A 57,671-nucleotide genomic window follows, 5' to 3' on the forward strand; every position below is an offset into this window, starting at 1 on the left:
TCTCTCTATTTTTACCAACTAACATTTGCGCCTCTTCATCTGTTGAATTTTTGATGCCTTGTTGGCTAACAAAATGAAACTTAACCCAATTTCTCTCATTTTTATCATTTATAAAACTAAAAGTATGACTACCAAAGCCATGCATATGACGGTATGAATATGGGATGCCTCTATCACTCATCGTGATTGTTACTTGGTGTAGAGCCTCCGGCAAGTTAGTCCAAAAATCCCAGTTATTTTTTGCACTTCTCATATTTGTTTTTGGATCACGCTTGACGGCATGATTTAAATCCGGAAACTTTAGTGGGTCTCTTATAAAAAACACAGGCGTATTGTTACCCGCTAAATCCCAATTTCCCTCCTCTGTATAAAACTTAAGAGCAAACCCGCGAATATCTCTCTCAGCATCCGCAGCACCTCTCTCACCCGCAACGGTGGAAAACCTAGCAAACATCTCTGTTTCTTTTCCGATTTTAGAGAAAATTTTTGCTTTGGTGTATTTTGTTATATCTTTTGTCACTCTAAAGGTTCCAAATGCGCCGGAACCCTTTGCATGCATACGCCTCTCAGGGATAACTTCTCTATCAAAATATGCCATTTTTTCCAAATACCATACATCTTGAAGTAGCATTGGTCCTCTTGGTCCAGCTGTTAGTGAGTTGTTATTATCTGCAACGGGTGCGCCAAACGCGGTTGTTAGTCTCTTTTTCATTTTGTTCTCCTTTTAAGTGATAAAAATACCATCTGATAGTATCTTATCGTAATAACTTCAATAGTATAAAAATTATGTCAGTTAATTACTACTCAGAAAACAAGAGTTAATCTACACACTCCCAAGCAAAGCGCGGTAGCCAAGAAATTTCAGTTAATGTTATAATGTCAAAAAATTATACACTTTAGGAACTAATAATCAATGGAATTTACTTTAGAAGCTACTTCAAAAAATGCTCGTGCTTGTACCATTAAAACTGCTCACTCAACTATTAAAACACCTGTTTTTATGCCTGTTGGAACTGTTGGAAGCGTGAAGGCTCTTGATATGGAAGATGTTTTAGATCTTCTTGGTGCTGAGATAATTCTTGCAAATACTTACCACATGTATCTTCGTCCGGGAGATGAGACGGTTGCAAAAATGGGTAAGCTTCACGGCTTTACAACATTTCCAAAAAGCTTCTTGACTGACAGCGGCGGTTTTCAGGCATTTAGTCTTAGCGACATATCAAAAGCATCAGAAAATGGTATAGAGTTTAGAAGCCACATTGACGGTAGCAAACACTTTTTTACTCCTAAAAAGGTCATCGATATTCAACATAACTTAGGTTCGGACATTATGATGATTTTAGATGATTTAGTTGCACTTCCGGCAACGCAGGAGCGCATTGCTCTTAGTATCGAGAGAACAACCGCATGGGCGAAAGAGTCTATCGAGTACTTTAGAGAAAAACAAAAAGAGGGAGTCGGTGTCGAGCAGAATATCTTTGCAATTATCCAAGGCGGAACGGACAAGGCATTTCGTACTAAAAGTGCTACTGAACTTTGCGAACTAGACTTTGACGGATTTGCCATAGGCGGGCTCTCGGTCGGCGAAGCAAATCAAGATATGTACGACACGGTTGAGTATACGGTAAAATATATGCCAAAAGATAAGCCGCGCTACCTAATGGGAGTAGGAACTCCAGAAGACCTCATAGAGAACATCGAGCGCGGCATAGATATGTTTGACTGCGTCATGCCGACAAGAAATGCAAGAAACGGAACACTCTTTACCTCATTTGGAAAACTAAATATAAAAGGCGCAACATTTAAAGAGGATAATGCCCCAGTAGATAGCGAGTGTGAGTGCTTAACATGTAAAAGATACTCCAGAGCCTACCTCAACCACCTATTTCGTGCTCGTGAGATAACATACTTTAGACTTGCAACCATACATAATCTGCACTACTACTTAAATCTAATGAGAGAAGCTAGGGGGGCGATTTTGGAGGATAGATATGGGGAGTTTAAATCAAAGTTTTATGCTAAGAGAGGTTAATCCATCAAAAAAATGATGGATTACAGGCTATGCTCTTTTTTATATTTTACTAAAATACCGTACGCTTCATCTTTTAATAGTAGTTTCTCTTTTTTAAGAGTCTCTATCTCTTTGTCTGTTAGTACGATTTCACTATTTTCAGCTTTTGTAATTTTATTGTCAAGTTCGTTGTGCTTGTCAAAAATTCTTAAAAAGTGAGTGTTTGCCGCACTATTTTCTTTCATATGAGTAATAATATCACGATATTCATGTAACATTTTTATTTCCTTGTTTTTTTTTAATTTTAGCATATTGTTAGTTAAAAATCTTCTCAACTTCACCGTAAAGTTCTTCGCCGCAGTATAAAGAGAGTTTTTCATCCATAACAACGGTTTTGTTTGGATTAAAGAGCATTGCATTTACTCTCTCTCCTACTTTAATCTCTCCTGCGCTCTCTCCTATTGCTTCTGCCGGATTTTTAACACATAGCTTCACAAGCTCGGGCATTGAGATAATATTGTTTCTAACAAGCTTTGTGTAGTAGATACTCATAGCATTTTTAACTCCCTCACACCCGTAAGCCGAGTCATAAAATGCAACCTCTTTATTTAATGGGGAGCTAGGTTGATGAAGAGTTGTCAATATATCTATCTGCCCACTCTTTAGAGCCTCTTGCAAAAACTTCATATCATCTCTTGAGGAGAGTGGAGGATTTAGTTTTGCGGCAGTATTGAAGTTTTTGCAAGCTTCATCTGAGTTGCTAAAATGATGAATAGAGACTTCACATGTCACATTAACGCCATCTTGCTTTGCCTTGTTTATAAGGTATATAGAGCGGGGAGAAGCTATTGCTTTAAAAAGTATTTTTATCTTAAAGTGTCTTGCTATCTCTATCATGCGTGAGACATGTAAAACTTCGCTCAAGTCAGGTATGCCGGCAAGCCCCAGTTTTGAACTAATATCTCCTTCTAGCATAACACCGCTATTTATCAGAGAGTTATCCTCTGCTTTACAAAATAGAGTTACGTTATACATCTGACAATACTGCGCAATCTTAATAGCTACGTCATTCTTTGCAATGGTACTCATGTAAGGCGCAATCGCACCGCGTTTTAGCAAAATAGCAATATTACTCAGAGTGCTATCCTCTTTTAGAGTATTTAACATCAAATCAACTTTTGCGCCGCCAAGCTCATGAAGTCCGTTTTGTGCAAACTCAAGAACTATTTCGTTATCTATTGCCGGATTACAATCTGGATTTAAAATAATGCGCCCTATTCCGGCACTTAGTGCCTCGTCTGATATAGCTTTTATATTTTTTGCATTCAGAGTGGAGTCTTGAACCCTCATGTTAGTATCTACTAAAAGAGGCATAAAATAAAGACCTGTTGCATCTATACTCTGGCTACATGAGAGTCCATGCCCAATCTCAACTACTATATTATCTTCAATACGAACATCTACTTCTCTCTCCCCGTCAATATCGCAAAGTGTCGCATTTTTTATTACCATCGCTTCAACCTTAATTGTATTGATAAAATTGTAGTAGGTTATGCCTTATAAATAAGATTAATTTCATAACCTTTTAATCAATTTAGGTTATACTAGTTTATATAAATATTTAAAAAACAAAGGTCGATTCGTTGAGATACTCGCTTGGTATGATTAAACTTATCATCACTACTCTTTTTTTATCTCTATATTTTACAATCTATTTTACAACTACAAAAGATAAAAATTCGCGCTTAGAGCTTCTTTTGAATCAAGAAGTAATCAACCTTGCGCATGGCTACAGAGTAACTACGGACAGATACAGTGTTATCTCACAGATAATCAATCAAGAGCTTTTTAACAACAGCAGAGTACCAGAACTATTCTTTAGAGCAAAACATGCAAAAGATGAAGATGAGCGGGATAGACTTCGAGATATGCTATACTTTGAGCTACTTCCACACTTCTATACCCTTAGAGAGATTGGTGTAAATATTATCCATTTTATATTTGAAGACAATACATCTTTTTTAAGAGTTCACAAAAAAGAGATATATGGTGATGATCTCTCCTTGATTCGCCACTCCGTTGTGCATGCAAACAAAACAAAAGAGCCACTTAGCGGTTTTGAACAAGGCAAAGGAACTCATGCTTTTAGAAACCTTTTTCCTCTCTACTATAAAGATACTTTTATAGGCAGTGCAGAGTTATCATTCTCCTCTCAGAGCATGCAAGATGCAATGTTTGAGCTTCATGATACATATACAAATTTTATTGTCAAAAAAGCTCTTTTTAATTTAGTTGAGTATGAAAACGATTTTAACCTCAACTATACCCAGAGCATCGAACATGATGAGTTTCTCTTTTTAAACACGCGCAGTAGCAAAGAGAGCATATATCCAAAACAGATACTCTCAAAGCAGAAGTTAAAAGAGCAGATTGCTAAAAACATAACTCACAATAACTCATTTTCTCTGCACACTAACTACCTAAACGACTCATATATCATCTCCTTTTTGCCGATTAAAAGCATCCTAGGTCAAGAAGCTGTTGCATATATAGTCTCATACACCAAAAGTGAATATCTTCACAATATGATTTACCAATACTATATAATAAACATCTCAGCATTTATAGGGCTGCTTGCCCTATTTGGTGTTATTTATCTAAATGTAAAACAGCGCTTGAGTCTTGAACAGATAGTTAAAAATAGAACAAAAGAGCTTGAAAAAGAGAAAACAGTAGCCCAAAATGCAACAAAAGCAAAATCGCAGTTTTTAGCAAATATGTCACATGAGATTAGAACTCCAATGAATGGGCTTATAGGTATAGGTCATCTTCTATCAAAAACAGATTTAGATGAGAAGCAGAAAAATTATCTACAAAAGATAGATGATTGCGCAAAATCACTCCTCGATATAATTGATGATGTTTTAGACTTCTCTAAAATTGAAGCAGGAAAGATGAAGATAGAGAAGATAGGCTTTAACCTAAAGGAGACAATTGAGCAGCTCTTATCCCCACTAGAAGTGATTGCGGAACAAAAAAATATAAAAATCATAACTACATATGCCAAGAGTGTCGGGAGTTTTTTTATTGGTGATAGCCTGAGAACTTCTCAAGTCTTAAGTAACATAATAGGAAATGCAATTAAGTTTACGGGCAATGGCGGAAATATAAACATATATATCTCAAAAGTCAAAGAGTCAAGATATAGATTTCAAATCCAAGATTCAGGAATCGGCCTAAGCCAAGATGAGCAAAAAAAGCTGTTTCATATATTTTCACAAGCTGATGAGAGCACCACAAGAAAATATGGAGGAACCGGTCTTGGACTTGTAATATCAAAGCAGATAGTAGAACTAATGAACGGTAAAATATGGCTTGAGAGCAAAGAGGGAGAGGGAAGCTGCTTTATCTTTGAGATAGAACTAAAAGAGACAGACTCTATAGAGACAAAAAAAGAGAGTAGAAAAATTGAGTTTAGCAGAGAGTTTATAAGTGCTAAAAAAATATTAATCGTAGAAGACAATGTAACAAACCAACTAGTGCTCTCTGGGCTTCTTGAAGATTGTATAGATGATATAGAAATAGCAAAAAATGGTAAAGAGGCTGTAAATATGTTTGAAAAGGGTAAATATGATCTTATATTTATGGATTTGCAGATGCCTGTTATGGATGGGTATAAAGCAACAAGGATTATTAGAGAAATAGATGCTCAAGTGCCTATTATCGCACTAACTGCAAATGCCATGAGCGAAGAGATGCAAAGAACTAAAGCTCCTGGAATGGATGGACATCTTATCAAACCGATAGATTTGGAAAAACTTTTTGATCTTTTAGTTAAATATATTAACTCAAATACGAAATAATTCTATTTAAGTTAATATAGGAGAGTTGCGCATTGAAAATAATATTTTTATATATAATGTCATTTTTACTTTTAAATGCACAAAGCAGCAGATATGATATGGGTAAAGAGTTATATATCAAAAATGGCTGCCACACCTGCCATGGGATGAAGCTAGAGGGTCTTCATCAATATCCGTATCTTGCAAATCGGGCAAAAGGCTACATGGAGTACAAACTAAAGAGATTTCGCTCACGTATATCAGAGAATCAACAGCAAGAGATGATGATACCTTTTGCAGTAGGTTTAAGTGATGATGATATAGAGAATCTATCAATATATATGAACGAGTTCGTAGAAGAGAAGAATAAAAAGAGGTATGATGATAGTTATCAAGTCCACGGGGACGGCGGTTCATGAAAATTTTAGTTAGCGCACTAGAGCACTCTGCAAATATTCATCTCAAATCTCTTAAAAAAGAGTTAAGTGCCGATGTAGAATTTATAGGAGTATTTGACAGAGAGCTCGGAGATAGCATAATTGATTTAAGCTCCTTGGCAATAATGGGCTTTGTTGATGCTATAAAGAAGTTGAGATTTTTTCTTAAACTAAATAATCAAATGGTTGAGTTAGCAAAAGAGGCTGATAAAGTTCTCCTTATTGACTCATCCGGATTTAATCTCCCTCTTGCTAGAAAAATCAAAAAAAAGTACCCCGATAAAGAGATAATCTACTACATTTTGCCTCAAGCATGGGCTTGGAAGAAAAAACGAATCCCCATTTTAGAAAAGACAATAGACCATCTAGCTTCCATTCTCCCCTTTGAGAGAGAGTACTACTCAAAAGATGCACCGATTGAGTATGTCGGGCATCCTCTACTTGATCAGATAAAAGAGTTTAAGCATAGCCTAAATGACGAAATAAAAAATATTGTATTTATGCCCGGGAGCAGAAAATCAGAGATAAAAAAGCTTCTTCCAATTTTCAGAGATGTTCAAAAAGAGCTTAAAATTCAAACAACAATAATAGTTCCAAAAAACTTCTCTAAAGAAGATATAAAAGATATTTATGGTAACCTTTTGGGTTTTAAAACGGCTCATGACCCACACAAAACGCTTCTTGAGGCAGACTTTGCATTTATATGCAGCGGTACTGCGACTTTAGAGGCATCCCTAATAGGAACACCTTTTGTGTTGACATATATAGCTAAGCCGTTAGACTATTTTATTGCTAGTAGGCTTGTAAAATTGGACTATATAGGGCTGGCAAATATTATGTTTGCAAAGTTTAAAAACAGGGCATTACATCCGGAGTTTATACAAGAGGAAGTGACTGCTAAAAATCTTATAAAAGCATATAACGAATATGACAGAAGCAGATTTTTAAGTGACTCAAAGAGGTTAAGAGAGTATTTAGAGCATGGTAGCTCTAAAAGAGTAGCAGCAATTATAGAGGAAATAGATGAAAATTAATTTTATAGATTTACAAGCACAGTATCAAGAGTATAAAACAGAGATAGACAGAGAAGTTTTAGAGGTTTTTGCATCGGCGCAATTTATAGGAGGAGAGAAGTTAATCTCCCTAGAGAAAAATCTTGCAACATATACAGGCTCTAAGCATGCGATTGGTTGCAGTAGCGGCACAGATGCTCTTTTATTAGCCCTAATGGCTCTTGATGTGGGTGCCGGCGATGAAGTTATCACTACTCCTTTTACTTTTATATCTACCGCTGAGGTAATTGCTCTCTTGGGTGCTAAAAGCGTATTTGTAGATATAGATGAAGATAGTTATAATATAGACCCCACGAAGATAGAATCGCGCATTACAGACAGAACAAAAGCCATCATGCCGGTCTCTTTATATGGACAGTGTGCTGACATGGATGCTATAAATGAGATAGCTGCAAAACATAATCTTCCGGTTATAGAGGATGCTTGCCAGAGCTTTGGCGCTTTATATAGAGGTAAAAAATCATGTAACCTATCAACTATAGGATGTACAAGCTTTTTTCCATCAAAGCCTCTTGGCGCTTATGGAGATGGCGGAGCACTATTTACAAATGATGATGAGCTTGCCGCTAAGATAAGAATGCTTTTAAATCATGGTCAAAATGAGAGATATAAGCATAAACTCATAGGTATAAACGGTCGTCTTGATGCAGTGCAAGCCGCTATACTTGGTGTAAAATTAAAACATTTTGACAAAGAGGTAAAACTAAGAGATGAGATAGGCTCAAGATATAGCGATATCCTTGAAAATACAGCTGTTATAACTCCAAAAATTGCCCAAGGAAGCACAAGTGTTTATGCGCAGTACTCAGTAAGAGTGCAAGATAGAGAGGCTATGATTGCTAAACTTGCAGAGCAAGGGATACCAACTGCCGTTCACTATCCTGTTCCTCTTCATCTTCAAGAAGCGTTTCTTTATCTAGGCTACAGCGAAGGTGATTTTCCTATTAGCGAACTTGTCTCAAAGCAGATAATGTCTCTTCCTATGAGCGCTTATTTAAGCGAAGCCGAACAAGATTTTATTGTTCGCGCTATTAAAGGTTAACTGTTGAAAAAAATTGCTATCCTCGGTCTTGGTGCAATGGGAAAAAACCACTACAACACCCTTAAAAACATAAGCGGTGTTGAGATAGTCGGGCTATGTGACGTTGTAAAAAACTCCGAATTTAAAGAGCCGTTTTTTACAGATTTACATACTATGCTAGATAACGTAGAGCCGGATGCGGTTATAATCGTAACACCTACATTTCTTCACAAAGATGCAGCTCTAGAGTGTGCCGAGCGCAAGATTGATATTTTTATAGAAAAACCTGCTGCTTCAAGCGTTGAAGATGCAAAAGAGATTCTAAGAGCAGTAGAAAAAAACTCCATAAAAAGTTGTGTCGGACATATTGAGAGATACAATCCGGTTGTAAAAGCTCTTATAAACGAAATTGCAAAACATGAGATACTCTCTATCTCAATTACAAGAAGCGGCTCTTTTCCAGAGCGCATAGCAGATGTGGGGATATTAACCGACCTCTCAGTTCATGATAGTGATTTGATACGCTTTATAACCAAAAAAGATATTATAAACAGCGCGGTGTTCAAATCTCAAAAGATTCATAAAACTCATGAGGACAACGCTATTTTAGCCTTTGAACTTGAGGGATCAATCATAGGCGATATATCTACGAACTGGTTAACTCCCTATAGAAAAAGAACTATCAGCGTTGCATGTAGAGTAGATGAACAGAGCAAAATAAAATATTTTGAAGCCGATTTAATTTCTCAAACACTTACCGAGAGAATCAACATAAATCCAAACTCATTTATAACAAAAAACTGCTTTGTTAAGAGAAGTAATGCACTGCATGATGAGCTTGAAGCATTTATAAACTACTTGCAAACAGGCGATAGCGGCTCATTGGCAACTGTGCAAGATAGTATAATTACTCTAGAAATTGCGAACAAATGATGTCAGATAAAAGAGTAAATATCCATAAATCAACCATTATAGAAGATGGCGCAAAGATAGCTTCTGATGTTATTATAGGTCCATTCTGTTTTATCGGTAAAGATGTGGAGTTAAAATCAGGTTGCACCGTAGAGTCTAACGTCATATTAAAAGGCAGAGTAGTCGTTGAGTCTAATGTAAAAATATTTAGCTTTGCCGTTATAGGCAGCGAGTCTTCAGAGATACATATAGGCGAGAAGACACACATAAGAGAGTTTGTTCAAATTGGTGCGCAAGAGAGTCTTGATGCTAAAAATAAAAAGATAGTTATAGGTGCTAACAATTTTCTCATGGGGTATGTTCAAATCCTTAGCGGCGTAGAGCTTGATGATTTTTGTATCGTAACAAACGCCGTTAGACTTTACGAAAATGTAAAGTGTGAAGAGAGAGTCATTATTGGCGGTCTTAGCACTATTGAAGCAAACAATAAGATAGGTACAGGAGTTATGGTAGGAGGAGCATCGGTTGTAGCTTCAGATATTCCTCCTTTTATGCTTGTAGAGGGAAACAAAGCTACTATAAAAGGACTCAACGTCATCGGTCTTAGAAGAAGGTTAGAGAAAAAAGGCGATATTGAGGAGATAAAGAGTGTCTTTAAAAGAATCCTCGGTGACGGTGCTGATAAAATCTTAGCTCAAGAGATAGCAGATACAAACCCAAATGAGTTTATAAAGAAATTAGCATCGTTTGTCGCTTCTAGTAATATAAAGCAAAAAGTTCGCTAGAGAGACTAAATCTCCCTAAGATGCTCTAAGAACTCTTTAGGTCCTATAAAGCCTACGATAGTTTTTGAGTTTATAACATTTGACTCTTTATCAATAAATATTAAAACCGGCGGACCGAATACTCCATACTTTTTACTTAGCTCTTTTTGCTCTTTAGAGTTTTGTGTAATATCTGCCGCTATGAGTACAAATTCACCGAGTTTTGCTTTTACGGCTTCATCTGAAAATGTATTTTTATCAAGCTCTTTACAAACAACGCACCACTCAGCCGTAAAGTCAATCATAACTTTTTTGCCTCTGTTTGCCTCTAAAATTTTATCAAGCTCCTCTATTGATGTTACCTTTTCAAATTTTAGATGTGAAGAGTTTGTGCTATTTAATACTGTAGATGAGACTGATGGTTTTAAAAATTCCAACGGCTTTGTCATGCTGTTTGAACCACCTAGAACTCCTATAAAAAGTGCTACCGAGTATATAAATATAACTATTGCGCTACTTTTTCTAAAAGTCTGCGCATCCTTCTCAAACGCACCGAAATATACGGCAAAACCTATACCTAAGATAGAGTATAGAAGCATTATGATGTAGTTATCTAAAACTCTCTCTAGCATCCAGATAGCCAGACCAAGCATCATTACACCAAATATTGCGCTTATCATAGTCATCCATGCGCCAGGTTTAGGCATGAACTTACCTGCACTTACACCTACTAGTATTAGCGGAAGCCCCATTCCAATACTCATGGCAAAAAGAGCTGCACCGCCTAAAATTGCATCTCCGGTCTGACCTATATACACCAGAGCACCCGCAAGAGGAGCCGCAACACAAGGTCCAACAATGAGAGCTGATAAAAATCCCATTACTGCAACACCAACATAGCCACTTCTACTTTTATCGTTACTTGAGCTTATCCTCGATACAAAGGAATCAGGAAGCTTTAGCTCATAAAATCCAAACATGCTAAGTGCAAGTGCAACAAAAATTGCAGAGAATGTGTATATTGCCCATGGTGCTTGAAGCGCCGCTTGTAGGTTTGATCCAAAGAGTCCTGCTAAAACTCCGGCTATTGTATATGCAACTGCCATAGCAAGAACATATACTAGAGATAGCATAAATGCTCTCTTTGTCGTTATCCCCTCGCCTTGAGAAATTATAATTCCTGAGATAATAGGAATCATAGGAAATGTACATGGAGTTAGTGCAAGAAGAAGTCCAAAGCCTAAAAAAGTAAGGATAACAAGCGCAAAATTACCCTTCTTTATTGCATCGGCAACTTTATCACTCTCTGAGAGTTCCGTTGTAGCTTCTGTCTGTGCTTTACTTTTTTGACTTGAGTCACTACTTGCTTTTGCCGAAGACTCTTTGCCAACGTATATTTTTGAACTATCAACATCAAGGATAAATGATTTTGCATATGGCTCATAACAGAGTCCCTGCTCCGAGCATCCTTGATATGTAATCTCAAACTCGATAGAAACGATACCGCTAACTTGAGGCTCTTTTTGCAGGTCTACTATAAAAGTAGGTGATGTAACATAAGATATATCTCCATGGTGATCTACACTTTTTGGGTAGATTATATCTTTGATAGATATGCCCTTATCGCCTTTTACACTTAACTTAACTGACTCTTCATAGATATATATATCCTTAGCTATCTCAATAGTAGCCTCTATCTGCATCTTCTCATTTAGTTTTGCAGAGGGCTTAAATGCATCATCAGGCATTAAAAATTTTGGTTGTGCGCCAAATAGTAAAATTGATGAGAAGAGAAGTAAAAGAAGTTTTTTCATAATAGTTTTTCCTGATTTTATAATGAACGTGACGAATTATAACAAATTAAAGAATAACACCTTCTATATATCTACTTTTCAATCCCGTTTTTTAACATCTCTTCCATCTCCTGGCTAGAAACTGCCATAGAGTAGTAGTAACCCTGAATATTAATACATCCATTTTTAACTAAAAACTCTTTTTGCTCTTTAGTCTCAACGCCCTCTGCTATAACATCAAGCTTAAGACTGTATGCAAGCGCTATAATCGCTCTTGCTATACTAATATCCTCTTCATCGCTAGGAAGTCCATCTATAAACGATTTATCTATCTTAAGCTTATCAATAGGCAGGCGCTTTAAATATGAGAGCGATGAGTAACCTGTTCCAAAATCATCAACTGCAAGCTCAATCCCTGTTTGGCTTATTCTGTTTAAAACATCTATAGCACCTTGCGGATTTTTCATAATCTCGCCCTCAGTAATCTCTAATCTTATCCACTCAGGTCTGCAGTTGCTCTCTTTTATAAGTAGGCTTAGCTTTTCTAAACACCCATCTTGATTTAACTGTTTCATAGAGAGATTTAAAGCTAAAACTCCCGGTTCAAGCCCCATTTTGTACCACTTTGCTATCTGCGTCATAGCACTCTTCATAACTAGATGGTCAATAGCTAAAATAAGCCCTGTCTCTTGTGCAAGAGGAATAAACTTATCTGGAAAAACCATACCTGCGCTTGGATGCTGCCATCTAACTAATGCTTCCATTCCTACTATTTTGCCTGTTATACCATCCACCTGAGGTTGATAATAGACAACAAACTCTTTATTATCTAGCGCTTTTCTGATGCTTGCTTCCATCACAACACGTTCAAATGCGAGTTCAGTCATATCACTTGAGTAGTACTGAAAATTATTTCTTCCCTCTTGTTTAGCTCTAAACATTGCAGCATCTGCATTTTTTAGCAAGTTGTCCGCTTCTTTACCATCATTTGGAAATATGCTGATTCCTATACTTGAAGTTACATATAGAGTGTGCCCTTCTATATTAATTGACTTAGAGAGCGATGAAATTATTTTTTGAGCAAGAATGGAAGCGTCCTCTCCTTTTTTCAAATCTTGAACCAAAATTGTAAACTCATCCCCTCCCAAGCGGGAGATAGAGTCCTCTTTACGCATAACATTTTTTAATCTTTCTGAGATAATTTTAAGAACTTTATCTCCTATATCATGACCTAGTGAATCATTTATCTGTTTAAATCTATCTAAGTCAATAAACAGCAGTGCTAGTGACTTGTCCTGACGTTTTGCTTTCTCTATTGCCTGTTGCAGCCTATCATTAAACAAAACTCTATTTGGAAGTCCCGTTAAAGAGTCAAAATGAGTTCTATAGTTAAGGATATCCTTTTGTACCATAATCTCTGCAGCATACTCTCTGACAAGCTTGTACATAAGGAGTGTTATTACCAATATCAAAAGCAGTGTAGTAAATATAGATATCCATCTTACAAAAACTATAGTCTCCATATAGTAATTCATCTTATCCATAAATACAAAATAGCCTATTTTGCTATTTTTATAATCTTGCAGAGTGTATCCACGATACAGAAGGTAGCTGTTGCTATTTTTATCTACAATATAACTATTTTTTTCTATAATATTCTTATCAACTATATCAACAATAGATACATCTTCTTTGCCTTGTGGATTATACTTTATAATTGAGTACTCGTTTGTAAACTCACTTAAGTAGCTAGAAGCATTCTCATCATACATATATATAGGAGCTACAACCTTTTTTGAGACTAAGAGTGCCGGCGTATTTATATTTAATATAGAGAGCCTAGATATTAGATACTTAATATCTATACCAAACTCAAATGCACCAATATGCTCATCCCCGTTAAAGACGGGAAACATTACTCTATAGTAGAGTCCGTACTTGCCCGCCTCCATCCCATATTGAGGTTTTTTCGACTCATTTGTTTTAGCTACCATTTTACGAAATGTTCCAAGAGTACCTCCAAACTCTTGAGGCTTGTTAAGTCTTAAAAACGCATGTGTATCTGCGGTGTAAAAATTCATAATATTAAGATATTTATTACTCTTCTTAAGAGCCTCATATATAGGCAGGGTCTCTTTATATAGCTCCTCACGATTGCCTTTTGCAAATGCTTCTACTATTTTTTGCTCTAGTAGCAACTCCTCTGCATGCTTGCTATACTCTTGCTTGAGTTCATTAAAAATATTTCCTACAACAAAGTTAGTATCACACTCTTTTTTCTCAATTGTCATATTTAAAACTGTGGCATATTGATAGTGGTATAGGTAGTTATAAATTAGTGAGCTTATTATCTGAATTAATAAAATGCCGACTACAATTTTTTTACTAAACTTCATACTGCTTCTTGCTGTAAATTTTATTTATAAACAATTAAGTATTCTGATTAATTCGTAGATTTAGATTGCGAGTCAAGTTCACAATTACTATACTTCTGTCATCCTAAGCTTGACTCAGGATCTAGCACAAAATTTATTCAGAGACTTAAATTATAATTAGAAATATTGATAGTTTCCTTAAAGTAGCTATTTTGCGGGTGTTTGTAGGTTTGTTTATAATAGATGACATAATAAAACAGTTATCTGTTTGTAATCTTATTAGTAAATATAGTACAATCTGAAATGGACGCACATAACTTTTTTTTAACACTTTTTCTAATCTTAATAGTAGCAAGGATTTTAGGGGAACTCTTTGCTAGATTTGGCATACCGTCTGTTTTAGGGGAGCTAACTGCAGGAGTACTGCTTGGTTCTTCAGTTTTTGGTATAGTAGAGCCAAATGAGATACTCAAAATACTCGCAGAAATCGGGATAATTTTACTTCTATTTGAAGTTGGTATAGAGACAGACTTCTCACGTCTAAAAGATGCAGGAAGCAAATCTTTGATTGTAGCACTTCTTGGTGCTGTTTTGCCCTTTGCTTTTGGAATTTTTACATCTAATTATATTTTTGGGCTTGCCTTTGATATCTCATTATTTATAGCCGGAACACTAACCGCAACAAGCATAGGTATAACCCTTAGAGTCTTAAGAGATATCCATATGGAAAATACTAACATAGCTCAAATAGTTATAGGCGCGGCGGTTATAGATGACATCATAGGAATTATACTTTTAGTTTTTATCTATGACTTCTCTATCTCACATGAAGTAAATTTTAATCACACTCTCTCTGTGGCTGGCATGGTACTTGCATTTTTAATACTTGCCCCGATATTTGCAAAGATAATTTCATACATGATACATAAGTTTCACGGCAGAGACTTAGTTCCCGGATATATACCTACTATTATTATTTCACTAATTCTTCTTTTCTCATATCTCTCACATATAGTCGGTGCACCGGCAATTTTAGGCTCTTTTGCGGCAGGAATTGCACTCTCTAGAAGATTTTTTCTCCCTTTTGGAGCTTTTTTAAACACCAATGAGTTGCTTTTAAAAGAGGTACAATCAAGCATGACCCCTATAATTCAAATATTTACACCTATATTTTTTGTCATGGTCGGGCTCTCTATGGATTTATCTATCATAGACTTTTCATCATCCTCTTTTTGGATAATGGGTATCTCTTTTATTTTAATAGCCTTTTTTAGCAAGTTTGTGGGTGCTTTTTTCATTATTCAAAAATGTGTAAAAAATAAAATTCTTATAGGAATTTCAATGGTCCCAAGAGGAGAAGTGGGTCTAATATTTGCCGAGATGGGCAGAGTAAACGGCATATTGCCTAACGATATATACGCCATGCTGATTTTTGTTATCATCATCACAACAGTCGTACCGCCGTTTTTACTTAAGAGATATTTTAAAGGAGAGTGTACTTAAAATTGTCAAACTCTTTTTTTAAGCACAATATTAGCAACATTTCTCTACTCTACAAAAAATTTATATAAAGAATTAAACATGTCAAATAGATTAAAATTAGAAGATTCACCATACTTGCAACAGCATAAAGACAACCCTGTGGATTGGTATCCTTGGTGTGATGAGGCATTTTTAAAAGCCAAAGAGGAGAATAAGGCAATCTTTATCTCCATCGGTTACAGCTCATGTCACTGGTGCCATGTTATGGAGGAGAAGGTTTTTGAAAATCAAGAGTGCGCAGATATTTTAAATAAGAGTTTTGTCTGCATAAAGGTTGACCGTGAAGAGCGCCCCGACATTGACAAACACTATCAGGAAGTATATATGATGTTAAATCGCCGCGCAGGGGGATGGCCTACTTCCATATTTTGTACTCCGGAGAATAAACCTTTTTTTGCAGGCACATATATACCGCCTGAATCAAGAGAGGGAAACATTGAGGGGATGGGATTTATTGAGCTTACGAAACTCATAGCAGAGAAGATTTCACAAAAAGATGAGCAACTTCTTAAAAATGCCGATGAAATTGAGACTTTTTTAAACCATAAAGAGCATCCAAAAGAGGCAACGGTACTAAAAGAGGATTTTGTTAAAAACTTTATGCTTCAGGTAAAAAACAACTACGATACCCATTATGGCGGATTTTCAGTCGCTCCGAAATTCCCGCATGCAAGCACGCTTGGAACACTTTTAGTTATTGATAGATTATATGATGACAAATCGGCAAAAGCTATGGTTATAAACACGCTTGAGAGTATGAAAAAAGGCGGAATGTATGACTTAGTTGATGGCGGTTTTTGCCGCTACAGCGTTGATGAGAAGTGGTTAGTTCCGCACTTTGAGAAGATGCTCTACGACAACGCCCTACTCTGTGAAGTATATACAAATGCCTACCTAAGTTACGCAGATGAGAGCTATCTAAAGGTAGCAAAAGAGATTGCAGATTTTTGGCATAACCATATGAGCGAAGATAACCTATTTTACAGTGCCAGCGATGCCGATAGCGAAGGCGAAGAGGGAACATACTTTGTCTTTGGCTATGAGGAAGTGCATAAGCTTTTATCAAGTAACGGCTACAAAAATGTTGATGAAATTCTAGAGATGCTAAGCATTAGCAAAGATGGTAATTTTGAGGGCAAAAATATTCTTAGATTTAAAGATGAAACTGTACCAAAAGAGTTTGAGGGTATAAAATCTTTACTAAGAGGCTTAAGAGCAAAGAGGAAGTACCCTTTTATAGATAAAAAAATCCAAACTTCTTGGTCTGGCATGATGATAAAGGCTCTGTTTAATCTAGGTAAAATTGATGACACCTACAAACAAAAAGCGGTAAAAAGCCTTGATGCGCTAATGGAAGTTATGTATATAGATGGCAAACTATATCACACCACTCTTATTCATAAAATTCCAAAAGTTGAAGCCTTCTTAGAGGATTACGCATTTTTGGCTCAGGCACTCATTGAAGCATTTAATGCAACTCAAGATGAACTTTATCTCCTTCGTGCACAACACTTTGCTAATCTGGCACTAGAGAACTTTTATGACAAGGGGACATGGAAGTTTAGTATAGGGGAGTTTGAGACAAAAGCGGAAGTCTCAGATAACACATATACAAGCGCAGTAGGTATTATGGTTGATGTTTTACTCTCGTTAAACTCTCTGCTTGAAGATGACAAATATAGCCACTTTGCCTTTAAAACGATGGAGTACAACTCTTACGAGCTAGGAAGACGCCCCGTGATATATCCATATATATTGCGTCAAATACTAAGGTATTTAAAAGGCGATATAGTTATAAAGTCTGAGCAGAAAAAATTGCAATCAAACTCTTTGGCGCTTGCACAGCTTGGGTATCCCTTTATCCAGCTAAAGGCTTCCGAAGATAAAAACTATATGGTTTGTGGAGATAAAAGTTGCTTTGCAAACACAGATAATATTAACGATATCAATGATATAATCAAGAAAAGTTTTTGAAGGATTTGTTATGAAAAAGATTATTATAACGGCTATTTTGGCACTTGCAGTCATGAGTGTTTTTAGCGCATGTGAAAGAAATGATTATCAGCATCCGATGCACAGAAAATAAAAAATTTGAATAACATGAAACTAGGCGTTAACATAGACCACGTAGCAGTTTTAAGAGAAGCTAGGCGTGTCAACGACCCAGACATTTTAAATGCCCTCTGGGTTGCATGTCAAAGTGGTGCTGATCAGATAACTATTCACTTAAGAGAAGATAGGCGACATATACAAGATGTTGATGCCTACAACATTATGAAGCACTCTACTCTTCCTGTAAACTTAGAGTGCTCTATCAACAGAGATATTTTAAATATTGTCACAGAGCTAAAGCCCCACCGTGCGACTTTAGTTCCTGAGAAGAGAGAAGAGGTAACGACAGAGGGCGGGCTTGATTTATTTGGTTATGAAGATGAGATTGCTTATGCTATAGAGTTTCTGCATGACTACATCATTCCCGTTTCACTCTTTATAGACCCGACTATAGAAGCTGTAGAGAAATCAAAAGAGCTAGGCGCTGAGATGGTTGAACTTCATACGGGAACTTTCGCAAATATTTTTGCGATGCTAAACAGCTCACTCTCGCACTCAAACCACTCCATAAAAGAGCTTGAACTCTCAAGGAATGAACTCTCAATCAGACTTGAAAAATCGATAACGGATATAACAACTACCGCAAAACATGCCAAGAAAATAGGTCTAGAAGTTGCCGCAGGACATGGATTGAACTACCATAACGTGTATGAGATGATGAAGATTGCTGAGATAACAGAGCTAAATATCGGTCAGAGCATTGTTGCTAGAAGTGTCTTTAGCGGGTTAACGGATGCTATAAAAGAGATGAAGAGACTCACCTCAAGATGAGCAAACCCCGCATTGCCGTAAGTGTAGGCGATTTAAACGGTGTGGGTATTGAAATAGCACTCAAGAGCCACAAAGAAGTCTCTGCGCTTTGTACTCCAATTTACTGCATAAACTCATATATGTTAAATCAAGCATGCGAACTTTTAGATGTTGATATCCCCTCCGATTTTGCGCTGCATGAGGTTGAGGGAAGTTTCAATATAAAAGAGGGGTGTGTAGATAAGAATGCAGGAAAATACTCCTATGAATCATTTTTAAGTGCCGTAAAACTTTGTGAAGATAAAAAAGCGGAGGCAGTCGTGACTATGCCAATTCACAAAGAGGCTTGGATGCTTGCAGGCTTACACTACAAAGGGCATACAGATATGCTTCGTGACTACTTTAAAAAAGATGCCATTATGATGCTTGGGTGCAAAAAGATGTTTGTGGCTCTTTTTACCGAACATATTCCACTAAAAGATGTAGCAGCATCTGTGGGGTACAAAAAACTAAAGCAGTTTTTTTTGGATTTGCACAAATCAATTCCAAATGAGAGTATTGCTGTTCTTGGTCTAAACCCTCATGCAGGCGACAATGGAGTCTTAGGGGATGAAGAGCTAAGAATTACAAAAGCGATAAAAAGTGCAAATAAGAAGATAGGGTTTGAGCGCTTTGTTGGTCCATTAGTACCAGACACCGCTTTTACGCCGCACTCTAGGGATAAGTTTAACTACTTTGTGGCAATGTACCACGATCAGGGTTTAGCACCTCTAAAAGCGCTATACTTTGAAGAGAGTATAAATGTCTCTTTAAACCTACCGATAGTTAGAACATCTGTAGATCATGGAACTGCCTTTGACATCGCATACAAAAGTAGAGCAAACACTCTTAGCTACATAAATGCAATTAAGAGTGCTATAGAGTTTATTTAAGACTCTAGCGGTTCTGTATTACAAAGAACGGCCTCTATATTTGTTTTAAAGCTTATTCCCGCTTCACTCCAAGTTTTTCCCTCATGAAGGTCATAACACGCCTCATTAATAGATGAGAGAGCTTTATTTGCACTAAAATCTAAAATATCAATGCTCCCTTTTGCCTCAAAGACACCATCGCTAAAGCTGTATTTCATAGGAACCGTTTTCTTAACACCGTTCATCTCTATCTCAACATCAACAACACCTGTTCTTGGCGCATCTTTTACTCTTTTATCAGCTTTGATATCAACTATCTTAGCATTGATATTTTTATCACTCATCATAGTGAAGAAGAACTTAGCAAGCTTCTCATCACGCCCCTCGTCTCTTGAGTTTACGCTTGAAGTATCAATTACAACAGATGAACCTACTAAAATAGAACGAAAATCTTTTCCGCTCTCTGCTATAGGAGTATATTTAACACTATCAAAAACTCCGCCAACACCAACTTTTTTTGGGGTTTTATAACCTGTCCAACTAACTTCAAGAGCACCCTTTTGAGCCAACTCACAGCCACCCTTTTGGCTTGCATTTGCTATAGAAGCAACCAGTAGCACGCTAAGTGCAGTTATTAATATATTTTTCATTTCAATCCTTGACTAAATTTTGACAAATTATAGCCTCTATTTCTTATTAAATCTATCTATTTTGAAAAAGAATGATATTTTTAAAGTTATGTTTAATTATTACTATACCGAGTTCTTTAGCTATATACTTAAATGTAGTAATATTAAAAAATCCTATATGTGTTATATCTCTAATATACCACCATCTTAAAAACTCCTCATCATTGCTTGGATGAAAAGCACTCATAAGCAGGATATAGCCGTTTTTCTCTACATGTAAAAGAAGCTTTTTAAAAACTTCTAAAGGGTTTTGCAAATGTTCAAAAACCTCAGTTGAGAGGATTAAGTCATACTTCTTACCCTCATAAACTTTTTTTGGAAAGTAAAACAGATCATATCTGTCGCATTTAATGCCGCTCCTCTCTAACAGAATTGGCAAAACTTCGCCCTCTCCGCACCCAAAGTCTAGTGCCGTTTTTATACCTTTTTTATGCTCAGATACAAACTCCTCTATCATATCCTCAAACATTTTTACATAACCTAGAGATTCAAAACTGTTATGATGTTTGTCGTAGTGTGACTTTTCACGTGCTTCATCAATATAAAAACTCTCTTCAAGAAAAATATAGCAGCACTCTAGGCATTTATTATATATTTTTTGAGTTTTTGTGTCGGTTATTAAGGTCGTGCTATTGTTGCAAATTTTACATTTTTTCATTAATGAAATAATAACATTTTATTTTTCTGATTTTGATATACTTCGCCTATGAACTATATACTCTTCTTCACCGCCTTTATCGGCGTTTTTATTTTATTAAACATGTATATATCAAAAAGGCTTGTTGCTAAGCTTGACATAACTCCAAAGTCTAAGCGCTACCTTCGTATATTTCTTATCATAAATCTTATCGGAATTTTATGCTACATGTTGGCAAGATACTACGTGGATACGCCAAACTGGCTCTATTTTATGTTTTCCCTTCCTATCGGTGTAGTTTTTTTACTCTTTTTAAGCGCTGTAGTTTATGATATATCTAGGCTTTTACTATCTTTTGCGCCTATCTCACAGCAAAGAAGGAAGTTTATAAAAAAATCACTTGACATTACCTCCATAGCTGCTGCAGCTACCTTGACTCTAAAATCTATTCATAATGCAAAATTTGTCAATATTCAAAAAGTAGATGTAGAGATTAAAAATTTAAAACAGGAGTATAAAGTTGTCCAGCTAAGCGACTTACATATAGGCGGTTTAATCGACAAAGATTTTATAAGCGATATCGTAAAAAAAACCAATACCCTAAACCCTGACATTGTAACAATAACAGGCGACTTGATAGATGTAGATGTTATAACCGCCAAAGAGACACTATATGAGCTAACAAAATTAAGCTCTAAATTTGGAACATACTATGTCGTTGGAAATCACGAATACTTTCACAATATAGAAAAAATTATAAATAGTATGAAATCTCTCGGTATAAGAGTCTTGGAAAATGAGAATGTATATATAGGAGAGGACTCTAGAGGCTTTAATCTTGCCGGTGTTTATGATATTTTTGGATATAGAACAAAAAAATATATGCCAGACCTACAAAAAGCACTGAAAAACAGAAAAGATGCTCCTACTCTGCTCTTAGCGCATCAACCTAGATTTATCTATGAAGTAAGTAATGGGGTTGATTTGATGTTAAGTGGTCATACGCATGGCGGGCAGCTCTACCCCTTTAAGTTTCTAGTAAACCTTCAGCAGCCATATGTAAGCGGTCTGTATAGACACAATGAAGATCTGCAAATCTATGTAAACAGAGGAACAGGCTTTTGGGGACCGCCTATGAGACTTGGAGCAGATAGCGAAATTACAGAAATTACTCTTAAAACTCTTCTTTAATTTTTTTAAAAACTGTAAAATAATCAAGAGATAAAAAATATAAATTGAGCAAAGCTAGGGAGATACTAAATGCACGATAAACAATCAATCCTAATAGTCGATGATAGCAAAAAGAGCATTGATGTTTTAATGCAGCTTCTCCAAGAGTATAACTTAGTACCGGTCACAAATGGAGAAACAGCCATTGATATTGCAACAAAAGAAGAAGATATTGATCTGATACTTCTTAATACTATGATGCCCAAAATGGATGGATTTGAAATTTGCAGACGCTTAAAAGAGAATCCAAAAACAGTGCATATTCCCGTTATATTTTTAAGTACTAAAAACAAAGAATCTGACATACAAAAGGCTTTTGAAGCGGGTGGAGTAGACTATATAGCAAACCCGTTTAATCCAAATGAACTCTTATCACGCGTAACAACTCACCTAAAACTAAGAGCCTACGAGAAAGATTTAGAAACTAGAGTAAAAGATGAGATTCAAAAAAATAGAGTAAAAGAGCAGATGATTTTTCAACAATCAAAACAGGCTGCTTTGGGTGAACTTCTTATGCATATAACACATCAATGGAAGCAACCTTTGATATCTCTAAGCTCAATAAACAACTTAAACAGAGAAAAGTTTGAATCAAACTCAAGTGTTAGCCAAAGTGATTATCTAAAATCAATAAAGCGTTCAGAAGATATTATTATGTTTATGGAAGAGACCATCGAGACGTTTAAAAAATTTTATAAGCCCTCAACCGACAATAAAGAGTTTTTAATTACCGAGTCTGTAATTGATATATTGACCATAATTGAGGGAACATTTTATTTTGACAATATAAAGATATATATAATCTCACATGAAAAAGAGCCTATATTTGGCAATGCAAATGAGTTCTCTCAAGTAATTTTCTCAATCCTAAACAACTCAAGGGAGATATTTAAACAAAGAGAGAGCTTTAGCCCTGAGATACGAATAGAGATTGATAATAAAAAAATAACAATTAGAGATAACGGCGGCGGCATACATGATGAGTCGTTGGAGAACATATTTTTGCCAACACTAAACGCAAACAACAGCTTAGGCGTAGGTCTCTATCTGGCAAAAGTTTTAGTTGAGAAAAACAGTGGGGTAATAACGGCAACAAACTCAGAAGATGGAGCCGTCTTTACTATAGAGTTTCTAACATGGATAGATTAGTTATCTCTTTTTAAAGATAAGAAGGGTCTTGTCTTTTGTGTCATAAAGAGAGAATGGCTGTTTTTCTATTAGCTTTAAAGTAGGCAGTTTCTCAAAGAGTCTTACTTTGTGGAAATATTGAATTATCGTATCTTGATATTTTGTATATTTTGAGTCATCGTTTTTTTCAAATAGAGTAAACTTTGTATAAAGTTTCTCATCCTCAAAAATTGCGTCAACAACTAAAAACTCTCTCTCATCTTCGCTGCTCATCGTGCCTTCTGCTACATCGCTAAAGCCATACAGGGTGTTTATATCTGCAATAAAGACTCCATCATCATTTAATCTCTGCGCTGCTGCATCTAAAAACTTCAGTAGCTCATCATTATCCAAAAAATTAAGGACATCAAATATCGCTACGACAGCATCATATTTTCCATCTTCTTGCGCTATATCAATGCATTTTGCTGCCAAACCTTTGGCTTTGCACTCATCAACCATAACCGAGCTAAGATCAATCCCCTTGCAGGCTACCCCGTCACTTATCATGCGCTGCATAAATCCGCCGCGTCCACACCCTACATCTAGAAGCGTTTTTATATTATACTCATCAAGTTCTGAGCGGTAGAGGTCATAAAGAGCCTCCGTAGCCTCTTCAATGCCTAGCAGATGTTCAGCCTTTGCGTATAAATCAAGATTTGTCATATTACTACTTTTGCTCTGCTTGAATTATGGCATTTATCTTTTTATATATATCTAAGACTTCATCTTTTTTTGCGATATAACTATTTTTGTTTGCTATTAAGTATGTTGAAGACGTCATGATATCTTCTACGACTTCTAAGCCGTTTTGCTTCATGGTCGCACCCGTCTCTACAACATCAACTATCATATCGGCTAGTCCTATAAGTGGGGCTAGCTCTATTGAGCCGTAGAGTTTTATGATGTCAACAGAGACTGCACGCTCTTCAAAATAGCGTTTTGTAATGTTTACCATCTTTGAAGCAACTTTTATCTCTGGCTTGTCTAGATTAAACTTCTCACCCTTTTTCATTCCTATGGAGACTTTACAGATTCCACGCTTTAAATCTAAAAGGCGAATAACATCGAGCCCCTGCTCCTCAAGCGTATCAAGTCCAACAACTCCAATATCAGCCGCCTGATGAAAAACATAAGTTGCAACATCTTGGTTTCTTACCAGTAAAAAACGAAATTTTGGAGTCTCTAAAATCAGCTTTCTATCATCAAAAACGAAGCTATCTCCAAAAATAGTCTCAAAAATCTCTAATGTCTCTTGTGCTATTCGTCCTTTTGGAAGTGCAACTGTTAGCATATGTCGGCCTTTTTCATAATATTTTTCATCCCCTTAAAGAGAAGTCTCTCATCTACATGTGAAGTTGGAAATATTTTTGCAAACCAAGCAGCGTCTCCGCCTGTTAAATATATATCCATCTTATGCGATTTTACTTCGCTGTGCAGTAGTTTTATATATCCGTAACTTATAGCATCGCGAGAATTTTTCGGCATTTTATCTAAATCAAGCTCAAAGTTAAATGAGTAGCCAAGCGCATCTGATATATTTTTATAACACTCGCCCATAGCTCTGACTCCCGGATAGATAAAACCACCCTCAAACCTGCCCTCTTTTACGATATCAACGGTAACCGCGCTTCCAGCGTCGACTATAACACCATCCCTAATCGCTTCACACGCCATTATTCTGTCAATCCCCATAGTTTCATAATACTTTTTAATATCTATGTACTGCGATAAATCAATCCAGTTTTTTAGAGGTTTTAAAAGCTCTTTTACATGCTGATTTACACATATATAGTAAACATCTTCTTCTACCGTAGAGGGGTTAAAGAACTTTGCATCTTTTTTAAAAATCTCATCTTTTTTTAAAAAATGGTAATTACTATTTCCTATGTCGCAAAGAAGCATTATTGAATCTTCCAGCCCTGCCCGGCAAAAGCCTCTTTTGCCTTTGAGCAAAGCGGTGCATCTATAAAGATAATTTTATGTTTAAAGTTGTGCCCATAAAAAAGAGTGAGTTTTGTATAAATCTCCTCAAACTTACGAACATCTTTCATAAGTAGTTTACTCTTTTGACTTACCGCAAAAATTGCCCAAAAATATCCACTGATATCAGTTGCTTTAAATATTTTTATCCTATTTCTTATGCCTAATTCCCTTGGCATAATCTCTTGCATTTTTTTATAAATTTTGCCTTTTTTTCTAAGGGAGTCAACTATATTTTGCATAAATTAAACCTTTATTTAAAAAAGATATTCTATCAAAAGAATGCTTTAGCTATAGATAATCTTGCTATAATGCGGATATGAAAATTATAAAAACTAAGCTAAATTATGCAAAATCATTTATCTTACTTAATATTGACTCATTAACGATAGGAAGCGTTACACTCTTTGATATTTTTATAAAAAAAAAATCACGATTATATAATTATTATAGAAGCGGGAACAACTCTTACGCAAAACCTCTACACCAAATTAAAAAAACAGGAAAATTTATATATAAATAAAAAAGATGAAGATAGACAGATACTCTCTTGTGAGACGCTAAAATATTATATAAAATACAACAGAGACAATATGCAGAAAAGACTTCAAATACTATATGAGGTAAATAGCCAACTATTTGATATTTTTTTAGCCAATAAAGAGAACAAAATAAACCTAAAATGCGTAGAACTCATAGTGGAATCTATTATCTATCTTTTAGAGCATGACAAGATATTTATAAAAAATACTATGCCCTACATGCCAAACGACTATAAACTCAAAAATCACTCTCTTCATGTTGCTATCTACGCACTTACTCTTGGCTATACGCTTAGATTTGATAAAACAGAACTTATAAAGCTAGGTTCAGCAGCTCTTTTACATGATATCGGCATAAAAAATATAGACAAAAAGATTATAAACAAAGAGAGTGAGCTAACACCTCAAGAGACTAAAATTGTTCAAAAACATGCTCAATATAGCGTTGATATATTAAAACAAAACAAAATTTATGACCCATACATAATTAATGCAGTTATGCACCATCATGAACGTTATGACGGTAAAGGCTATCCAAACAGTTTGACAGAGGATGATATTAGCGATTTTGCATCTATTTTAGCAATTTGTGACGTGTTTGATGCTCTGACAAATAACAGACCATACAGAAAACATTACTCATCGTTTGACGCGCTTAAAATGATGATGCGTGATGCAGACATGGTAAATAGATTTAACCAAAGATATCTTCATATAGCTCTTAAGCTACTTTGAGTAAGTTTTTTGTTAAATTTTAAATTTTATTATAATCAAAAAAAATATATGTTATAATCTCTTCTTAATTTAAACATATTCAAGGATAGTTATGAAAAAATTATTCACTATTATCTCTTTTTTACTACTAAAGAGCTTTTTATTAAATGCTTCAGAGTCCATAACTCTCGATAACGCTATTGATATACTAAAATCTCAAAACTTAGAGATTAAAGCTGCAGAGTTTGATATACAGAGTGCTGTTGAAGATGCAAAGAGTACTTCTGCTAGTCACTATGGAAAACTTGAATTTATTCAGGATTTTGTAAGAAGTGATGATGCCGGAAATGTATTTGGATTTAAGCTAAGCTCACGAGAGGCAGATTTTGGAGATTTTGGATTTTCTGATTTTTTAAATCCTCCTGCAGGAACTACCGATATACTTAAGGTTCAACCGCGTGATTTAAACTACCCCGGCTCAAGAAACTACTTTCAAAGCAAGTTAAAGTATGAACTTCCTCTCTTTACGGGCTTTAAAATTTCAAGTTATGAAGATATTATGAAATCAGTTACAAAAATCAAAAAACTTGAAAAATCACAAATAGTAAATGAGAAGATATACGAGACAAGAAAAAGTTTCTATGACATGGCGCTGCTTGAAGAGTCAATGAAGAACTTAAACGTTATTTTAAAAAATATAAACACGCTTGAAGAGATGACATATGAGATGATTGAAGTCGGTTATGCAAAAAAGGTTGACCTGCTTGAAGTTAAGGCAAAAAAAGGCAATGTTGAGAGACTTATATCGCAGATGGAGTCAAATAAAGAGCTTCTTTATCACTATATAAGTTTTTTACTAAATCAAAAAGTAACATCTATCAAAACTCCGCCGCTAGAGATAAAGACACCCTCTATCTCAAACAGCGATATAATAAACAACAATCTTGATATTCAAAAAGCAAATACCGGACTTGCGATAAAAGAGAGCATGATTGGTGTATCAAAATCATCATACTATCCTATGGTAGGCGCTTTTGCAGAAGTTGCAACTGCTGATGATACCTTTTTAGGCGATGCGTCTGATCATAAATCATATACCGTTGGAGCAAGGCTAACATGGAGTATATTCAACGGCGGTGCCGATAGTGCTAATGTAGAAAAATCAAGACTAGACTTTCTAAAGACAAAAACAGAAGTAGCACTTGCTAACAGCGGTATTGAACTTCAGACACAAAAGATAAGAACAGAGATACAGAGTTATAACAACGATATAGAGTCGCTTAAAAAAGAGCTGGTTTTAGCGGATGAAATATACAAAAACTATGAGGCAAGATACAGAGAGAAACTCTCTTCCATGAGTGACGTTATAATTAAACAATCAGAGCAGATAGAGAAGATTTTGCAGCTGCAACAGACAATGAATAAGCGAAATGAGAGAGTTTTCGCACTAGAAAAATTAGCAAACGGAGAAAATAGATGAAAAAACTGTTAATACTTTTAACCCTTGCAGTATCGCTTATTGCAGAGGGTATTACACTCTCAGGCACAGTTATAAGTGATAATAAAAAGATGATTACAAGCCGTTTTATGGGCTTTGTTACAGATGTGAAAGTATCAGAGGGCGATGAAGTAAAAAAGGGTGACCTGCTTTATACAATCGATTCAAAAGAGATAGACTCAGCTCTTATACAAGTTGAGCTTGGAATTTCTCAGGCACAACTCTCACTTCAGATGTATCAAAATCAATACACCAACGTCAAGCTAAATCTTGAGAGGCACAAGAGACTTTTAGAAAAAGATATGGTCTCAAAATTTGAGGTTGAAAATTTGGCACTTGCCGAAAATAATCTAGCGAATATGATTACTATAGCAAAAAAGCAGGTAGCTCAAGCGCAAGCACAACTTGAAGAGGTAAAAAACCAGTACCGCTACTTGAATATTACAGCGCCAAATGACGGAGTTATTGTTAGCAAAAACATTGAAGTAGGAGAGATGGCAATGCCGGGAATGCCAGCACTTGAACTCTCAGATCTTACAAACCTAAAAATTTCTGCAGAGATAAGTGAAGGTAACCTTGAGCTAATTAAAGAGGGCAAAAAAGTAGTGGTAAATATCCCATCAAGAGGCATACAGGCCATAGGGACTATAAGTGCCATAATACCAAACTCAAATCCTATGACACACTCTTTTAAGATAAAAATATCATTTAAAAATATATACAAATCAATATACCCGGGCATGTACGCCACAGTAGTTATTGAGTAGGAATTTTATTATGAACAGTTATAAACCAACAGATATTGCAGGACGATTGGCATCTGGATTTTTAAGAAATCCACTAACTATCGTTCTTGGTGTTTTTCTGCTAGCCATAGGGTACCTAGCACTAAATATTATGCCGCGGGAAGAGAATCCCCAGATGGTAGTAAGTGGCTCAACTGTTATAGTTGCCCTCCCCGGTGCAAATGCTGCAGAGATACAAAAAGTAATAGTAAAGCCGTTGGAGAGAAAACTAAAAGAGGTCAAGGGAGTTGAGAATATCTCATCAATGGCTATGGACAATGTCGGAATCGTAAATGCCGCATTTTATATTGGAGAAAAAAAAGAGGACTCAAACCTTAAGATATATGACAAAATAATGCAAAATGCAGATATGTTTCCAGAAGGAGCCATGGTTCCAATCATTAAGCCTTTAGATATCGATATTGATATTCCTGTTGTCTCTGTTGCTTTTTACTCAAAAGAGAAGAGCATGAGCAAGACAGAACTTTATGAGAGAGTAAAAGAGATTCAGCACCGCATTAATGGACTTCAAAACGTTGCAGTTACTGAGATAAAAGGAGGTAATAAGCATCAATTTAATATTGAAGTGGACCTAAACAAACTCTCCGGATACAACATCTCCATGGGTCAAATTGTTCAAGGCGTACAATCACTCTCTTACAGTGTTCCGGCAGTTAAAAATAGAACAAAAGATAATGAGATAATTATGCTTAGCGTTAAAAATGCAATTGAGAGCGCAGAAGATATTGGTAATATCATAATTGCCAAATATATGAACTCCCCGATATATCTTAGAGAAATTGCAAAAGTTACCGCTTCATACGATATACAAAACTTTAAATCTGCCTCAATTAGCAAAAAAGATGAGAGCGGAAATTTCTCGCCTCTTGAAAATCAGGTAACGCTCAGTGTCTCAAAACTGCAAGGGACAAATGCGGTTGTAATTGCAGATGCCGTAAAGAGTGAACTTGAAGCCAGCAGAGACTACTTTACCAAAAACAACATCGGGTACGTAATTACCAGAAATGACGGACAAAGAGCAAATGAAGCAGTAAATGAACTTGTTTACCACCTTGTTTTATCTATTGTCATCATCGCTATTTTACTTGTCTTAGTACTTGGGTGGAGAGAGTCACTAATTGTCACTTTTACAGTACCTGCGATTTTGGCAATTACGCTTTTTGTAGCCTATCTGACAGGACAAACCATAAACCGTATTACTCTTTTTGCCTTCTTACTCTCTTTGGGGCTTTTGGTCGACGCTGCTATTATCGTAATTGAAAATATCCATAGGCACTACCACTCAAAAGAGTCTGCAAATAAAAGTGTTGATGACATAATGATTGAAGCAACAGATGAGATTGGACCACCGACAAATATAGCAACATTGGCAATTATTATGACTATGATACCAATGGCTTTTGTCGGACAGATGATGGGGCAGTTTATGAAACCAATTCCCGCAAATGTTCCCGTTGCTCTAATAGCATCTCTGTTTGTTGCATATATATTTACGCCATATCTTGCAGTTAGAATGCTTAAAAAGCCGAAATTTCACTCTAAGGAGAGCGAAGATGTTTAAAAAATTACAAGATGCCGTATTTAACGGTATTCAGTCTCCTATTAAGAGAAATTTAATACTAATTGCAACATTTATTACCTTTGTTCTATCGGTACTTATGATAGCACCCGGTGAAATTGTTTTAGCAAAGATGCTTCCCGGAAAAAATAACGATACTTTTACTATCTACACGACTCTTGCAGAAGGAAGCTCAATTGAACAAACAAAAGAGGTTACAGAGTGTGTTGCAAACTTTATAAAACAAGAGAGGGAGGTTGAAGATTTTGAGATATTTTTAGGAATGGGCGCTCCTCTTGATTTTGCAGGACTTATAAAAGGCTCACATTTTAAAAATAGCGAGAACGTTGCAGAGATTGTAGTAAATATTTCTCCAAAACATCACAGAGATGAGCCATCATACTTTATGGTTCAAAGAATCAGACCTGCAATCCAAACAAGCTGTACTAAACTTTATGATAAAACAACAATAACATTCGTAGAACCGCCCGCAGGTCCTCCTGTTTTAGCAGCTATTGTTGCGGAGGTATATGGAGAGAATGCTGATGGAATAAGAGAACTCTCAAACAGAGTTGCAGATGTATTTAAAGGTACAGAGGGGCTAGTTGATATAGAGATTATGCAAGATGAAATTTATGATACGTTTGAGATAGAAGTAGATAGCACAAAAGCAGCACTCTCCGGAATTGATATAAAGCAGTTAAACGATGTACTCTACCTTGCCTTTGAAGGTATGCAGATTGCAGTTAAAAACTCAGACGTTATTAATGATCAGATTCCTATATACCTCTCTCTTAGTGCTGAATCAAAGAAGTTCTCATCAAAAGATATTAATGCCATAAAAGCAAAACTATCATCCCTAAAGCTGATGAATCAGATGGGCATGATGACTCCCATAACAGAACTGGTAACTATAGTACCCAAAAAATCAAATCCTATGATTATGAGTAAAAACTTGCATCAGTTTACAAACGTCATGGCTGAGACGGATATGGTATCGCAGGTCTATCCACTTATTCAAGCAAGAGCTGAAATATTAGAGAAATTTAGCGACAGATATGATATTGAAAAAACAGGTCTCTTTAACCTAAAGCTTACAGATAAAGAGTCTAGAGATATATACAGATTAATTTGGGATGGAGAGATGGAAGTGACATTGGATACTTTTGTTGAACTCGGCGCTGCATTTATAGCAGCTCTTGTTCTTATTTTCTTACTAATGGTTATATACTACAAAAGCTATACACTAAGCGGTATAATACTTTTAGGCTCATTCTTATCAATAATCGGAGTAATTATTGGGCATTGGATTATGGATATATTTACCACAGATACATTCTTCCTTACGGCTACTTCACTTATAGGCTTTATTGCGCTTATTGGGATAAGCTCAAGAAACTCGCTTCTTTTAATTGACTTTACCGCCTCATTAATGAAAGATAGCGGCATGCAAAAAGCCGAGGCAATAGCTTATGCAACAGCAACTCGCGCAAAACCGATTTTTCTTACAGCCGCGGCAATTATACTAGCTTCTACTCTTTTAGCAGGAGATGCGGTATTTGGAGGCCTTGGTGTTGCTCTTATATTTGGAACGGTAGCAGCAGTAGTTGCATCACTTATCGTTGTTCCTATACTTCTTTATAAGGCTGATTTAAATAGACATTTTAGTTTGGATGAGAAGTGAGAATTTCTTTTAGTTGCAGGGATTTTTTGTCCCTGCCTAATAGTTTAAAGTGTGTAGATACTACATTCTAGCATATTGAACACTTAGACAAGCATCAATATTTAAAAGCTCTTTTAACGTAACATCATTAACAATGCTATCTACCAAAATAACAGCAAGAGCCTCTTTTTTATCATTTCTAGCGAGTGAAAAATCTGCAATATTTACACTATGTTTTGCTAAAATAGAGCCTATGTTTCCAATTACACCGGGAACATCTCTGTTTTTAAGAACTACCATATCTCCTTTTAGTGCCACTTCAATATCGAAACCGTCAATTGAGACGATTCTAAATACATTGTCATCAAAAATAGTAGCGCTTATAGTTGTAGTCCCACCCTCTGCCGTGGTAAGTTTTATAGTAATTAAATTTTTATAAACAGATGAGTCATGAAGTGCTTCAGACTCTATCTTAATACCTTTTTCTTTAGCAATAAAATCTGCATTTACGTAGTTAATCGTATCATCACTAATTTGGCTCATAGCACCTACAGCCACAAATGTAGCAAGTGATTCAACATATTTAGAGATTTCACCCTGTCCACTTACTTTTATAGATATTATTTGTGATTTGTTAAGCTGTGATTCTAAAAAACCAATTTTTTGCCCCATCTCTAAAAATGGTTTTACAAACGGAGGAATTTCACTCTCATCAATAGGCAAATTCATAGCATGCGGATAGGATATGCCTTTTGCTGCGGAAATTGCGTTTGCTGCAGCTTGAACACCGATGTTATACTGAGATTCATACGTGTTAGCACCTAAATGCGGGGATACCGTAACATTGTCAAGATCAAGAAGAGGATGCTCAGTCGCAGGCTCTTTCAAAAATACATCAATACCCGCAAAGCGAATTTTACCGCTTTTTAGACCGGCATAGAGTGCTTCTTCGTTGTAAAGACCGCCTCTTGCACAGTTTATCAAAACTACGCCGTCTTTCATCTTTGCAATCTCTGCGCTACTTATCATATTGAGAGTCTCTTTGTTTTTAGGAGTATGAATAGTAATAATATCACATGCTAATATATCTTCAAGATTTTTTGTATAAGTCATATCATAGTCGGTAACTTTAGATGGGTTTATATATGGGTCGTAAGCAACTATATCCATCTCAAAAGCCTTCGCTCTTTTTGCTACGCGACTCCCGATGTTGCCAAACCCTATAACGCCTAACTTCTTGCCTTTTAACTCATATCCGTACCACTTCTCTCTTTTCCAAACTCTATCCTGCTTAAGATGATTATGTGAATATGGAAACATCCTCATACAAGAGAGCATATGCGCCATAGTTAACTCAACTGCTGCAATAGTGTTTGCAGTAGGGACATTCATAACGATTATACCCTCTTTAGAGCACCCCTGAATATCTACATTATCTACACCGACACCTGCGCGCACAATTGCTTTCATGTTCTTTGCATGTGCTATAAATTTTTCATCAATATCAGTAGAGCTTCTTGTAATTGCTACATCTGCATCTTCGATAATATCTAAAAGCTTTGTCTTATCTTCATCAGCTGCCATTATGAAGTTTATCTTTTCATCACTTCTAAGCATCTCTAAGCCGGCTTCATGAATATGGTCACAAACAACTACAGTATATTTTTGCATTATGTATCCTTTTTATATAGCCCAACAGTGGCTGAAATTTGGTAATTTTTTAAAACTTCTACAAGAGAATCCAGTTTGCTTCTCTCTTTTGAGTAAATTAGCAACTCTGCACCATTTTTATCTTTTTTAAGATAATATTTTAGCTGATGCTGCTTCAACTCCTCTTTTAAACAGAAAAGCTGATAAGGATCAAATATAGGTGCAGAGAGTTTATATATAGTTTTACTTGCTACTTTCTCACTTAAATCAACTTGAATTAAAACTTCATTTACAGGATAGAAATATCCTAATTTTTCTGTTTTGGAAAAACTATCTAGCCAGATATTTTTAGGCTCTTTTACAACTGTTTCGCTTTTATGCTCAAGCGGAGTTAAATTGACAGAAGTTTTAGTAGAGTTGATTGAAATAAGAAAAAAAACAACAAAAACAGCTACCCCTACTGCAATGAGTAAGGTTAGCCATTTTAAAATTTTTTGCACAATGTTTACTTAAATTTATCTTTTATCAAATCACCTAGAGAGTGTGATTCATCATCGTTAATTTCATCAAGTATTGCTTTGTTTTTTATGTAATCAAGCTTCTTAACAGATAAACGGATACGGTCACGGCGAGTATCGATAACTGCGATTGCCGCTTCAATCTCCTGACCTACCTCTAACTCGTTTTTATCCAAAGGAGAGAGATCTTCATCACGGATAAGCGCATCAACACCATCTTCTAAAGATACAAAAACACCAAAATCTTTAATATCACGTACTGTTCCGGTTACAACGCTATTTGTTTTATGAGTTTTAGCAAATGCATCTATCGGGCTCTCTAAGAGTGCTTTTCTGTTGAGTGATATTTTTTGATCTTCAGGATTTATTTTAGCAATTTTTACTTCAATTTCATCACCTGTTTTTAAAATATCTTTACATTTAACATTTTTATCCCATGAGATATCTTGGTTATGAAGAAGACCCTCAACGCTATCAATGCGTACAAATGCACCGAAGTCGGTTAATGATGTTATAGTTCCTGTTACTATATCTCCCTCATTATACTTTTTCACAAACTCATCAAAGGGCTTTGGAAGAAGTTTCTTGAGTGATACACGAAGCTTGTGAGTTTTAGGATTAATCTCTATAACTTCAACATCTAGCTCTTGTCCAACTGTTAAGTAATCGTTAGGATTTTTAACATTTTTATCCCATGAAATTTCAGATATATGCAAGAATCCTTCAATATCATTTCCTAAATCAACAAATACTCCGTACGCTTCAATATTTGAAACAGTAACAGTAATCGTATCTCCTTCATCTAGTTCACTCTCAACCTCTTCCCAAGGGTCAGGCTGAACTGCTTTAATAGAGAGGGAGAGGTGTCTTTTGTCTTTATCGTAAGAGATTGCTTTTACGGTTACCGCATCACCCTCTTTATATAGTTTTGATGGGTTTACAGGACCTTTGTAGCTAATTTCATTATAATGGACTAAACCATCAACTCCGCCTACATCTACGAACATACCGTAGCTTGTAATCTTTTTGATAGTACCCTCTATAATGGAGTCATCCTCCATCAACTTGTCAATAATCTCTTTTTTCTTTTTGCGCTCATCATTAAAAAGTTTACGACGAGAAACAACTATTGAGTTTTGCTCCTCATCAATCTTAACAACTTGTGCTTTTATTTTACGACCGACTACCTCATCTGAATCTTTAAAAGCAGCTAATGAACGAGGCATAAAGAAAGATACACCATCTGCTTCTACTACATAGCCGCCACGATTCTTCTTCGTAATAACACCCTCAATAACCAAATCTTCAAAGTTCTCTTTATGTTCATCAATAAAATCTATAGTTTTTTGTTGCTCTAAAGCTTTTTTATATGATATCTTAGGACGCTCGTTGTAGTATCCTGTAACCATTACTTTGATTTTATCACCAACATTAAACTTCAGTTCGCCATTTTCGCTAATCTCATCTAAACTAAGAATACCTTCGAGTTTATCGCCAACACCAACTAATGCTCTATTCTCATCCGCTTGGATTTCAACAATCTCACCCTCTACAATACGACTTGTCTCTTGCTTCTTCTCACTTGCAGCAAACATCTCTGCGAAATTTTCTTCTTCTTCAAATGATTCGTTATCGAACGCCATTATCTATCCCTCTGTTACATAAAAATTTTGTGATTGTACCCAATTATTGATAATTTTTTTATTAAATTAAATATAAAAAGAGCTCTTAAGAGCTAAAAAACAGTAATAATTGTGGATAAAATTTTTACTATTTTTTGATTTTTTGATTTTTTTCTATAGCATTAACAACATTTTGTATAATCCAATCAGGCGTAGATGCTCCTGCACTTATTCCACAAAACTCTTTATCATCAAACCATGAAAAATCCAAATCATTTTCATCTTCTATATGATAGCTATCTTTGCAATTATCTTGAGATATGCTAAAGAGCTGCTTAGTGTTTGATGAATTTTTCCCACCGATTACTATCATAACATCAGCTTTTTTTGAGATTTTTCTTACTGCTTCTTGATTTTCAAACGTCGCATTGCAGATTGTATTAAAAACTCTAACCTCTTTATGTCGCGGTATAAGATAGTTTGCAACTTCCAAGTACTCTTCAACTTTTCTTGTTGTCTGAGCAACAAGAGCTATCTTATCTTTTAGTTTTAAACCTTCAAGCTCTTTTGAGCATGTAACAACTGTAGCACCATAAGTTGCATAACTCTTTACACCTTTAATCTCCGGATGAGCTTCATCTCCAAAAATAATTATGTCGTAACCCTGCTCACTCATCTCTTGACATATCTGTTGTGGTTTAGTCACATAAGGGCATGTTGCATCCACAACATTTACGCTGTTTGCTTTTAGCTCTGCTAGCTCATGTTTAGGTATTCCATGTGTACGAATTACTGCTTTATCGCCGGAAGAGAAACTTTTATGATTATCGGTAAGACCGACTTTAAAATCTTTTTCAAGCCTCTGGATCTCTTTGGAGTTGTGAATAAGCGGTCCGTATGTTGATGAGTTTTTATTCTCTTCTGCAATTTTAATAGCACGTTTTACGCCAAAACAAAAACCGTAACTCTCTGCTAACTCTATCTTCATCTATAAAAACTCTACTTTTGTAATTTTTTTAACTATCTCAAAGAAGTTTGGAAATGATGTATTTATACACTCTAAATCACTCACATGCATACCGCATCTAAGACCTGCTATTATAAAACTCATTGCAATTCTATGATCTCCATGACTATCTATAGTAGCCTCTCTTAAATCTCCGCCTCTTACGCTATATCCATCTTTTACTTCATCAACTTCAATACCGCAAGCTCTCAAACCGTTTACTACCGTAGAGATTCTGTCACTCTCCTTTACCCTAAGCTCCTCGGCATTTTTAACAACACTCACACCATCAGCAGATGCAAAAGCTATTGATAGTGCCGGAAGTTCATCAATTAGCCAAGAGATATTATCCTCAACAGTAATGGCTTTTAACGGAGCATACTTTACATGAATATTGCCAATTGGCTCATACTTGTTATCTGTAGTTTCATAGCTAATATTTGCACCCATTCTCTCTAGGGCTTTAAATGCCTCTATCCGAGTAGGATTAAGAGTAACGCCCTCTAACACTACATCTGAATCTGGAGTAATTGCAGCTGCTACCGCAAAGAAAAATGCACTTGAGGGATCTGCAGGAACTCTAATCTTAAGCGGTGAGAGAAGTTTTTTCATAGGTTTAATTTTAGTAACCAAATCCTCAACTTCTATCTCTGCACCCATACCCTTTAACATTCTCTCAGTATGGTCACGACTAAGCTCAGGCTCACTGTAGCTACACTCGCCGTCTGCTCTAAGAGCCGCTAGTATCATGGCGCTCTTTACTTGCGCTGAAGCTATTTTACTATCAAAATCAAATGCCTCAAGCGAAGCCCCTCTTATACTTAGAGGGGCTAAATCACCGTTATCTCTTCCATCAAGTTTGGCACCGATATTGCGAAGCGGAGCAGTCACTCTTTTCATAGGGCGGCGTTTTAAATACTCATCTCCACTTAAAATAAAATGACCCTCTGCTGAACTTAAAAGCCCACAAAAAAGCCTCATTCCAGTCCCAGAGTTACCGCAATCCAATATCTCACTACTCTCTTTTATCCCGCTTGAACTAATCCTAATAGTTACTCCATCATCAGAGATGTCGGCTCCAAGATTTTTGACTATTTTTAATGTGTTTAGGGTATCTTCTGCTCTTAAAAAATTAGTTATCTCGCTTACTCCATCGGCAAGCATAGCAAACATAGCAGCCCTATGTGATATTGACTTATCAGGTGCAATCTCAGATATAGAGAGTGAAAATGGTGACGCTTTTAAAATTTTTACACTACTCATCGAAGTCTTACCCCCAACTTAGAATTAAGCTCTCCTAATATGCTATCCATAACACTGTTTATATCTTCTTCCTCGAGTGTTTTAGATATTGACTGAAGCACAAATCTAATAGATAAACTCATTTTTTCACCTAAAGACTCATCGCTATATTTGTCAACAGGATAAAAACGAATTAAGTTAGTTATCTTAGCATCTTCTATGACAGTTTTAATTTTTTCGTAACTCATATCTTTATCTATTATCAAACTTAAATCTCTGTATGATGCCTGATATTTTGAGCTATTTTTTGCACTCTTTAGCATATCTGGAAGTTTTGAAAAATCAAGTTCACACATATATGTAGTGTCTAAATCATAACTATCTTCTACATTCGGATGCAGACGAAACAGCTCTCCGACAACTTCGCCTTTGATTAGTATAGCAGCAGACACAAACGGGTGTGAGAGCGAATGTGAAGTTTTATGCTCACGAAGCTCAAATTCACCTATGATATTTGAAACCCTCTGAACAAAAAAATCAAAATCAACCTTTAAAGGTTTCCCCGCGTTAGATAGTTTTTGAGACTCTCTATCTCCGGAGAAAATCATAGCCATCCTCATTGACTCTTCTCGTTTATTATTAAATACAGAGCCAATCTCAAAAAGTCTTACAGATAAGTAGCCGTTTTTAGCATTGTTAGAAGCTGCTCTTAGAAGTCCGCAAAGAAGCGTAGTTCTTAAGGTGTCAAGTGTATTTACGATTGGATTGATAAGCTCTTTACTATCATCAACTGTTGCAAATCCATACTTCTGTAAAACCTTCTTCTCCTCAAAGACAAAGTGAACAGATTCAAAAAAAGTGCTAAATGCCGCTTTATGCCTGTAGTCACGCTTCTTTTTATAATCAAAATAGTCATCTTTGAGTCTATTATCCTCAGTAAAACTAAAGGGCTTTGAGGGGATATTGTCAATCCCCACAAGACGAACAATCTCTTCAACTATATCTTGTTTATTTGATATATCATGCCTAAATCTAGGAACTAAAACAACAACACTCTTAGCTGAAGATTTAGTAGTATCAAAACCAAGATTCTTAAGTATTGTTGTTATTTTAATCTTATCTATATTTGTACCGATTATATTATCTATCTCTTTTTTACTAACACTAATTATCTTATCTTCATGTGAATTACCAAGCTCGATTGTACCACCAAAGACAGATGAAGTTGAATTTGACTCTAAAAGACTTATACAGTAACATAAGCCGATATCTAAATCCGGCTCACTTCCCCTTGAAGTTCTATAGTACATAGGACCGGAATCCATCTTAGACTCTTGCATTCTCTTAGAGATAATGTCAGGTGGAATATAACTAGCTTCAATAAATATGACTCCCTCATCATCAACTACCTTTGAAGCATCTTCTTGAATTATACCTACAGTAGATGCTTTTTTCTTATCTTTTGCCATTATAGATGCGTAGCCGTTCTTATCCTCAACAAGCGAGACCTTTGCTAACATCTCATCTTTAGTGCAGAAAAATTTATGATTATAAGCTCTTAATATGACGCCGCTGCTATGAGTCGCATAGTGCATGAGCGATTCAATATCGTTCTCTCTTGAGCTCTCAATCTGAGCCAATCTAAGCTTTACAATAAATGGAAGTTTCAAATTTTTTAAGTCAACTGCTTTATATTTGAGGTTTACGCTTAGGTTGTTCTCATGTGAGAGTGATAAAAGTCTCCCTATTCCGACTCTTTTATCATCGCTCTCCTCATGCTTCTCTTCTTTTAGGGGTTTATCATAAGCAGCACATAAATCTCTAGCTACTCCACGGATGCTTAAGCAGTCGCCGCGATTAGCAGTTAGTTCTATCTCTATCAAGTCATCACAAAAAATAGGGTTGCAAGATACATCTTCGCCCAATATATAGCTTCCGATGCTGCTATCTAACTCCATTATCCCATCATTTATATCTTCTAAACCAATCTCTTTAGCCGAGCAAATCATACCCTCAGACTCAACTCCACGAAGCTTAACAGGTTTTATGGCAAGTCCACTAGGCATAACAGCTCCAATTGTTGCAACAACAACATCAAGCCCTGCTCTGACATTTGCTGCACCACAGACAATTTGCCTAGTGCTTGTGCCTATATCGACTTGACAAATATTTAACTTGTCTGCATCAGGATGTTTTTTACACTCTAAAACTCTGCCAAAAACTATTTTTTTTGGGATTTCATAGGTTTTAATACTATCTACTTCAAGACCGATAGAGTTAAATGTTTTTAACAACTCCTCAGTAGGTATATTGTTAATATCTACCCATTCGTTCAACCAACTTCTAGTTACTATCATTGAAACTGCTCCAACAACTTAATATCTCCCTCAAATAGTGAACGAAGGTCACCTATATGATGAATGAGCATTGCAAATCTCTCAACTCCCAGACCAAAGGCGTATCCGCTGACATTTTCATATTTTACAGCTTCAAAGACATTAGGATCTACAATTCCACATCCAAGCACTTCAAGCCATCCTGTTTTTGAGCATACTCTACACCCTTTGCCTTTACAAAAAACACATGAGATATCAACTTCTGCCGAAGGTTCTGTAAAAGGAAAAAAGCTAGGACGAAAACGAACATCAACGTCGCCAAACATATACTTTAAAAAATCTTCTAAAATAAATTTTAAATTTGCAAAAGAGACTTTACCTTCCTCATCGACTAAAAGCCCTTCTACTTGATGAAACATCGGCGTATGAGTAATATCATAATCTCTTCTAAAAACAGCGCCCGGCGCTATCATGCGAATTGGAGGCTTTGTGCTCATCATCGTTCTTATCTGAACAGGCGATGTATGTGTACGAAGCAGCATCTCATCTTTAAAATAGAATGTATCTTGCATGTCGCGCGCAGGATGATATTTCGGGAGGTTAAGTGCTTCAAAATTATTAAAATCATCCTCAACCATCGTTCCTGTTTTTACTGCAAAATTCATTGAAGAGAAGTACTCTACAATTCTATCCATAGTCTCCATAACAGGATGCAATGCACCTGACTCGGATCTTGAGCTGTACATGGAGACATCTATAGCTTCTGCTCTCATATTTGCTTCTAGCTCTAAAGTTTGAAGAACTATTTTTCTCTGTGCAAGTTCATTCATAAGTGCGCTTTTATGGCTGTTTAACTCCTGTGCTACTTTTGATTTCTCTTCATCAGGTACACTTTTCATTTTGGCAAACTCTACAGCTAAAACACCTTTTTTCCCAAACACAGCAATGCGAATCTCTTCGATTCTCTCAACACTGCTTGCATCTTTTATTGCGTCATACCACTCTTTCAATAGATTCATCCATAATAGAGGGAGATACCCTCTTAAATTTTAAAATAGATTATAGTCAAATATAATTTATATGTAGCTTCATTTGCAATTTTATATGTTACAATAAATAAAAAAAGGAAGTTGTATGTGTATATTTTGCAAAATAATTAACAATGAATTACCCTCAAATATTGTCTTAGAGAATGACGATTTTATGGCGTTTCATGATATAAATCCAAAAGCTCCTGTTCATATACTTGCTATCCCAAAGATACATGTTGAGAGTTTTAATGAAGTAACTCCAAGTACTATGAAAAATATGACAAAATTTATGCAAGATGTTGCAAAAGAGATGGGTATAGATGAGAGCGGGTATAGAGTAGTCACAAATGTCGGAGATGACGGTGCGCAAGAGGTTAAACATCTGCACTTTCACATACTAGGCGGTGCAAAACTTGCTTGGTCACACTTAAGTGATGCAGACCCAAAAGGAAAATTTTAAAATATTATGTCTCTTAAATCTCTAATTTTTCTATCTCTGGCTCCACTTCTTTTAGCACAAAGTAGCTCTGATTTTATAAGCACAGAGATGGGAGCCTTTGAAGCTGAAAAAAATAGATTTGCTCATTATAAGCAAGAGACTGAAGATGAGTTCAAATCTTATATTGACGCCGTTGAAAAGGAGTACAAAAACTATCAAAAAGAGTTAAGCCAATATTGGCAAGAGCCTTTACTATCTACTAAAACAGAGTGGATAACATATAGTAAAGATATGAGAACTAGGAGTAGCGTCAATTTTGAAAAAGCGACGATAGTTATTGAGACTATAGCACTATCTGAAGAAGAGGCAAAAGAGAGACTTAAAGATACACTTGCCGATGTAGTTACAATGGATACAAAAAAAGCTCATGATAGTGACCCTCTTGAGCAGAGACTCTCAAAGATAAAAAAGCCCTCCTTAGTTACCGATGATGAGATTAAACCCGAACCAATTCTCTCAAGCGTAATCTTTACAAATGAACCTTCAAAAGATGAGCTTATTACTTATGTTGAGAAAAAATCTAAAGATGAAAATATTAGATCTAGCAGTTCAAAAAAAATACAAGGCGCAAATATCTACAGATTAAACGTCTCTTTGCCCTCAGACACCATGCTAAAGAGATCTAAAATCTACTATGACGAGGTTAAGAGACAATCCCTAAGACAGAAGATTCCAGTGCCTCTTATATTTGCAATTATGCACTCTGAGAGCAGTTTTAATCCAAGAGCAAGGTCACATATACCCGCTTACGGACTTATGCAGATAGTTCCAAGAAGTGCAGGGATAGATGCTTACCTCTTTTTATACAATGAAAAGAAACTAGTCTCAAGCAACTATCTCTATAATAGCAAAAATAATATTACTATGGGAAGTGCTTATCTACATATTCTTTATTATAAATATTTAAAAGAGATTAAAGACCCACAAAGTCGTCTCTACTGCACCATTGCCGCGTACAATACAGGAGCCGGTAATGTTGCTTGGGCATTTACCAAAACAAATAACAAAAGCAAAGCGGCTAATGTCATCAACAATTTAAAGCCCGATGAAGTTTATAATACACTACTTAGCAGTTTGAAGTATGACGAGCCTAAAGAGTATCTAAAGAGAGTATCAAAGAGGATGCTCTCTTATCATAAAGTGTATGAGTGATTTAAGAGGGACAACTCTCAATATCACCCATATCTATCTTGCTTCCGCCACCTGAAATCATCTTCTCATTATCTTTTATCTTTTTACCGTTATGAGTCACTGAGTATGATATAGCAACTGTGTCTCTTATGGTATTGATTGTCGAACAGTATGTCTCAAGAGATGCCATAACCCAACGAGATGCCATTGTATCATCGCCATCGGAGTTAAAAGTATACTCAAGATGTAAAGTATTAAACTTTCTTGGATGATCATCATCTCTAACAACATCGCCATCTACAACTAAATCCGTGACTGCTTTATCATGATTTTTAGGTAATAACACAATATCTGACGCGCTACATGTAATGATTCCTGCTAAGAAATACTCAATTGGTGATATTTGCGGACAGTCGATTATAAAACTACTCTTTTGTGTTTTGGCTTCAAACCGCATAGCGTTTTTGTGTGATACTGATATTTTCATCTACTACTCCTTTAAATAATTTTCAAAATACTCAAGCTGTTCTTTGGTTCTCTTTGTAGAAGTACCGCCTTGTGATGTTCTGGCATTCATAGAGTTTTCAATCGATAAAAACTCCAAAACATCTTTACCTATTCTAGCATCTATCTCTTGAAGATATTTTAACTCTATATCGCTCAAATCAATTTTAAGCTCTTCGCTTTTTGCAACTGCCCTGCCTGTAATAAAGTGTGCCTCTCTAAAAGGAATATCACACTTTTGTACTAAGTAGTCCGCCAAATCAGTAGCGCTTAGATGCCCTACCTTACATGCACTACTCATGTTATGGCTCTTTACCTGCATAGTCTTGATTGCCTCTTTTAAGATTTCCAAAGAGATTTGTGCAGTCTCAACCGCATCAAAAACGCCCTCTTTATCCTCTTGCGTATCTTTGTTATAGGCAAGCGGAAGAGCTTTCATAACAGTTAAAAGTCCCATTAACGAGCCGTACACCCGCCCTGTTTTACCGCGAAGAAGCTCTGGAACATCAGGGTTTTTCTTCTGTGGCATAATTGAAGAACCGGTAGAGTACTCATCACTAAGCTCAATAAACTTAAACTCATAACTTGACCACAAGACAAGCTCTTCGCTTAGACGTGAGATGTGCATCATCATCGTAGAGATATTAAACAAAATCTCTAACGCAAAATCTCTGTCGCTTACCGTATCTAAACAGTTTACGCTTACGCTATTAAACCCTAAAAGCTCTGCCGTCATATCTCTATCTATATTGTGTGGAGTTCCGGCGAGTGCAGCACATCCTAGTGGAGAGACGCTATTTCTCTCATGTGAGCTCTCAAATCTCTCAATATCTCTTTTAAACATAGCTAAATATGCACTGAGGTGAAAAGCAAAATTTATAGGTTGCGCATGTTGAAGATGCGTCATACCGGGTATAAGAGTTTCGGTGTGCTTAGATGCGACAAGAAGCATCTCAGACATTAAGAGCTTTAGTGCATCAACTATCTCTAAGTTTTTACGAAGTACATAACGGCGAAAATCAACTGCAACTTGATCATTTCTGCTTCTTGCGGTATGAAGTTTTTTCCCGGCATCCCCGATGATAGCAGTTAATCGTTTTTCAATCCCCATATGAAGATCTTCATCAGAGATTTTCCACTCAAATACACCGGACTCTATCTCATCTTTGACTTGTTTTAGTCCGTTTTTTATCTGTATAAATTCACTCTCTGTTAGAATGTTCTGTTTTGTAAGCATTTGGGCATGTGCGAGTGAGCCTTCGATATCTTCACGATAGAGTTTTCTATCAAACATGATGGAAGCATTAAACTGGTCTAAAAGGTTTGATGCCCCCGCTGAAAAACGACCTGACCACATTTTTTCCATAACTATTTCCTTAATTTATTTATTGTGCTATTTTTATTTTAAAGTGTTAATTAAAAAGTTTGGTATTTTAGCTAAATTAAGTGACTATACAAAGTGAAGTCTGTTTGCCAAGGTAAAAAACCTCAGCAATATTAAGAGAGTTTTAGTTGCAAGCCGGCACGTTGCCGCTATCCTTTGCATACTCTAGTAAAAAGTCCTCTAGATGTCTTACGTTTTTTGAAAACTTTTTGCTACTGAAATATCTATGAGACTTGCTAGCCTCTTTGCTTTCTAAGTGAATATCTTTTAATCTATCCCCCTTGGCTCTTGTGTAGCTTCTCCACTCTATCTTTCTTTTTGTAGCAACAAAAGCCTGTCCTGCTTTATGGCATTTAGCGCAATTTCTTACAAACTCCCTTTGTCCCTTATATATTGCAGCACTTAGATTTAACGAAGTAAAAACAGATATAAGAAGAACAAACATTAAAAACTTTCTCATGCGGTAAACCCCTATAATGATTGATTATATTACATCACTATTTATTACATTAACCTTATAATAAAAGAAAATGAGATTAAATAATTACAATTGAAACTTTTCATGCAATTTATCGTTTAAATCCCATACACCTTTTTTCTTTAATGACTCTACAACACTTTGTGTACACTCCACATCATCGGGCCACTCTCTGCTATAACCATCAAGCAGATTTTTGTTAGTTCCATCCACCCCAACCATCAATCCTGAGATAAAGATATCTCTCATGGCATCAATATTGTTTGTAACTCTCCAAATTAGCATATATGGATTAAATATATCGTTTTTTTCCTCATCAACAAAAACAACAATTCTAATATGCATACTCAACTCAACAAGGGCATCAAAATAGTTTTTTGCACTTTTTTTCTTATTTACAGAGATAACGGTTATTGGGTTTTTAGTTCTTCTCATAAATTGATGCAGATTTACCGCCTCAGGAATAATCTCCTTAACTCTAACAAACAGCTCTTCATCTCCTAGTAGTTGCGGGGCTTCTACCTTATGTGCAGATGTAGCGTCAATTCCCAATTTTCCGCCAACTAGCGTCTCTGGGGATGAGTGGTCAAGTGCGTCTAATATTCCTTCTGAAATAAATAGCGACTTTGGCGTAAATCTATCAAGAATATATGTCGCAACTGCTTCGTAGTTCTCTAATGTCGGTGCATTTTCATCAAGAAAAATTGCATGTTTAACAAAGCTCATCTGTCCCGTACCCCAAAAAGCATGCATGAACTGCTTTGCATGCCCTTTATATAATGGTTTCATCTTTGCAAGTATAAGATTATGAAAACCTGCGTTCTCAGGCATATGATAATCGACTAAATCAGGTGCGGTAGTCTTTAGAAGCGGAAAAAATATCTTGCCGGTTGCCCAACCCATGTACTTATCTTCAAGTGGTGGTTTTCCTACAACGGTAGCTAAGAAAGTAGGGTTATGTTTCGTAGTAATTGCACTTACTTTCATAACAGGATAAGGCTCAGCTAGTGTGTAGTATCCGGTATGATCTCCAAAAGGTCCCTCTATTTTCATATCATGCGTATCTACCCAACCCTCTATAACATAATCAACATCTTGTGGTATATAAAGAGGTGTAGTGAGTGATTTTACAAGCTTTGCAGGCTCTTTTTTTATCAATCCATACATTAATAGCTCATTAACGCCGTATGGAAGCGGTGCCGTAGCACACCATGTATATAGCGGGTCTCCGCCTACCGCAACACTAACGGGCATTTTTTTACCTGCTTTTTGGTACTGATCAAAAAAGTGAGAAGAGTCTTTATGAATCTGCCAATGCATCCCTAAATGATTTTTATCATAAACCTGAAGTCTATACATACCAAGATTTACCATCTCGCCATCTAGACTCTGCGTATAAACCTGCCCCATAGTTATAAATGGACCACCGTCTTGCTCCCAAGTCGTTAGTACCGGAAGCTTATAGAGGTCAATATTTTCGTCCAGATATTTTACCTGCTGGCAGGCGCCGCTACCTTTTAATTTTTTTGGAAATATATTCTTTAGAGAAAAAAGCTCGTTTGCCATTGATAATTTATTAAAAAAACCTTCAGGAGGCTTCATGTGAAGCAGTTTCGTTATCTCATCCGCGATAGACTCGATTGGTCTGCCAAATAGCAACTCACAACGTTTATATGAACCAAAAAGATTCATCAGTATGTTCTCTTTAAATTTTTTACCACTTTTTTTATCTACTGCATTTGTAAACAGAAGTGCCTTACCGCCATCTTTTTTCTTCACTTCGGCATAAGCTAAATGGGGTATCTCCAAATATATATCAAGCTCTTCTTCTATAGTTTTAAGCTCGTCATTTTTTCTTAACAGCTCGATACTTTTTTGCATGTTATTTATTTTCCATCATAGCTTCCGCGCGTGCAAGAAGCTCCTTCGCACCTCTTGCAATAAACTCTGCCGCCATCTCTCTTCCTACTTGCTGATAATCTTTTTTAGAAGTTATTTTTGAATCACTAAGCATCTCTGTACCATCTGGAAGACCAAGTACGGCTCTTATACTTACATTGCCATCTTCAAGCACTGCTGCATTAACACCGATTGGCACCTGACAACCGCCCTCAAGCTCATCAACAAAAGATCTCTCGATAGTAGTCTCTATTCTGCTATACTCATCTTCAAGATGCGCTACGATTTTTAAAACTTCTGCATCATTTATAGCCTCAATACCTAGTGCACCCTGCCCCATAGATGGAATCATCTCTTCAAGAGAGATTGGATAAACATACTTGACTGCATCAAGAAGAGAGAGTCTATTTATCCCTGCAGCAGCTAAAATAATTGCATCAAATTCTCCATGCTTTAGCTTTCTGATTCTTGTATCAACATTGCCTCTTAAATCTTTTATAACCAAATCTGGGCGAAGCTTCTCTATCTGCATTCTACGACGAAGAGAAGATGTACCGACTACCGCTCCTTTTGGAAGGGCATCTATATTTGCATACTTCTCAGACAAGAGTGCATCTCTGCAATCTTCTCTATCTGTAATTGCTGCTAAAATAAGCCCATCGGGCATAACCGTCGGTACATCTTTTAACGAGTGAACCGCTATATGTGCTTCACCGCTTAACATAGCCTCCTCTAGCTCCTTCAAAAACAGACCCTTACCACCTATTTTAGAAAGTGCTTTGTCCTGTATTTTATCCCCTGTAGTCACGATGACGTTAAGCTCAACTTCTAAGCCCGGATTTTGCTCTTCTAATATAGCCTTAATGTGATTTGACTGCCAAAGTGCCAGTTGTGAGCCTCTTGTTGCTATTACTAATTTCTCCATCTATTTTGCCTCTTTATATTTCATTTTTGTTTTATCTAGCTTTCCGTCAAAAAACACCATTGGCGTACCATTGACCATCATCATACTTGCTACATCTAAGTCACTCCTAAAATGCTTTGTAACCTCTTTTGAGAGCAACTCAAACGATTTTATATTAGAGTTCATTACTCTGTTAAACTCTGCAAGAATCTTCTTATTAGATCTCTCTTTTGGATCTATATTAACTTTGTAAAGATCAAGAACAACGTTTTTTCTGCCTTTTAACTCAAGAGCAATAGCAGCTTGAACTAGCTCGACAGCCGCAGGATGAAGTGTCTCAAGCGGAAAATGATAATAATACACAGCATACTTATTAGGGAATTTTTTCATATAGTTAATGGCTTCGGGGACATAGGATCTGCAAAATGGACAAAGTGGATCAGAGAAGATTGCTACCTTATGTTTTGCATTAGCATTTCCCGAAATCAAATTCTCTCTTTTATAGAACTCATCTTTAAAAGGTATAGAGACAAAATCACTCATCTCTTTTGCTCTTTTTAGATCAAATAGCTCCTTTGTAATAACCTCTCCATCAGAGAACCACATCATCTTTTGCACTACATGTCTTCCATCTTTTTTTAAAATAGCATCTAGCTCTACGATGTAAGCACTCCACTTCTCATGTCCATCTACTTTATTTTCACTTAAAATCTTAACGTTCATAGATTTTACATTTGGATTGTTATCAAAACTATCTTCTATAAATGTCTCTATTTTTTGCTTAATATCGTCTGCTTTTACTAGGCTACTTACTACTAGTATTATCGCTAATAATTTCAACATCAATGACATCATCATCCTTTCTTAAATTGTTATACTCATCCTCTTTTTTACACTTGTTTGATTTTACATTATATCTATTAACAAGCATAGTCGTAAATATGCTAAACTGCAATAGCGAGCCTATTATATCCGTTAAAAAACCAGGAACGATAAGCAGTATTGCTCCAATAATCGTAAAAAGATTTAAACTCTGAAACTCCTTTAAATCAATACAGTTATATGAGACCGCCATAAAGTTCTCTCTAAGAGTTGTTTTAAAGTTAGCAAGTATCATAAGCCCTACAAAAGCACTAATGACTATCTCAAAAAATGTTGCCAAGCCACCTATTGCAGATGATATATTGACTGAGATTATTACCTCTAAAAATAGATATACGATAAAATAGAGCATTACTTAAGTAGTTCCAACATTTTAGCGCCGATTTCATCTGCATTTACAGAAGTATTATCTGCTGTTTTTCTATCATAAATTTGAACTAAGCCGTTTTGCAACTCTTTTCCTATAATAACGGTGTACGGGAAACCTATAAGTTCTGCATCTTTCATCTTAAAACCAAACCTATCCTTTCTATCATCAATAATAACTTCTACATGCGAAGCTTTTAGCTTCTCGTAAAGCTCTTCGCCTAAAGCAACCTGTGCCTCATCTTTTACATTTGAGACTAAGATATTTACCATGTAGGGCGCGCTCTCTTTTGTCCATATACAGCCGTTTTCATCATTGTTTTGTTCTATTATGGCTGCTACTAGTCTACTAACACCTATACCAAATGTCGCCATTTCAAAGGGTTTTGCTCTACCGTTTTCGTCACTAAAATTAGCTTCTAGCGCTTGCGAATATCTAGTTCCAAGTTGGAAAATATGTCCAACTTCAATCCCTTTTTTAAAACTCAACTCTCCGCCGCATGAGCATTTTTTATCAAGTTTTTTTAGCTGAAGTTCTTCATAAGATTTCTCATTTAAAGCACTGATTTCATCTTCACTCTCAAATATAGTCTCTATATTTGCACCATATGCACAGCTTTGGCATACTACTATCGTATCCTCACCGCTGTTGGCCAATACGTGAAACTCCTTGCTTCCCTCTCCGCCGATTGCTCCGCTATCAGCTTCAACTACTCTAAAATCAAGCCCGAGTCTGGTAAATATTTTTTTGTATGTCTCTTCCATGAGGTCAAACTCTCTAACCATATCCTCTTTGGAGGAGTGAAAAGAGTATCCATCTTTCATCAAAAACTCTCTACCGCGCAAAAGTCCATATCTAGGTCTTGCTTCATCACGAAATTTAGTATTTATCTGATAAAGATTTAGAGGCAAATCTTTATAGCTAGTTACTCTATTTTTTACCAACTCAACCATAGCCTCTTCGTTTGTGGGGCTTAGCACAAAATCGTTTTGATGCCTATCTTTTATGCAAAGCATCTCTTTCCCCATAGCATCAGCACGTCCACTTCTCTCCCATAAGCCCATAGGCGTTACAAAACTAAGCTGTACTTCCATGCAACCTGCTCTATCTAACTCATCTTTTACAATAGCTCTAATCTTCTCTAGTACAATTTTGCCAAGCGGCATAAAGTTATAAAGTCCGGCACCTTGACTATTTATAAAACCGCCTCTTATTAGAAATTGGTGACTAAGCAAGGTCGCATCTGATGGCGACTCTTTTGTTGTTGGAATAAACGCTCTGCTTCTTCTCAACTATCTTCCTTCTATAATATTTAATGCATGCTCACATTTGTATTTGTCTGGCATGTCGCTTTTATCTTTTTGTATCAAAAATTGCATAGCACTAGTTACCATGTCTGCTTTTGACTCCTCTGAGACGCTACGCATCTTTGATGTCATCTCATGAAGAAATCTCTTCATTACCTGCTCACTCATCTTACTAATTTGATTCTCATACTCCTTAGGAATAAAACCTTTTTTAATAACTCTTTGTGTCTCTTCTTTTGCGGCTTGAAAAGCTTTTTGATATATCTCTTTTATCATAGGTTCTACATTTAAAGTATTTAGCCACTCAAAAAACTCTACCGTGCTTCTTCCAATAATGCCATGAGCTTTTCTTGCACTATCTTCTCTTAGGCTTAGGTTTTCATCTACTATATTTTTCAAATCATCTATAACATAAAGGTTTATTCGCTCACCTTTGTGATAATTTATATCGCGCGGAAGTGCCATATCAAACCAGTATCTGTCAAAGTCACACTGCTGTATAATCTCATCTGTAATTATCGGGTTAGGTGCAGAGGTTGCGGTAAAGAGAATCTCAAACTCATTTACTGCTTTTGGAAGCTCACATATATCTAAAACTTTTGCACCGCACTCTTGCGCAAGCTTTGAAGCTTTCTCTTCTGTTCTGTTCATTATATAGACATCAGCACCGCTTGAGAGGAGATGTTTAGCAGTAATCTCTGACATCTCCCCTACCCCGATTACAAGTGCTTTTTTTCCATCTACACTATCTAGAACAGACTTTAGCTTTGAGACAGCAACACTTGCGATTGAAACAGGCTTTGAAGAGATATCAGTCGCATTTCTAACCTTTGCAGCACACTTAAAGGCGTGATGCATAGCACGAGCGAGCTTTTGACCGCAAAAACCTTTGTCGTATGAGTATCTAAAAGCATCTTTTAGCTGTCCTGCGATTTGTGTCTCCCCGACAACCATTGAATCTAAAGATGAGGCAACTGAAAATATATGGTGAATTGCACTGCTGTCATCATATATACTTGCTCTTCCTTCAAGTTCATCAATTGAGATTCCGGACCTTGCCGTTAGCATCTCAAAGATATGTTGCGTTGCAGCTGCAATATCGACGCAGCTGCAAAAGACTTCCATGCGATTACATGTAGAGATTAAAATTGACTCATTAATTGAAGCGCTAGAGTTTAGTTTTGCCAAACAACCTAGCTTTGCTGAGTCATCTTTGTAAGAGAGTTTTTCTCTTACATCCATAGTTGAGTTTTTATGTGAAAAACTTATATTTAAATAGTGCATTAGTAACTTCTTTTTATCATGGTTTGTAAAATATTTATGAGTTGTTCATCATCTTTCATAACACCCATTGCCTCTTGCGATAATTTTTGGGCTAACTCAAATGATTTTTCTATACTTTTATGCTCTTGCATCTTCTCTTTAATCCATCTGCTCTCTTGCTCATCCAAAACCTTTGCATGTAGATTTATCAACTTCTCTTTTTCATCGTCACTTAAAACTTTATAGAGATAAATATACGGTAGTGTGCATTTTCCCTCTACAAAATCATTCATAGCCGGTTTTCCAAGCGTTGCGGCATCGCCGGTTATATCTAAGATGTCATCTATAATCTGAAATGATAATCCTAGGTTTCTTCCATAAATAGAATGAGAGAGAGTCTCTTTACCTGCTAAAATAGCCGCTGAGACAGCTGCAGCTTCTATAAGAGTTGCAGTTTTAAGATATAGCATCTCAAGATATTTATCTTCATCGCTGTTAAAATTATTTGCCATCTTAACATCCATCATCTCGCCTTTGCTAAGTGCGGTGACACTTGAAGCAATTATCTTAGCAATATCTCTATCAAAAGAGAGTAGTTCCGTAAACGCTTTGGAGTATAAAATATCTCCCAGCATTACCGCGATTTTGCTACCCTCTGTTGCATTTACGGAGGCAACTCCGCGTCTTAGTGTCGCCTCATCTATAACATCATCATGAAGCAGGCTTGCTCCGTGAATAAGCTCTACAATTGCAGCTAAAAGAGGAGCCTTCTCGTGCGTTGGAGCAATCTTTAAAATCAGTTTTGCGCGAAGCCTTTTTCCACCCGATAGCATCCCAAAAAGATGCGTTACTTCATCATACTCTATCTCTTGGATTATTCTAGTTATTTCGCTCTCAACTCTTTGCATCATCCCTCTTTAAGCGTTTTTAAATCTTCTAGCACTATCTGCTTTTTATCATCTGACAAGAAAATTTCAAAAAGTGCTTCTTGTTTTTTTTGATCAAACTCTTTAAACTTTACAAGAATATACGGTACATTATAAAAATCTGCACCTCTAGTTTTCAACTCCAACCTAAAACTCTGGTTTTTATGTCTTAAATAGAGTACATTTTGCGCAGGCACTCTATCATATGATCTAGAGATAACTAATCCGCCATTTTTGTATAGTGTCCACTTAAGTTTAAAAATCTTCTCTTTATTGTCATATTTTACAAGAATTTTCTTTTGCTCATCTTTTTTTAGTGACATTTCCCTAATTTCTGTAAAATTATTGGCAAAAATGAAACTAAAACTAAATAAGCAAATAGTAAATAGTCGTAATATAATTTTCAATTATTCACTTTGTGAAAGAATCGCACCCATTAACTCAATATAGAGACTTTTTGCATGATCTTGTGTGTCATCCATATTTGAAATCATAAATCTCTTGATATCTTTATCGACATCTTCCCCAAACTTCTCAATCATCATAAGCTCCATAGCAGCTGCTCTGTCTATAAATTTCTCCAGTTCATGTCTAACAACATCATTGTTTGCGTTAAACAAAATATCCATTAATTTGCTCTTAGGAGAGCCCATAAAGATATCATCTTCATCTTCAAAAAGTCCATACATTTTATATCCTAAAGTTATTTATTGGCAAGATTATAACATCACAAAAACAATAAAGACTTGAAAATCAACCATTAAGTCTTTATTTTCTATAATTATGAGATGAAAATATATGACTTTTTAATTATTGGAGCCGGAAGTGCGGGATGCAATTTAGCTTATTTTTTAAACAAATACAACAGAAGCGTTGCAGTTGTTGACAGAGAAGGCATAGCAGGTGGAGCAAGCGGTGCGGCAGGGGCATTTCTCTCGCCTCTTCCTGGAAAAAAAAACAGCTATAACTCTTTGGTAAATGAAGCGCTTGAGTTCTCTTTGGAGTTTTATGAGAATCTTCTTGATTTAGCAGTAAATAAAAAAGGAGTTCTAAGAGTCCCAAATAGTAATTTTGATAAAGAGAAACTCTCTTATGAGGGCATAAAATATAAATATTTAAGTAGCAAAAAACTCCATGAAATATCAGAAAAATTTATGGATATAGAGGGCTATTTTTATGAAGATGCCGCAGTAATAGAACCTATACAAATCTGTAATAAACTTACACAAGAGTCTGATTTTTTTAAAAAAGATATTAAAGAGTTAACCTTTAAAGATAATCTTTATTTAGTAGATGGCATTTGTGCTAAAAATATTATCTTAGCGCAAGGTGTTAGCAGCTCTCTAGTCAGTATGCCTTATATGGAAATATCCCCTATTTTCGGGCTTAGAGTTGATGCAAAAACAACAACTAAAGTTCCTTTTAACATACATAAAAATATCTCTATCTCAACTAATAAAAAAGATAATACACTCTCTATTGGAGCAACCCATGAGAGGCATGACGGCAAAGAGATGGAGTGTCTTACAACTTGTGATAGATGTAGTTTTTACATTAATAATGAACAGACACAAATAAAGACTCTTTTAAAGCAGGCCAAGGAGCTTATACAACTAGATAATTTAGAGGTTGTAAAAATATATAAAGGCGCAAGAGCTACAATTAAGAGCTATTTTCCGGTTGTTGGCAAAGCGGTTGATTATGAGAAGAGCCTAAAGAAGTACCCCTCTATTAAAAACGGAACAAAAATCCCGCCTGAGGATTTAGAGTACTATCCAAACCTATATGTTATAAATGCGCTTGGTTCAAGAGGCTTTGTATTTGGACCATATCTGGCAAAAATTTTAACTCAAAATATTATATGTAATGAGCCGATACCAAAAGAGATATCAACCCAAAAACTTTTTTATAAGATGGCTAGAAAAAATTAAATCAGTTATAAAACTATTTGTGTGCCGACACCAGCAGATGTAAATAGTTCTAGTAGCAAAGAGTGCTCTATTCTGCCGTCTATTATGTGTGCTTTTAGTACTCCGCCCTCTATTGCTTCAAGGCAAGCATCCACTTTTGGCACCATTCCGCCATGAATCGTTCCATCAGCCTTTAGAGCCTCCACTTCTTCTTTCGTAAGCGTGCTAAAGAGCTCTTTATCATTGTTTAAAACACCTGCCGTATCAGTTAAAAATATAATCTTGTTCGCACCAATAGCTTTTGCAACATATGAAGCGCATAAATCTGCGTTTATGTTAAAACCAGGGTGACCCATCTCTGTACCGTCTGCAATCGGAGCAATAACAGGAATAAATTTCTCTGCTATTAGAGTTGAGATAACATCGGCTTTGACTTCTGTGATATTTCCGGTAAGACCCCATTTTGCAAAGTCTTTAGCCTTGGCTGTAATAAATTTTGCATCTTTTCCGCTAATTCCTATTGCTTTTGCCCCATGAGAGTTTAGGAGCGAGACTATCTCTTTGTTTATCTCCCCGCTTAAAACCATCTCAACAATGCGCATAACCTCTTTTGAAGTCACGCGTTGCCCGTCAATAAATTTAGTCTCGATATGTAGAGCACTCAGCATCTCACTTATCTGTCTGCCGCCGCCATGAACTATGACGGGCTTGATTCCCACTAAATACATAAGAAGTATGTCTTGGGCAAACCTCTCTTTTAATTGAGGTGACTCTTGAGCTGAACCGCCGTATTTTATTACTACTATCTCTTTGTTAAACTCTTTTATAAACGGTAGAGCCTCAAGAAGCGTCTGAACTGTTTCAATCTTTTTTTGCATTAGCACTTCCTATATAACTATCTATAATTTTAAAAATATTTTCATCAACTTTCACATACATATCTAGTAGAGAAAGGTTTATATCAAACTGCTCTATTTTAACAAAATCTTTATACGTCACCAAAACCGAGTCTGCTTTGTCCCTTTTAAGGATATCTGAAACCTCTTTTTTAGTAAATATATGATGATCCTCAAAGTAGTTTTTACTGATAACTTCGGGTAAATAATCATCCAATCTCTGCGGTCTTGCTATTGCAGTTATAAGTGACATTTTATCACTTTTATTTTTAAGTTCAACCACTCTTTTAAAATCAACCCCCTCTTTTACGACAAGAGCCTCTTTTGTTGCCCATAATCTCTCTCTAAATGGCCCTGAAGGAAGGCAAAAACTGTTTTTACTCTCAACATCTATAAGAATATCAAGCTTTTTTATATCATGCTTTGAGTAGGCATCATCTAAAAACACAATCTTAGCGCCCATCTCTTTAGCTCTGATTATCCCTTTTTTTCTATCTTCGCTTACTACAACAATGGCACTAGGAATTTTATGTGCATAAATCATAGCTTCATCTCCGCTTCTATTTACATCACATAAAATTTCTCTGCCGTTACTTACTACCACAAGACCGCTACTATCTCTTCCATAACCGCGAAGGACTATAGCAGCATCCTTATAATTTGATGCAAGTGCAGTTACAAGAGGGGTTTTACCGCTTCCACCGACACTTAGGTTTCCAACACTTACGACATCTATGCCTAAATCTTCACTCCTTTTGCTTTTAAAACGCAAAAACATAACAAAACAGTAAAAAAAACTTAAAGGAAGCAGTGAAATAGAGATGAATTTTTGTACAAAATTGGGGTTGTAGAAATACTCTTCAACCCAGAAAACTACTCTCTTACGCATTTAAAAAACAATCTATTAGAGTTTTAGTTGCAAAGAGAGATAGATTGTCTAACATAAAGATTAAACTCTAGTTGATGCTACTAGTTTAATCTTATCTATAACATACTTAACCTCTTTATCATCCATGCTCGGGTAGATAGGGAGTGACATAATTTTTTGGTAAGTCGTAAGTGCAACAGGAAAGTTGTTTACCTTTAGTGAATATTTATGTTTATAGTATGAAAGAAAATGCAGAGGAATATAGTGAAGACCGACTTCAACACCATGTTTTTTTAGCTCAAGCGCAAAAGAGTCCCTGTTTTTATCTACTTTGATAATATACAAAGAGTATGGATGATTATCATCTATTGATTTAGGAGTACTAACATGCTCTACCCCTTCAAAAGCTCTGTTATACATTTGGGCAATCTCTTGAACTCTTTGAAGGTTTTTGTCCTGCTCCTTTATTTGCGCTCTAATATATGCAGCACTCAATTGACTCATAGAGTAATCAAATCCGATATCCACTACATCATAAATATACTCCAAGGAGTCGTCATCTCTCTTCATAGCATGCGTTCTTAAAAGATTTGCTCTATCTATAATCTCTTTAGAGTTTGAAACAAGCATTCCGCCGTTACATATATCTCTTTTTAGATGAGATGAAAAATTAAAACAGGTAATATCAGCTCCTGTTGACCCGATTTTCTTCTCTTTGTATGTTGCTCCTAAAGCCTCGCAAGCATCTTCTACAATTTTCACATCATATATTTTTGCCATACTATAGAGTCTCTCTAAATCAACACACTGTCCTGCCACGTGTGTGACTATAACAGCTTTTAGTTTTTTAGCTTTATTCTCTTCTAAGTAACTCTCTAGCTTATCTAAATTGATATTATAACTCTCAGGGTCAATATCTATAAAAATCGGCTCAGCATCAAAATGGCGAACAACCTCCGGAACATTCGGGTGAGCATTAACGGAACAGACTATTTTATCCCCTCTTTTTAAGTCAAGT

At 36.0% G+C, this 57,671-nt stretch carries 54 protein-coding genes (1 of these 54 running past the window's edge); 21 read left to right on the forward strand and 33 right to left on the reverse strand.

The genetic code is table 11. The features are described from left to right. Positions 1-712, reverse strand: a 712-nt coding sequence (locus tag M0Q20_RS04040; protein WP_295058883.1) for a catalase, incomplete at its 3' end; no start/stop codon positions are given. A gap of 201 nt (positions 713-913) precedes the next feature. Between M0Q20_RS04040 and tgt the strand changes: the two genes are divergently transcribed. Next, positions 914-2,032 carry a tRNA guanosine(34) transglycosylase Tgt gene (gene tgt / locus M0Q20_RS04045; RefSeq protein ID WP_295058884.1) on the forward strand — a complete coding sequence of 373 codons (1,119 nt, stop codon included), beginning with the start codon at positions 914-916 and terminating at the stop codon, positions 2,030-2,032. Between the two features lie 20 nt (positions 2,033-2,052). On the opposite strand, the gene M0Q20_RS04050 is transcribed toward tgt, so the two are convergent. Together M0Q20_RS04050 and M0Q20_RS04055 are read right to left on the reverse strand one after the other, a co-directional pair. Beyond that, a complete protein-coding gene (locus tag M0Q20_RS04050; protein ID WP_295058885.1) occupies positions 2,053-2,289 on the reverse strand; it encodes a DUF465 domain-containing protein in 237 nt (78 codons plus the stop codon). A 37-nt stretch (positions 2,290-2,326) separates the two neighbouring features. Beyond that, positions 2,327-3,523: a dihydroorotase gene (locus tag M0Q20_RS04055; RefSeq protein ID WP_295058886.1), complete on the reverse strand. Its 1,197-nt coding sequence runs from the start codon at positions 3,521-3,523 to the stop codon at positions 2,327-2,329. A 131-nt stretch (positions 3,524-3,654) separates the two neighbouring features. On the opposite strand from M0Q20_RS04055, the gene M0Q20_RS04060 reads away from it, so the two are divergent. The 6 genes from M0Q20_RS04060 to M0Q20_RS04085 are packed head-to-tail and all read left to right on the forward strand — an operon-like array spanning position 3,655 to position 10,081. After that, on the forward strand, positions 3,655-5,874 hold the full coding sequence (locus tag M0Q20_RS04060) for an ATP-binding protein (RefSeq protein WP_295058887.1): 2,220 nt from the start codon (positions 3,655-3,657) through the stop codon (positions 5,872-5,874). 32 nt (positions 5,875-5,906) lie between these two features. Continuing rightward, positions 5,907-6,272 carry a c-type cytochrome gene (locus M0Q20_RS04065; RefSeq protein ID WP_295058888.1) on the forward strand — a complete coding sequence of 122 codons (366 nt, stop codon included), beginning with the start codon at positions 5,907-5,909 and terminating at the stop codon, positions 6,270-6,272. After that, positions 6,269-7,324, forward strand: coding sequence for a lipid-A-disaccharide synthase (gene lpxB, locus M0Q20_RS04070; protein ID WP_295058889.1), 1,056 nt, complete (start codon positions 6,269-6,271; stop codon positions 7,322-7,324). The genes M0Q20_RS04065 and lpxB overlap by 4 nt, the downstream gene beginning before the upstream one ends. Further along, positions 7,314-8,405: a DegT/DnrJ/EryC1/StrS aminotransferase family protein gene (locus M0Q20_RS04075; RefSeq protein WP_295058890.1), complete on the forward strand. Its 1,092-nt coding sequence runs from the start codon at positions 7,314-7,316 to the stop codon at positions 8,403-8,405. The genes lpxB and M0Q20_RS04075 overlap by 11 nt, the downstream gene beginning before the upstream one ends. Positions 8,406-8,408: 3 nt before the next feature. Continuing rightward, positions 8,409-9,317: a Gfo/Idh/MocA family oxidoreductase gene (locus tag M0Q20_RS04080; RefSeq protein WP_295058891.1), complete on the forward strand. Its 909-nt coding sequence runs from the start codon at positions 8,409-8,411 to the stop codon at positions 9,315-9,317. Then, the gene (locus M0Q20_RS04085) at positions 9,314-10,081 is read left to right on the forward strand and encodes an acyl-ACP--UDP-N- acetylglucosamine O-acyltransferase (RefSeq protein ID WP_295058892.1); all 768 of its coding nucleotides are present in this window, start codon (positions 9,314-9,316) and stop codon (positions 10,079-10,081) included. Before M0Q20_RS04080 ends, M0Q20_RS04085 begins: the two co-directional genes overlap by 4 nt. A 5-nt stretch (positions 10,082-10,086) precedes the next feature. Here M0Q20_RS04085 and dsbD read toward each other — a convergent pair whose 3' ends face one another. Both dsbD and M0Q20_RS04095 read right to left on the reverse strand, forming a co-directional pair. Beyond that, entirely contained in the window at positions 10,087-11,874 is a 1,788-nt protein-coding gene (dsbD, locus tag M0Q20_RS04090) for a protein-disulfide reductase DsbD (RefSeq protein WP_295058893.1), read from the reverse strand. A gap of 71 nt (positions 11,875-11,945) precedes the next feature. After that, positions 11,946-14,249 carry an EAL domain-containing protein gene (locus M0Q20_RS04095; RefSeq protein ID WP_295058894.1) on the reverse strand — a complete coding sequence of 768 codons (2,304 nt, stop codon included), beginning with the start codon at positions 14,247-14,249 and terminating at the stop codon, positions 11,946-11,948. A gap of 282 nt (positions 14,250-14,531) precedes the next feature. Here M0Q20_RS04095 and M0Q20_RS04100 point away from each other — a divergent pair, with 282 nt between their 5' ends. From M0Q20_RS04100 to pdxA, 4 genes are all read left to right on the forward strand, one after another. After that, positions 14,532-15,731: a cation:proton antiporter gene (locus M0Q20_RS04100; RefSeq protein WP_295058895.1), complete on the forward strand. Its 1,200-nt coding sequence runs from the start codon at positions 14,532-14,534 to the stop codon at positions 15,729-15,731. Positions 15,732-15,809: 78 nt separating this feature from the next. Next, complete coding sequence (locus M0Q20_RS04105) at positions 15,810-17,744, forward strand: thioredoxin domain-containing protein (protein WP_295058896.1); 1,935 nt, start codon at positions 15,810-15,812, stop codon at positions 17,742-17,744. 126 nt (positions 17,745-17,870) lie between these two features. Beyond that, entirely contained in the window at positions 17,871-18,653 is a 783-nt protein-coding gene (locus tag M0Q20_RS04110) for a pyridoxine 5'-phosphate synthase (protein ID WP_295058897.1), read from the forward strand. Further along, positions 18,650-19,564 (forward strand): 4-hydroxythreonine-4-phosphate dehydrogenase, encoded by a 915-nt coding sequence (gene pdxA / locus M0Q20_RS04115; protein WP_295058898.1) that lies wholly within the window; start codon positions 18,650-18,652, stop codon positions 19,562-19,564. The genes M0Q20_RS04110 and pdxA overlap by 4 nt, the downstream gene beginning before the upstream one ends. Here pdxA and M0Q20_RS04120 read toward each other — a convergent pair. Both M0Q20_RS04120 and M0Q20_RS04125 read right to left on the reverse strand, forming a co-directional pair. Next, positions 19,561-20,193 carry a YceI family protein gene (locus M0Q20_RS04120; RefSeq protein ID WP_295058899.1) on the reverse strand — a complete coding sequence of 211 codons (633 nt, stop codon included), beginning with the start codon at positions 20,191-20,193 and terminating at the stop codon, positions 19,561-19,563. The two genes, pdxA and M0Q20_RS04120, sit on opposite strands and share 4 nt — an antisense overlap. Before the next feature lie 52 nt (positions 20,194-20,245). Next, positions 20,246-20,890 (reverse strand): class I SAM-dependent methyltransferase, encoded by a 645-nt coding sequence (locus tag M0Q20_RS04125; protein WP_295058900.1) that lies wholly within the window; start codon positions 20,888-20,890, stop codon positions 20,246-20,248. 48 nt (positions 20,891-20,938) lie between these two features. Between M0Q20_RS04125 and M0Q20_RS04130 the strand changes: the two genes are divergently transcribed. After that, complete coding sequence (locus M0Q20_RS04130) at positions 20,939-22,060, forward strand: metallophosphoesterase (protein ID WP_295058901.1); 1,122 nt, start codon at positions 20,939-20,941, stop codon at positions 22,058-22,060. Between the two features lie 69 nt (positions 22,061-22,129). Next, entirely contained in the window at positions 22,130-23,248 is a 1,119-nt protein-coding gene (locus tag M0Q20_RS04135) for a hybrid sensor histidine kinase/response regulator (protein ID WP_295058902.1), read from the forward strand. Here M0Q20_RS04135 and M0Q20_RS04140 read toward each other — a convergent pair whose 3' ends face one another. Genes M0Q20_RS04140 through M0Q20_RS04155 form a run of 4 tightly spaced genes read right to left on the reverse strand, consistent with a single transcriptional unit; the run spans position 23,249 to position 25,491 of the window. Then, complete coding sequence (locus M0Q20_RS04140; protein ID WP_295058903.1) at positions 23,249-23,932, reverse strand: class I SAM-dependent methyltransferase; 684 nt, start codon at positions 23,930-23,932, stop codon at positions 23,249-23,251. It lies immediately after the preceding gene. Positions 23,933-23,936: 4 nt separating this feature from the next. Then, positions 23,937-24,560: an ATP phosphoribosyltransferase gene (gene hisG, locus M0Q20_RS04145; protein ID WP_295058904.1), complete on the reverse strand. Its 624-nt coding sequence runs from the start codon at positions 24,558-24,560 to the stop codon at positions 23,937-23,939. After that, positions 24,554-25,171 (reverse strand): type III pantothenate kinase, encoded by a 618-nt coding sequence (locus tag M0Q20_RS04150; protein WP_295058905.1) that lies wholly within the window; start codon positions 25,169-25,171, stop codon positions 24,554-24,556. Before M0Q20_RS04150 ends, hisG begins: the two co-directional genes overlap by 7 nt. Then, positions 25,171-25,491, reverse strand: coding sequence for a hypothetical protein (locus tag M0Q20_RS04155; protein ID WP_295058906.1), 321 nt, complete (start codon positions 25,489-25,491; stop codon positions 25,171-25,173). Before M0Q20_RS04155 ends, M0Q20_RS04150 begins: the two co-directional genes overlap by 1 nt. Positions 25,492-25,842: 351 nt before the next feature. On the opposite strand from M0Q20_RS04155, the gene M0Q20_RS04160 reads away from it, so the two are divergent. The 5 genes from M0Q20_RS04160 (at position 25,843) to M0Q20_RS04180 (ending at position 32,051) form a co-directional block, all read left to right on the forward strand. Then, positions 25,843-26,526, forward strand: a complete 684-nt coding sequence (locus M0Q20_RS04160) for an HD domain-containing phosphohydrolase (protein ID WP_295058907.1) — start codon at positions 25,843-25,845, stop codon at positions 26,524-26,526. 91 nt (positions 26,527-26,617) lie between these two features. Beyond that, entirely contained in the window at positions 26,618-27,985 is a 1,368-nt protein-coding gene (locus M0Q20_RS04165; RefSeq protein WP_295058908.1) for a TolC family protein, read from the forward strand. After that, entirely contained in the window at positions 27,982-28,770 is a 789-nt protein-coding gene (locus tag M0Q20_RS04170; RefSeq protein WP_295058909.1) for an efflux RND transporter periplasmic adaptor subunit, read from the forward strand. The genes M0Q20_RS04165 and M0Q20_RS04170 overlap by 4 nt, the downstream gene beginning before the upstream one ends. Positions 28,771-28,780: 10 nt before the next feature. Continuing rightward, positions 28,781-30,370, forward strand: coding sequence for an efflux RND transporter permease subunit (locus M0Q20_RS04175; RefSeq protein ID WP_295058910.1), 1,590 nt, complete (start codon positions 28,781-28,783; stop codon positions 30,368-30,370). Next, on the forward strand, positions 30,363-32,051 hold the full coding sequence (locus M0Q20_RS04180) for an efflux RND transporter permease subunit (protein WP_295058911.1): 1,689 nt from the start codon (positions 30,363-30,365) through the stop codon (positions 32,049-32,051). Before M0Q20_RS04175 ends, M0Q20_RS04180 begins: the two co-directional genes overlap by 8 nt. A 60-nt stretch (positions 32,052-32,111) precedes the next feature. Here the strand turns inward: M0Q20_RS04180 and serA are convergent, their stop codons facing one another. From serA to pheS, 7 genes are all read right to left on the reverse strand, one after another. Continuing rightward, positions 32,112-33,701: a phosphoglycerate dehydrogenase gene (gene serA, locus M0Q20_RS04185; protein ID WP_295058912.1), complete on the reverse strand. Its 1,590-nt coding sequence runs from the start codon at positions 33,699-33,701 to the stop codon at positions 32,112-32,114. Further along, positions 33,701-34,180: a hypothetical protein gene (locus M0Q20_RS04190; protein WP_295058913.1), complete on the reverse strand. Its 480-nt coding sequence runs from the start codon at positions 34,178-34,180 to the stop codon at positions 33,701-33,703. The genes serA and M0Q20_RS04190 overlap by 1 nt, the downstream gene beginning before the upstream one ends. 5 nt (positions 34,181-34,185) lie before the next feature. Beyond that, a complete protein-coding gene (locus tag M0Q20_RS04195) occupies positions 34,186-35,841 on the reverse strand; it encodes a 30S ribosomal protein S1 (protein ID WP_295058914.1) in 1,656 nt (551 codons plus the stop codon). Positions 35,842-35,968: 127 nt separating this feature from the next. After that, the gene (locus M0Q20_RS04200; RefSeq protein ID WP_295058915.1) at positions 35,969-36,808 is read right to left on the reverse strand and encodes a 4-hydroxy-3-methylbut-2-enyl diphosphate reductase; all 840 of its coding nucleotides are present in this window, start codon (positions 36,806-36,808) and stop codon (positions 35,969-35,971) included. After that, on the reverse strand, positions 36,809-38,089 hold the full coding sequence (gene aroA / locus M0Q20_RS04205) for a 3-phosphoshikimate 1-carboxyvinyltransferase (protein WP_295058916.1): 1,281 nt from the start codon (positions 38,087-38,089) through the stop codon (positions 36,809-36,811). Continuing rightward, on the reverse strand, positions 38,086-40,425 hold the full coding sequence (gene pheT, locus M0Q20_RS04210) for a phenylalanine--tRNA ligase subunit beta (protein ID WP_295058917.1): 2,340 nt from the start codon (positions 40,423-40,425) through the stop codon (positions 38,086-38,088). The genes aroA and pheT overlap by 4 nt, the downstream gene beginning before the upstream one ends. Beyond that, complete coding sequence (gene pheS, locus M0Q20_RS04215; RefSeq protein ID WP_295058918.1) at positions 40,422-41,423, reverse strand: phenylalanine--tRNA ligase subunit alpha; 1,002 nt, start codon at positions 41,421-41,423, stop codon at positions 40,422-40,424. Before pheS ends, pheT begins: the two co-directional genes overlap by 4 nt. Positions 41,424-41,538: 115 nt before the next feature. On the opposite strand from pheS, the gene M0Q20_RS04220 reads away from it, so the two are divergent. After that, on the forward strand, positions 41,539-41,895 hold the full coding sequence (locus M0Q20_RS04220) for a histidine triad nucleotide-binding protein (RefSeq protein WP_295058919.1): 357 nt from the start codon (positions 41,539-41,541) through the stop codon (positions 41,893-41,895). Between the two features lie 6 nt (positions 41,896-41,901). Beyond that, positions 41,902-43,086, forward strand: coding sequence for a murein transglycosylase domain-containing protein (locus M0Q20_RS04225; RefSeq protein ID WP_295058920.1), 1,185 nt, complete (start codon positions 41,902-41,904; stop codon positions 43,084-43,086). Between the two features lies 1 nt (position 43,087). Here the strand turns inward: M0Q20_RS04225 and M0Q20_RS04230 are convergent, their stop codons facing one another. The 12 genes from M0Q20_RS04230 to M0Q20_RS04285 form a co-directional block, all read right to left on the reverse strand. Next, positions 43,088-43,552: an OsmC family protein gene (locus M0Q20_RS04230; RefSeq protein ID WP_295058921.1), complete on the reverse strand. Its 465-nt coding sequence runs from the start codon at positions 43,550-43,552 to the stop codon at positions 43,088-43,090. 3 nt (positions 43,553-43,555) lie between these two features. Then, on the reverse strand, positions 43,556-44,935 hold the full coding sequence (gene argH, locus M0Q20_RS04235; protein ID WP_295058922.1) for an argininosuccinate lyase: 1,380 nt from the start codon (positions 44,933-44,935) through the stop codon (positions 43,556-43,558). Between the two features lie 142 nt (positions 44,936-45,077). Beyond that, positions 45,078-45,413, reverse strand: coding sequence for a cytochrome C (locus M0Q20_RS04240; RefSeq protein ID WP_295058923.1), 336 nt, complete (start codon positions 45,411-45,413; stop codon positions 45,078-45,080). 84 nt (positions 45,414-45,497) lie between these two features. Then, positions 45,498-47,312 carry a menaquinone biosynthesis decarboxylase gene (locus tag M0Q20_RS04245; RefSeq protein ID WP_295058924.1) on the reverse strand — a complete coding sequence of 605 codons (1,815 nt, stop codon included), beginning with the start codon at positions 47,310-47,312 and terminating at the stop codon, positions 45,498-45,500. A gap of 1 nt (position 47,313) precedes the next feature. Then, complete coding sequence (gene hemC, locus M0Q20_RS04250) at positions 47,314-48,255, reverse strand: hydroxymethylbilane synthase (RefSeq protein WP_295058925.1); 942 nt, start codon at positions 48,253-48,255, stop codon at positions 47,314-47,316. After that, a complete protein-coding gene (locus tag M0Q20_RS04255; RefSeq protein WP_295058926.1) occupies positions 48,256-49,077 on the reverse strand; it encodes a thioredoxin domain-containing protein in 822 nt (273 codons plus the stop codon). It abuts the gene before it with no gap. Beyond that, a complete protein-coding gene (locus M0Q20_RS04260; protein ID WP_295058927.1) occupies positions 49,040-49,468 on the reverse strand; it encodes an FxsA family protein in 429 nt (142 codons plus the stop codon). The genes M0Q20_RS04255 and M0Q20_RS04260 overlap by 38 nt, the downstream gene beginning before the upstream one ends. Continuing rightward, the gene (gene proS, locus M0Q20_RS04265) at positions 49,468-50,775 is read right to left on the reverse strand and encodes a proline--tRNA ligase (RefSeq protein ID WP_295058928.1); all 1,308 of its coding nucleotides are present in this window, start codon (positions 50,773-50,775) and stop codon (positions 49,468-49,470) included. The genes M0Q20_RS04260 and proS overlap by 1 nt, the downstream gene beginning before the upstream one ends. Beyond that, entirely contained in the window at positions 50,776-52,074 is a 1,299-nt protein-coding gene (gene hemA / locus M0Q20_RS04270) for a glutamyl-tRNA reductase (protein ID WP_295058929.1), read from the reverse strand. It lies immediately after the preceding gene. Beyond that, complete coding sequence (locus M0Q20_RS04275) at positions 52,074-52,961, reverse strand: polyprenyl synthetase family protein (protein ID WP_295058930.1); 888 nt, start codon at positions 52,959-52,961, stop codon at positions 52,074-52,076. The genes hemA and M0Q20_RS04275 overlap by 1 nt, the downstream gene beginning before the upstream one ends. Next, positions 52,961-53,302, reverse strand: a complete 342-nt coding sequence (locus tag M0Q20_RS04280) for a hypothetical protein (RefSeq protein ID WP_295058931.1) — start codon at positions 53,300-53,302, stop codon at positions 52,961-52,963. The genes M0Q20_RS04275 and M0Q20_RS04280 overlap by 1 nt, the downstream gene beginning before the upstream one ends. An 84-nt stretch (positions 53,303-53,386) precedes the next feature. Further along, complete coding sequence (locus tag M0Q20_RS04285; protein WP_295058932.1) at positions 53,387-53,668, reverse strand: DUF2018 family protein; 282 nt, start codon at positions 53,666-53,668, stop codon at positions 53,387-53,389. 99 nt (positions 53,669-53,767) lie between these two features. Here M0Q20_RS04285 and M0Q20_RS04290 point away from each other — a divergent pair, with 99 nt between their 5' ends. After that, positions 53,768-54,910 (forward strand): FAD-dependent oxidoreductase, encoded by a 1,143-nt coding sequence (locus tag M0Q20_RS04290; protein ID WP_295058933.1) that lies wholly within the window; start codon positions 53,768-53,770, stop codon positions 54,908-54,910. A gap of 5 nt (positions 54,911-54,915) precedes the next feature. Here the strand turns inward: M0Q20_RS04290 and argB are convergent, their stop codons facing one another. The 3 genes in view from argB to M0Q20_RS04305 are tightly spaced (at most 60 nt apart) and all read right to left on the reverse strand, a layout consistent with a single transcriptional unit that may run on beyond the window. After that, positions 54,916-55,767, reverse strand: coding sequence for an acetylglutamate kinase (gene argB, locus M0Q20_RS04295; protein ID WP_295058934.1), 852 nt, complete (start codon positions 55,765-55,767; stop codon positions 54,916-54,918). Then, a complete protein-coding gene (locus M0Q20_RS04300; RefSeq protein WP_295058935.1) occupies positions 55,751-56,674 on the reverse strand; it encodes a tetraacyldisaccharide 4'-kinase in 924 nt (307 codons plus the stop codon). Before M0Q20_RS04300 ends, argB begins: the two co-directional genes overlap by 17 nt. Before the next feature lie 60 nt (positions 56,675-56,734). Continuing rightward, positions 56,735-57,671, reverse strand: partial view of a DegT/DnrJ/EryC1/StrS aminotransferase family protein gene (locus tag M0Q20_RS04305; protein WP_295058936.1) — the 3' portion only. Its footprint extends 185 nt past the window's final position; the window shows 937 of its 1,122 coding nt (coding positions 186-1,122); the start codon falls outside the window, past its right edge — the gene reads right to left on this strand; the stop codon is at positions 56,735-56,737.

It is taken from the genome of Sulfurimonas sp. (assembly GCF_023229025.1).
GTDB lineage: Bacteria > Campylobacterota > Campylobacteria > Campylobacterales > Sulfurimonadaceae > Sulfurimonas.

Coding starts and splice junctions, on each gene's coding strand:
- M0Q20_RS04055 (WP_295058886.1), bottom strand. CDS start 3,523: ATGGTAATAAAAAATGCGACACTTTGCGATATTGACGGGGAGAGAGAA.
- M0Q20_RS04275 (WP_295058930.1), bottom strand. CDS start 52,961: ATGCAAAGAGTTGAGAGCGAAATAACTAGAATAATCCAAGAGATAGAG.
- M0Q20_RS04200 (WP_295058915.1), bottom strand. CDS start 36,808: ATGAAGATAGAGTTAGCAGAGAGTTACGGTTTTTGTTTTGGCGTAAAA.
- pdxA (WP_295058898.1), top strand. CDS start 18,650: ATGAGCAAACCCCGCATTGCCGTAAGTGTAGGCGATTTAAACGGTGTG.
- M0Q20_RS04300 (WP_295058935.1), bottom strand. CDS start 56,674: ATGCGTAAGAGAGTAGTTTTCTGGGTTGAAGAGTATTTCTACAACCCC.
- dsbD (WP_295058893.1), bottom strand. CDS start 11,874: ATGAAAAAACTTCTTTTACTTCTCTTCTCATCAATTTTACTATTTGGC.
- M0Q20_RS04095 (WP_295058894.1), bottom strand. CDS start 14,249: ATGAAGTTTAGTAAAAAAATTGTAGTCGGCATTTTATTAATTCAGATA.
- argH (WP_295058922.1), bottom strand. CDS start 44,935: ATGGAAAAAATGTGGTCAGGTCGTTTTTCAGCGGGGGCATCAAACCTT.
- M0Q20_RS04155 (WP_295058906.1), bottom strand. CDS start 25,491: ATGCAAAATATAGTTGACTCCCTTAGAAAAAAAGGCAAAATTTATAAA.
- M0Q20_RS04255 (WP_295058926.1), bottom strand. CDS start 49,077: ATGTTGAAATTATTAGCGATAATACTAGTAGTAAGTAGCCTAGTAAAA.
- M0Q20_RS04140 (WP_295058903.1), bottom strand. CDS start 23,932: ATGACAAATCTTGATTTATACGCAAAGGCTGAACATCTGCTAGGCATT.
- M0Q20_RS04180 (WP_295058911.1), top strand. CDS start 30,363: ATGTTTAAAAAATTACAAGATGCCGTATTTAACGGTATTCAGTCTCCT.
- M0Q20_RS04260 (WP_295058927.1), bottom strand. CDS start 49,468: ATGCTCTATTTTATCGTATATCTATTTTTAGAGGTAATAATCTCAGTC.
- M0Q20_RS04225 (WP_295058920.1), top strand. CDS start 41,902: ATGTCTCTTAAATCTCTAATTTTTCTATCTCTGGCTCCACTTCTTTTA.
- lpxB (WP_295058889.1), top strand. CDS start 6,269: ATGAAAATTTTAGTTAGCGCACTAGAGCACTCTGCAAATATTCATCTC.
- aroA (WP_295058916.1), bottom strand. CDS start 38,089: ATGAGTAGTGTAAAAATTTTAAAAGCGTCACCATTTTCACTCTCTATA.
- M0Q20_RS04135 (WP_295058902.1), top strand. CDS start 22,130: ATGCACGATAAACAATCAATCCTAATAGTCGATGATAGCAAAAAGAGC.
- M0Q20_RS04245 (WP_295058924.1), bottom strand. CDS start 47,312: ATGCAAAAAAGTATCGAGCTGTTAAGAAAAAATGACGAGCTTAAAACT.
- M0Q20_RS04280 (WP_295058931.1), bottom strand. CDS start 53,302: ATGTCACTAAAAAAAGATGAGCAAAAGAAAATTCTTGTAAAATATGAC.
- pheT (WP_295058917.1), bottom strand. CDS start 40,425: ATGATAGTAACTAGAAGTTGGTTGAACGAATGGGTAGATATTAACAAT.
- M0Q20_RS04075 (WP_295058890.1), top strand. CDS start 7,314: ATGAAAATTAATTTTATAGATTTACAAGCACAGTATCAAGAGTATAAA.
- M0Q20_RS04085 (WP_295058892.1), top strand. CDS start 9,314: ATGATGTCAGATAAAAGAGTAAATATCCATAAATCAACCATTATAGAA.
- M0Q20_RS04195 (WP_295058914.1), bottom strand. CDS start 35,841: ATGGCGTTCGATAACGAATCATTTGAAGAAGAAGAAAATTTCGCAGAG.
- M0Q20_RS04105 (WP_295058896.1), top strand. CDS start 15,810: ATGTCAAATAGATTAAAATTAGAAGATTCACCATACTTGCAACAGCAT.
- serA (WP_295058912.1), bottom strand. CDS start 33,701: ATGCAAAAATATACTGTAGTTGTTTGTGACCATATTCATGAAGCCGGC.
- M0Q20_RS04150 (WP_295058905.1), bottom strand. CDS start 25,171: ATGCTTCTTTGCGACATAGGAAATAGTAATTACCATTTTTTAAAAAAA.
- M0Q20_RS04110 (WP_295058897.1), top strand. CDS start 17,871: ATGAAACTAGGCGTTAACATAGACCACGTAGCAGTTTTAAGAGAAGCT.
- M0Q20_RS04100 (WP_295058895.1), top strand. CDS start 14,532: ATGGACGCACATAACTTTTTTTTAACACTTTTTCTAATCTTAATAGTA.
- M0Q20_RS04230 (WP_295058921.1), bottom strand. CDS start 43,552: ATGAAAATATCAGTATCACACAAAAACGCTATGCGGTTTGAAGCCAAA.
- M0Q20_RS04120 (WP_295058899.1), bottom strand. CDS start 20,193: ATGAAAAATATATTAATAACTGCACTTAGCGTGCTACTGGTTGCTTCT.
- M0Q20_RS04125 (WP_295058900.1), bottom strand. CDS start 20,890: ATGAAAAAATGTAAAATTTGCAACAATAGCACGACCTTAATAACCGAC.
- hemA (WP_295058929.1), bottom strand. CDS start 52,074: ATGCACTATTTAAATATAAGTTTTTCACATAAAAACTCAACTATGGAT.
- M0Q20_RS04285 (WP_295058932.1), bottom strand. CDS start 53,668: ATGTATGGACTTTTTGAAGATGAAGATGATATCTTTATGGGCTCTCCT.
- M0Q20_RS04130 (WP_295058901.1), top strand. CDS start 20,939: ATGAACTATATACTCTTCTTCACCGCCTTTATCGGCGTTTTTATTTTA.
- M0Q20_RS04050 (WP_295058885.1), bottom strand. CDS start 2,289: ATGTTACATGAATATCGTGATATTATTACTCATATGAAAGAAAATAGT.
- M0Q20_RS04170 (WP_295058909.1), top strand. CDS start 27,982: ATGAAAAAACTGTTAATACTTTTAACCCTTGCAGTATCGCTTATTGCA.
- pheS (WP_295058918.1), bottom strand. CDS start 41,423: ATGAATCTATTGAAAGAGTGGTATGACGCAATAAAAGATGCAAGCAGT.
- M0Q20_RS04175 (WP_295058910.1), top strand. CDS start 28,781: ATGAACAGTTATAAACCAACAGATATTGCAGGACGATTGGCATCTGGA.
- hemC (WP_295058925.1), bottom strand. CDS start 48,255: ATGGAGAAATTAGTAATAGCAACAAGAGGCTCACAACTGGCACTTTGG.
- argB (WP_295058934.1), bottom strand. CDS start 55,767: ATGCAAAAAAAGATTGAAACAGTTCAGACGCTTCTTGAGGCTCTACCG.
- hisG (WP_295058904.1), bottom strand. CDS start 24,560: ATGCTAACAGTTGCACTTCCAAAAGGACGAATAGCACAAGAGACATTA.
- M0Q20_RS04165 (WP_295058908.1), top strand. CDS start 26,618: ATGAAAAAATTATTCACTATTATCTCTTTTTTACTACTAAAGAGCTTT.
- M0Q20_RS04240 (WP_295058923.1), bottom strand. CDS start 45,413: ATGAGAAAGTTTTTAATGTTTGTTCTTCTTATATCTGTTTTTACTTCG.
- M0Q20_RS04220 (WP_295058919.1), top strand. CDS start 41,539: ATGTGTATATTTTGCAAAATAATTAACAATGAATTACCCTCAAATATT.
- M0Q20_RS04160 (WP_295058907.1), top strand. CDS start 25,843: ATGCAGAAAAGACTTCAAATACTATATGAGGTAAATAGCCAACTATTT.
- M0Q20_RS04290 (WP_295058933.1), top strand. CDS start 53,768: ATGAAAATATATGACTTTTTAATTATTGGAGCCGGAAGTGCGGGATGC.
- tgt (WP_295058884.1), top strand. CDS start 914: ATGGAATTTACTTTAGAAGCTACTTCAAAAAATGCTCGTGCTTGTACC.